We start from the raw sequence: 57,671 nt of genomic DNA on the forward strand, positions 1-57,671 counted from the left end.
GCAATCCAGTAATTGACCCCATATAATGTCATCATTGACAGCGTGATATATCCACCCAACATATATAGGGCACCGTGGGCAAAGTTCGGGATATGCAAAATTCCATATACTAGCGTCAATCCCAGGGCAACAAGACTATATACGCTGCCAATCGTCAAACCATTAAAAAGCTGCTGGATCAAAATATCCATTTACTTCCTCCCTGATAATTATTGAATTTCACTTTGCTCCTATGTTCATTCCCTGGCCCACATTCCTGTTCATATTTTGAAAGCACACATCTGCGACGAAAAACACTTTCACTTATTCCTCACTGGCTCAACCTCTCGGGGAGGAGCAGTAACTCAATCATCGATCAATTAGATAGGCACTGTTTATTTCCCTATTCTCTCCGCCTACAGATATAACTTAGGAGTAGAGGATAACACCACTTGGGCTCTTGTTAGCGCTTTCATTTATAATGACTACTTATTTCAGTACATGCACCTAACGTTTTTAAGTCCTCCTTCTTTCTGCCTAATGAATCGCAGGCGATACGATAATCTGAAATGCATATTCTGTTTTTAGGGATAGCCACTGATTCCTTCTTCTCTGAATAACAGTTTTCCCACGGTAATCGTCTGGATCGTTCACCCCTTTCACCTCGCACTTTCTACAGGTTCTTCCGTAGATAGATTTAATTTCCTATTATGAATGCAAGTGCCGTGCCATAAGTAACACACTGTCCAACCGCCTATTCCCAGTACTGTGAATTCATTATTGAATTGTAAAAACCAAATGTATGGGTTCCATATGGGTTATCCATCATTCACTTTTGACTGAAAAAATCATTTCTGAATCAGTTAAAGAATTAGAATGAAAAAAATGACAAGTATCTAAATATACCCTTCACAACTACATTTATTTCACGCAATAGCAGGTAATCATGCACAAAAAGCAACATTAAAAACGAAATCTTTTAAAAACTCTTTTAAAAAATAGTTAATAAACACAACTATCAAAAAAATAGGTTAATATAATTACTAAAATAACAAAGGGGGTAATTTTTGATATGAACAAAATATGTGGTAATTATCTATCTGTTTTTATTGTAAAGAAGGCTACTTACCAAGTTGAGGTGGTTTATTCATGAAAAAAATATTACTTCGTTATTCAGTAATGAGTTCTATGTTTCTTACTGATGTTGGTATCTCCGATGTGATGAAGTTAGAACTCAGTACTGTTCAATAGAAGCCCATGAGGTACGGAGACATTAAATTACAGTGCATATGGGGGGAGATTAAGTATTGAGCATCTCAAAATTTAAAATTGAACGTTGCTAGAGTATATACAAGGGTTGCCAAAGTCAAATATTGGTTGGAGACTACTTATTGAAAAAGGAAGGTGATTTCATGCTTGTATATATTCTGGAAAATTTAAACCCTACCTTGATCTTGCTAACACAATAATATTTTTCCTTATTTATTTGAATATTAGAAAAAAATAAAGATAAAAAGTGAATAAATAATGAGGCAATTCCTCCCATCCCGTCTACTAGATAGCAAGTCACCCATCTTATCAGATGGCTAAAACTACATTTCTTTCATCTGCGATAGATCTATAAGATTTTTCCCCTTCCAAGTACTTAACTCCATGTAATTTTTCGCCTATCCGGTATTTAGTCAAAAAAAATGCACCTCCCATTGTTGGATGGTGTCCAACAATGGGAGGTGCATTTCATACTTACCTATTCTTTTCCACTGACCTTCAATCGATATTTTTTAAGTTTCCGCACAATTGTTGCCTGGCTGGAATCAAGGGCTTCTGCGATTTCATATGTAGTTTGGTAGGTTTGAGCCGCTTTCGTCAAGATTTCCTTTTCGGCTCTTTCCACCGCTTCCTTTAAAGTTAGGGAAGCATTGAGGTTCGGCTGATTCCGATTTTCCGGCTGATATTCTTCTGGAAGGTCGTTAATCGATAATAATTGATTATCCGTCAGTACGACGAGCCTTTCCACTATATTAATCAATTCACGGACATTTCCTGGCCAATCATGTTGATAAAAGTATTCCTTCAGCCTCGAATCTATTTCTTTTGAGAATTTATATTGTTCGTTTGCCTTTGTTAAAAATAGGTCAATCAATGCCAAGATATCTTCTCTTCTTTCCCTTAGGGGAGGAATCGTAATCGGAATGACATTCAGCCTATAAAAGAGGTCTTCACGAAAATCACCCGATTTGACCATTTCCGATAGATTCCGGTTCGTGGCTGCGATTATGCGAACATCGATTTTCTTTGGCTTTGTACCTCCGATTCTTTGAATCTCCCTTTCCTGAAGGGCCCGAAGCAGCTTCACTTGAAGTTGCAGGGGAAGCTCACCGACTTCATCCAAGAACAAGATCCCACTTTCCGCCAGCTCAAACATCCCTGGTTTACCTTTTTGATTGGCACCGGTAAATGCCCCTCCTTCATATCCAAAGAGCTCGGATTCCAATAAATCAGCAGGAATTGCCCCACAATTTATTTTGATGAAATCTCCTTTTTTAGATCGGATGCTCCGATTATAAATATTACGGGCAAGGACATCTTTTCCAACGCCCGTTTCTCCTAAAATGAGTACGGTCGCATCAATATCCGATATTCTTTCAGCAATCTCATAGATCATTTTCATCTTATCACTGACAAAAACGACGCCATCCTGGCTTGTTATCTTCCGCAGTTTTTCAATTTCCTGCTTATATTGATTATTCAATTCATTAACTTTCGTCAACTCATGCATCAGTTCATTTAAATCTGATAAATCTCTTATATTCGTAACGACTTGCTCTATTTCCCCTGCCGCATTAAAAACGGGACTTCCTGTAATCAATGTTTCTTTTCCAGCAAAATTATCCTGTACGACTGATACCGTTCGTCTCAGCTTCACTACCTTATGCGTCACCGAAGCATTCAGGATGCCGCGCTTAATCAATTGGTCCACCGACTTGCCTATATAATACTCTTTTGGAATGCCAGTGATCCGTTCAATTGCCGAATTGGTATAAAGGGTGATTCCATCTTGATCGGTGATGTATATCCCATCATAGGAGTTTTCGATAATGGCATCCAGAGCGCGATTCAACTTATCCGTTTCATGAGCATCAATCAATAAATCATCCAAAAATTGTGTTTCTCTGCCTATATATAGAATATTGTCAGTATCCATTTGTTTCATCAATAAAAATAAATACCGTTTATCACGCAGCCTTGCAGCTGCAAGCCTTTTATTATCGAGAAATTGCCACTCATCGAATTGTTCGGTTAATATTTTATTACCATTCTGACCTAACAATTGATTAAAATAATTGCCCCAATCCTTTATCCGGTTTGCAGAATCCACGACTAGTGCAGGAAAGGTCCACTCTTTGAGCAAATTAAACTGAGAATCCTGTTTCACTTGATTCAATACTATTCACCGCCGCAAAAAGAATTCTTTTTAAGTACAATTCTGGATAAAATTCGAAATCCCTTTAAAATTGTCGAATTTCGTTCCTAAAAAAAGTAGTGATGAAATAGCTTTCATCACTACTTTCCCTTAGTAGGCCTTAAAAATAACCTCTCCACTGATCGCTTCCTTACCTGACTGGTTAGTGGCCGCTACATTGAAAAAATATCTATCCCCATTTTTTTCTTTTAGATCGGCTTGAAGAGTTATGACATCATTCAAGAAAACCATACCTTTGAAACGAATCTTGTATTCTTCGATAAATCCGATTTCATAAAGATTACTGAAAATCTTTGCGAGGTTTCCCATCGTCCACATTCCATGTGCGATGATACCGGGAAGACCAGCATTTTTTGCTTCCTCATCAATCGTATGAATGGGATTGAAATCACCTGATGCACCAGCGTACTTAATGAGATCCAAACGCGTTACAGGTTCAAGCTCAATTGAATGTAACGAGTCACCAATATGAAGTTCGGTTAATGTCGTCACTTACTCATCACCATCCTTCTGATCGTTTCATTGATAATGACAAGCTGTTCAGCAGTGAAGACAATTTCCCCATCCGCATCCGTCCCATAATTTTTAAAGGCTAGAAATCCCATTTCCCCTTGTTTTCCCTTTTTCTCATAATAGTCTTTCACTTCCGTATAACAGGTGATTTCTTCCCCTACCTTCAGCGGCCTGTTGTAGCGATATATCTGCTCGCCGTGAATCAACCCTTTATTCGGGAGGTTTAAGCTTTCGATCGTCCCAAAATCAAAAACCCTTGGGAAAGTTGGTGGTGCGATATTCGTTCCATACCTTGATTGCCTGCCTATTTCTTCATCGATGAAAATCGGGTGGGGATCACCAATCGATAATGCGAATTTTTTAACGGCACCCCGTTCAACCATATTTTTAACGGGTTTGGATCGTTTTCCAATACTTTCGTTGAACATAACATCCCGCCTTTCCACTTAATTTTTTGGACCGCCTGCGACATATAAAACCTGCCCACTAATGAATGAGGATGCTTCATCAGCAAAGAATGCAACAGCATGAGCAATATCACTTGGCAATCCGCTTCTAGCAACAGGAATACTGTTTGCCCTATCCTGGATGAATTGTTCAAAACTCACTCCCACCCGCCTGGCTGTTTCTTTCGTCATTTCGGTTTCGATAAAACCTGGTGCGACCGAATTAGCCGTTATTCCATATTTTCCAAGTTCGATCGCTAGAGTTTTTGTTAACCCCTGAAGCCCGGCTTTTGCAGCTGAATAATTAGCCTGCCCACGATTCCCAAGGGCGGAGGTGGATGATATATTGATGATTCTTCCGTATTTATTTGCAACCATATGCTTCTGGGCGGAACGTACTGCATTGAAGGTACCCTTTAAATGCACATCCATCACAGTTTGCCAATCTGAATCGGTCATTTTAAAAAGTAGATTATCTCGGATGACCCCTGCATTATTCACGAGGATATCAAGGGAGCCGAATGTGTCGACTATTTCTTTAATGAATGCTTCCACTTCTTCGGAATTGACCACATTGGCCACTTTTGTAAAAATGGAGTAACCCTTATCCCTTAATTCATTTCCTGTTGATGTCAAAACCTCTTCGTTGATATCGATAATGGCTACATTTGCACCTTCGCTTGCAAATAGTTCGACGATCGCCAGGCCAATCCCTCTGCTTCCACCCGTAACTAAAGCCGTTTTCCCTGTAAATCTCCCTGTCATAATCGTTTCCTCCTAATCTATTATAAGAATTGTCCTAATTTAACATGTCCCTTAATCAAATTCCGGGAAATGATCATCCGCTGTATTTCATCCGTACCATCATAAATCCTCCAAAGCCTAGCCTCGCGGTACCAACGTTCAATAGGAAGCTCCTTCGTATAACCCATGCCACCGTGTATCTGCAATACGCGATCAACGACCCGATTCCCCATATTCGCTCCATAGAGTTTAGCCATTGAAGCTAAATGGCGATTGTCTTCTCCATTATCAAGTGTGAACGCTGCATTCAAAACAAGCCATCTTGCAGCTTCGATTTCTACAGCCGAATCAGCAATCTGCCATTGAATGGCCTGTCGCTCAGCAATCGGTTTACCGAATGTAACACGTTCTTTAGCGTATTCTATAGCCATTTGCAGCAATCTTTCTGCAGAACCGACAGCGCGCGCCCCCACAATCCATCTTGCAAACCCAATCCATTCCAAGCCTAGTTTATAACCGCCATGCACTTCCCCTAAAATGTTTTCTTCGGGTACCCTGACATTATCAAAAACCAAACCTGCCGGTCCCCATTCTCCCATCGTATTGATATATTCTGATCTCCAGCCCATATCACGGTCTACTATGAAACAAGTTACCCCTTCCGTTCCGGTTGCTTGATGACTTTCTTTGTCGGTTACAGCAATGACCATGACGAAGTCGGCATCGTTTCCTCCTGTAATGAAAGTTTTTTCCCCGTTAAGCACCCATTCGTTCGCTTCTTTTACTGCCGTCATTTTAATATTTCGCGTATCGGACCCTGCTCCCGGCTCCGTCATGGCAAAACAGGACTTTTTCTCCCCGTTAATCGTAGGGATCAGATATTTCTTTTTCTGTTCTTCATTTCCATAATAAAGAATATTGTCCGCCGAACCTCCAAAGCTGAATGGTACAAACGTTTTTGATACTTCCATCAAGACAATGGCCATCATAAGCTGTCCTAAGTCTGCCCCGCCAAATTCCTCCGGAGTATTGATGCCCCAAAACCCAGCTTTTTTTGCTTTTTCCTGTAATTCTTTTAATGTCCCCTCTGGTAAACTAGGTTTTCCAGCCATTTCATTGCGTAGTACTTCATTTTCCAAGGGAATCAATTCATTTTCCACGAACTTGCGTATTGTTTTTTGTACCATTTTTTGTTCATCCGATAATCGTAAATCCATTTTAACCCCTCCACTTTCCAATTAGACTAGTTTTGATATTTTCTCTTCAATTGCCCAGTAATGATATTTTTTTGGATTTCGGATGTGCCTTCATATATTCTAGTGATTCGGGCATCCCGATAGAAACGTTCAACTGGATAATCCTTCATGTATCCCATCCCGCCATGAATCTGAACGGCCTTATCAGCGACACGATTATATACTTCTGAACCATACAACTTAAGCATCGCCGCTTCTTTAATGATTTTTTCTTTCTGATCGACCATCCATGCGACACGGTATGTGAATGAGCGAAGTGCTTCTATTTCCATTGCCATCTCGGCAATCATATGGGATACGGCTTGATGATCAATGATAGGAACATCGAATTGTTCACGTTCAGTGGCATATTTAGTAGATAGATCCAGCAGGTATTGACAGGACCCCAAATTTCGTGCCGCAAGGCCTGCCCGGCCATTTGCAAGGATTTTCAATGCATTTACATACCCTTGACCAACGTCCCCCAATACATTTTCAGCCGGAACCTCGCAATCTTCAAAAACCAATTCGGCCGAATGTGAGCCTCGTAGTCCCATTTTCCTTTCCAGGCTACCAACTCTAAAACCCGGAAAATCCTTTTCTACTATGAATGAAGTGATTCCTTTTGCCCCTTTATCTTTGTCCGTTACGGCCATAACTGTAAAAATATCCGCTACATCTGCATTCGTTATATAATGCTTAGTCCCATTTAGGATATACTTATCGCCACTTTTGACAGCCGTCATTTTGAGATTCGTCGCATGGGACCCCGCTGCAGGCTCAGTTAAAGCAAATGCGCCAATTTTATTACCGCTTGCCATATCTGGAAGATACTTTTCCTTTTGCATTTCATTGCCCATTTCAACTATCCCTACTGTCCCTATACCTGTGTGGGCCCCAATCAGAGTGGTATATCCATTATGTGTTTTGCCGATTTCCTCATATAAAGCACATTTCCCTACCATTCCGATTCCGAGCCCACCATACTTTTCCGGGATACTAAGTCCGAATAACCCGATTTCCTTCGATAAATTTATGATCGATTCCGGTATATGATCTTCATCCTCTATCTGCATGGAAAAAGGATCGATTTGCTCTTCGATAAACTGTCTTATATTTTCTTTTAATAGCAGGATGTCTTCATCTAAGCGAAAGTCCATTTGAATTCCCCTTTATCTGCGAATTGATTGTTAACGCTTTCATATTTTATCCGAATAAGCGATATGTTTTTCTTGAAGCTTGCGTTTCAAGATTTTACCGACAGCCGTCTTCGGAAGTTCACTTTCAAATGTGATTATTTTTGGGACTTTAAAGACAGCGAGCTGTTTTCGGCAATAATCTTTCAACTCGTTTTCAGTTATCCTTTCACTTGGCTTTAAAACTACCGCTGCATGTACCGTTTCACCGCGATATTGATCGGGAACGCCAAAGACGGCAGCTTCAAGAACCTTAGGATGGCTGTATAGAATATCTTCAATTTCAATTGGATATATATTGAATCCGCCTGCGATGATCATTTCTTTCTTGCGTCCCACAATGTAAAAGAAGCCATCTTCATCCATCTTGGCAATGTCACCGGTATGAAGCCATCCGTTTTGAATCGTATTTCGCGTCTCTTCAGGCATGCCCCAATAGCCTTTCATTACCTGTGGACCCTTAATGACCAATTCACCTGGTGTATCAACCAAGAGGGATGGCTCTCCTGTAATACTGTCAATTATGGCAGCATCAGTATTTTGTAAAGGAATCCCGATACTTCCAGATTTCTGGAGACCGCTAACTGGATTTCGGTGAGTGACTGGTGACGCCTCGGACAGGCCATAGCCCTCTGCAATCTTTGTTCCACTCAATTCGTTAAACCTTGACAATACATTCAATGGCAATGGTGACGAACCTGAAACGCAAGATTTCAATGTATGCAAATCAAATGGATGGGACTGGTAATATTGTAATAAAGCAATATACATCGTTGGTACCCCAGGAAAAATGGTCGGCTTAAGTTTATTGATAATATCGACGATTTCCGTCACCTCAAACCGGGATACAAGAATTAATTCCCCGCCATTATAAAATGTCAGGTTCATCCCTGAAGTCATCCCGTAAACATGAAATAATGGGGAAACTCCAAGTACCCTTTCCTTCCCCTTTTGAGTATTGATTCTTGAAGCAGCTGCACTTTGCAGCGTATTCGCAACGATATTACGATGGGTTAGCATCGCCCCTTTAGAACGCCCTGTCGTTCCTCCTGTATATTGGAGGACGGCGACATCTTCGGAGGGTTCAATCCGCACTGTGAAATCCGCCTCTGTTACTGATATCAGCTTTTTTGTCATTTCACATTTACCTTTTTCCAGCGACACGCACAACATCTTTTCAACATCGGTTTCAGCCATTACGGCTTCAACTATTGGCAATAATTCGTCGAGCACAATGATGAGCCTTGCACCTGAGTCTTTCAGGACATGTATTAGTTCGTTTTGCTTATACATCGGATTGATTTGGACAACTATTGCTCCATTCAAAAGAGTTCCTAAAAAACCAATCGGATATTGGGGACAATTAGGGAGCATAAGAGCCACACGATCCCCCTTTTTAATCCCTTCATCAGCAAGCGAGCGGGCACATTTTTTCACTAAGTTCCCTAACTCTGAATATGTATACCTTTGCTCCATGAACGTAACTGCTGTTTTATCCGAATATTGTTCGACTGATTGATAAAATAGTTCTGTTAAAGATATTTCAGGAATATCAATCTCCATTGGATTTCCGGGCGGGATATGCTTTTTCCAAGGTCTATCCATTGGTCCTCCCCTTTCTTCATTCAAAAAATAAAGAAGTCATACTAACAATATGCAAGGAGTGTGCCAAAAATAAATCGTTATGATATGTAGATTCTGTTAATATTAAAATTCAAAATTGAATTATTTGTTATCCCATTAGAAATATATGACTCGCAATGCTAGGATTTAAAATTGACTCAATAAGTCATTTTTGACTTAAAAGGTTACTCTCGTAAAAGGAATCAACCTGTAATGGGGATATGCGGGGATTATTTTCTTATAGGACCGTTCTTTTGTGAAAAAAATAAAAAGGGATGCTGATCATGATCAGCATCCCTTTTAAAAAAATGATTCACTGCTCTATGGCGGAGTCATCTTCCAATGATATTTTCCACAGTTCTTTCGCTTTTCCACTAACCGTTTCATCAAAAACAAATGATCCATTCGTGTATCGATCATGATTTTTTAATGAAGCGGCATGGATCGTTTCAATGGTTCCCTTTTCGGAAAGAATGAATAGACTATCAGTTTTGTTGATGGTATCAAATCCAATGACCCTATGAGGATTCGATTTCAATTCCCTCAAGACCACGACACCGCGTTTTGCTCGGCTCGTTTTCTCAAACTCGGTTAATTTCATTTTCTTGATGGCTCCGCGCTGGGTAACGATAAGGATTGATTCTTTACTATCCTTGGCTAAAACCTTTCCGCCAATGACATAGTCATCCTCTTTCAAATTAATCCCTTTGACTCCTGCTGCCCGGACACCGACAACACTTACTTCTTCTTCATCAAACCATAAACCATAGCCGTTATGCGTGACTAGGAAAAGGTCTGCCTGTCCATCGGTATGATGGACATCGACCAGTTCATCATCACCTTTTAAATTGACACCGACCAGTGGTTTTGAATGTCTCTGGGCTTTGTAGGAAGCTATTTCAGTCTTTTTCACCATACCATTTTTAGTGATGAACACTAAGAATTGCGGCAGGGTGAAATCTTTGATAGGAATCGCTTTTATGATTTGTTCTTCCCTATCGATAGGTATGATGTTCGCGATATGCTGACCGGTTTCCTTCCAACGAATATCAGGAAGCTGATGAACTGGACAATAGAGGAAGTTTCCTTTGGATGTGAACAGTAACAGGACATCTGTCGTATTCATCTCCAGCCTCTGGAGCAGGCGATCGGAATCCTTCATGCCAAAATCAAGACCGCCTGATGCTGTATAAGATCGTAAGGAAGTCCGTTTGACATAGCCTTCTTTCGTCACGGTCACCATCACATCTTCACTCGCAATCAAGACTTCAAGATTAATTTTGATTTCTTCAATTTCTTTTTCGATTTTGGAACGCCGGCCGTCATCAAAACCTTTTTTAATGAATCGAAGTTCTTTTTTTATTACTTGAAAAAGAACTTTTTCACTGCCAAGAATCTTGGTCAATTCCTCAATTTTGTTCTTCAATTCCTTTGCCTCTGCTTCAAGCGCTGTAATATCCGTATTTGTCAGCCTATATAACTGTAATGAGACAATGGCTTCAGCTTGAGCTTCTGTAAATGCGAAATTAGCGATGAGATTATCTTTGGCATTCCGTTTATCTTTAGAGGCACGGATTACAGCGATGACTTCATCCAATATGGACAAAGCCTTCACTAAACCATCGACAATATGTGCCCTGTCATGAGCTTTTTGCAACTCATAACGGGAGCGGTTCACGATTACCTCTTTACGGTGATCGATATACGCATCTAGCATTTTTGGCAGGCTCATCAATGTCGGCCGTTTTTTATAAATCGCGACCATATTAAAATTGTAAGCAATTTGAAGATCGGAATTTTTATATAAATAATGCAGGACGCCATTGGCATCCGCTTCCTTTTTCAGTTCAATGACGATACGCAGTCCTGTACGGTCCGTTTCATCCCTTACTTCAGCGATACCTTCCACTTTCCGGTCAAGACGGAACTCATCCATTTTTTTAACAAGGTTCGCTTTATTGACTTCATAAGGGATTTCAGTGATGACGATTTGCTGTTTGCCGCCGCGAATCGTTTCCACTTCCGCCAACCCGCGAATGATTATTTTCCCTTTACCTGTTTCATAGGCTTTACGAATGCCTTCAATTCCTTGAATGATACCGCCTGTAGGGAAATCCGGCCCCTTAATGACCGTCATTAAATCAGCGACTGTCGCTTCAGGCTTATCGATTCGCATAATGGCAGCATCAATGACTTCACCTATTTGATGTGGCGGGATTTCAGTGGCATAGCCCGCAGAAATTCCTGTGGATCCGTTTACAAGTAAGTTAGGGAACATCGCTGGCAAAACAATAGGTTCTTCCGAAGTATCATCGAAGTTCGGTACAAAATCGACCGTCCTTTTTTCAATATCTCGTAACATCTCGGAGGCAATCGATGATAGCCTTGCTTCTGTATACCTCATCGCAGCAGGCGGATCACCATCAATACTACCGTTGTTTCCGTGCATTTGAACCATGACCTTTCGCAGCTTCCAGTCTTGGCTCATCCGGACCATTGCCTCATAAACAGATGAATCGCCATGAGGATGATAGTTACCAATTACATTACCGACCGTTTTTGCAGATTTCCTAAATCCTTTTTCCTGTGTATTTCCTTCTACATGCATCGCATACAATATCCTGCGCTGAACTGGCTTTAATCCGTCCCTTGCATCCGGCAGTGCCCGATCCTGGATAATATATTTACTGTAACGCCCGAAGCGGTCCCCAATTACCTCTTCTAGCGGCAAATCTCGAAACGTTTCTTCAAATACCATCGTTATTGACCTCCTCTTCAATCGACATATTTTCATTATCTAAAATATTCGATTCCTCTTCGAGACCAAAAGCGACATTGGCTTCAATCCATTTACGGCGCGGTTCGACCTTATCTCCCATCAACGTTGTCACTCGTCTTTCTGCACGGGCACCGTCATCGATCTTCACACGTATCAATGTCCTTGTTTCCGGGTTCATGGTCGTATCCCATAATTGATCGGCATTCATCTCACCCAGCCCTTTATAGCGCTGAATCATATAGCCTTTCCCTACCTTGTCTAATGCTCCCTGAAGTTCCTCGTCGCTCCAAGCATATTCAATGACTTCTTTCTTCCCGGTCCCTTTACTCACTTTATATAAAGGGGGCAAGGCAATGTAAACCTTTCCTGCCTCTATCAACGGCTTCATATAGCGATAAAAGAAAGTCAGCAGCAGCACTTGGATATGGGCACCATCCGTGTCGGCATCAGTCATGATGATAACTTTATCATAGTTGGTGTCCGGTGTATTGAACTCCGCCCCGACACCTCCACCGATAGCATGGATGATTGTATTTATTTCCTCGTTTTTAAAAATATCCGCTAGTTTTGCCTTTTCCGTATTGATAACTTTACCCCGTAATGGCAGTACTGCTTGGAATCGGCGATCGCGCCCTTGTTTTGCGGATCCTCCAGCAGAGTCCCCTTCCACGAGATATAATTCATTCCGTTCGGGATTTTTCGATTGAGCCGGTGTCAATTTCCCTGAAAGGATGGCGTCGGATTTTTTCCGTTTCTTCCCGCTTCTTGCATCTTCACGGGCTTTGCGCGCAGCTTCCCGGGCCTGGAACGCTTTAATCGCTTTTTTAACCAATAGTGTACTAGTGGTCGGATCTTCTTCAAAAAAGTAGGCTAAGTGCTCTGACACGATGGAATCGACTGCAGAACGGGCTTCGCTAGTTCCAAGCTTGCTCTTGGTTTGTCCTTCGAATTGAAGAAGTTCTTCTGGGATACGAACAGAAATTATTGAAGACAAGCCTTCACGTATATCGGTACCTTCGAGGTTTTTATCTTTTTCCTTCAATAGCCCCATTTTTCTGGCATAATCATTAAATGCCCGTGTCATGGCCGTTTTTGCGCCAATCTCATGGGTGCCGCCGTCTTTTGTTCGAACGTTATTTACAAAGCTTAAAATATTTTCTGAATACCCATCGTTGAATTGAAAGGCGAGATCGACTTCAATCCCATTTTGTTCCCCTTCTAAGCTGACTACACTATGAAGGGTCTCTTTTTCCTCATTTAAGTAATCCACAAACGCTTCAATTCCATTTTCATAGTGAAAAGTTTCATTATGGTCGTTTCGTTCATCCGTCAATTCTATCTTCATGCCTTTTAAAAGAAAAGCTGATTCGCGAAGACGCTCACATAGGATATCATAATTGAATGTTGTCACCGAAAATATTTTTGGATCGGGCTTGAAGTGGATTTTGGTACCAGCTTGATTGGTTTTACCGATTTTCTCCAGGGTCGTTTCCGGCTTGCCGCCATTGAAAAACCGTTGTTCGTAAATGAACCCGTCCCTTTTAATCGTCACGACAAGCCATTCAGACAACGCGTTAACGACCGAAGCACCAACCCCATGAAGGCCTCCGCTCGTTTTATATCCGCCTTGTCCAAATTTACCCCCGGCATGAAGAATCGTCAAAATGACTTCAGGCGTCGGTTTACCCAATTTATGCATACCGGTAGGCATTCCACGGCCTTTATCTGACACACTTACACTGTTATCTTTATGTATTTTCACACTAATTTGGTCTCCATATCCAGCCAAAGCCTCATCTACGGAGTTATCGACAATCTCGTACACTAAATGATGAAGTCCGCGTGCATCAGTACTGCCGATATACATACCGGGACGTTTTCTGACCGCTTCGAGTCCTTCCAGTACCTGAATTGCATCATCATTGTACTCGATTGTTTTTACTTTCTTTGCCACAGAAATTCCCCTTTCCTTACTAAACACAATTTCCGGGCCAAATCATACTGCAATGAAATGACTCACTAGCTTAACAAATTCATTCATACGTTAATATCATATAAAAAGTATAATACTTTCACGAACAAAGAACGAGTGTTCTATTTTTTTCGTCCCTTTTATTAGCGTTAGCACCTTTGTTTGGAACTGTTCACTTTTTTGAAAACGTATCATAGCTACCTTTCTAATTGTAGCGGTAAATTTTCATTTGGCAAATATACTTTTACTATTTTAATCAAATTAAGCTTAAATGGCTTAAATTTGCCCTGAAGCTCAATCCCCACTATTTCTCTGGTTGAGACACTGCCATCCTTAAAAAAGAGCGGAAGTTCCGCTCTTTTCATTTTACTTAGTAAGGGCGTGTTCGACTTTAATGCATCGATTCATGATGACAGTATATCCTTTTTCTTTCAAAAAATTATAGGCTTCTTCATTTTCCACCCCTAGCTGTGCCCAAAAGATATCAGCATCGATTTCTGCAAATTCCTTGGCAATCTCCGGAAGGAACTCTGAACGGCGGAAAACATTGACGATATCGATGTGCCCTTCAATATCTTTCAGGGCTTTTACTGCCTTGACACCCAGCACTTCAGATACAGCAGGGTTTACCGGGATGATTTCATAACCGCTTTCCTGCATGGCCTTTGATACCATATAAGAAGTTCGCTCAGGGTTATTTGATAAACCAACGACAGCGATGCGCTTTGATTTTTTCAACATCTGACCCATTTCTTCTCTGCTTGGATTCTCTATCATTCTTTTCAATCCCCTTTATAATAAAGTGTAATATTTGCATAAAGAGTATTCCTTAACACGGGTATTATTTAAGAGAAAAGCTGTTTATTACCATTATTAAGAAAGACCATTATACAAGAAAGAATATGTTTCGAAAAGGTGTGACCCACTTATCTTAACTGTCTTTCTGTTCATACAGACTACCACGTATTGTAATAATTTATACAAGGAGGCTTCCTTCAATTTATATTTACGAAAATAAGGAAGCGCAAACCTTTAACCCTTCATGAACTTAACGTATATCAAAAGATATAAGTTCATCAAGGAAAATTCATTTTTTCAGTGGATTTTTTTTTGGACAGCCGTACCATTTTGTCACGAAAATGTTACAATAAGAGAAGCTTAACAGGTAGTTTAAGGCTGTTTTTAGCTATTTCTACACGTTTATTTTTGAAAAAAGGAACAATCAGCTTCTTAAACGTGATAAAAAAGAAGATTTTTCTTTAAAGAAAGGATCATAGAATGTTTACATTTATCACTCTACTGTCAGCCTACCTGATCGGTTCGATTCCTTCCGGTTTAATAATAGGTAAAACCTTTTACAAAATCGACATTCGGGAACATGGCAGTAAAAATCTAGGCGGGACAAATACCTTCAGGACACTAGGTGTCAAAGCAGGGCTTACCGTTACCATCATGGATATACTTAAGGGTACCCTAGCAACGTTTCTTCCGTACTTGCTTGGCGTGGAAATGCATTTATTGCTAGCCGGCGTTTTTGCAGTCATCGGTCATATGTTTCCCATTTTCGCTAACTTTCGTGGCGGGAAAGCGGTGGCAACTTCAGCTGGTGTCATTCTTGCTTATGAACCATTGTTTTTTGTCTTTGCCGTTATCATATTCTTTATATCCTTATACATATCCAAATATGTCTCGCTTTCTTCCATGATTGCTTCTCTACTTGCTCTCATCTACAGTTTAGTGTTTCATGCCGGTGATTGGCCGCTTATTATTGTAATCGGTATATTAACGATTTTCATTTTTTACCGGCATCGTGCAAACATCAAGCGGATTATCAATAAAACTGAACCAAAAGTAAAATGGTTGTAAGAGGATCATATGTCCATCGAAATAAGCCCGTATACACGGGCTTATTTCCATTCTACAATTGATTTGCCGTGTTATTCAGTATACTGGCATGCCCTGACACCTTTTCCGTAGAGTTTCCGATTTCCTGAATGACTGATACTAATTCCTGAATTGTCCTTTCCATTTCAGTTGAATCCGTTATATTCCCTTCGATCACTCCGATTATTTCATTGAAGGCCTTTTCGGTTAACTCAGATTCTTCCTCTCCCGCTTTAACGACCGCCTTGACCCTTTGGACAGATTCAACAACTTCTTTCATATATTCACCGGAAGTATGGACGATTGCGTCTATTTCAGTGATTGAATTTTTAGTCTGTTCAGCAAGCTTCCTGACTTCATTCGCAACAACTGCAAATCCTTTACCATGTTCACCTGCACGCGCTGCCTCGATGGCTGAGTTCAATGAGAGTAAATTTGTCTGGTCGGCCATCCCCTGTACAAGCTTTACAAACTCGGTAATGGTTAGGAAGGATTGGTTTAACAAATCGATGTTTTCATCAACATTTTTCATGAATATAACAAGGTTTTGTATCTTTTCCGTCAAGATCTGCATACGATCCTGACCCTCTTCAGCTATCGTTCTTGAACGAAGGGATAGATTAGCACGCATTACGATCTGCGCTTTGACAAAATGCCCATTTTCTATCAATTGTTTAACGGATACATCCGTTTCTTTACTTAATAATAGTACTTCTTCACTAATCAATGAGATTTTCTTTTTCACTTCCTCCTTGATTTCTATGTATTTATTTTCCCTTGCTTTTAAATTTTCCGCTTCATAGGCTTCAATGACTAACTGCTGTTCGAGATTGAGTATTTTTCCTATCGCTGATATCAATGCACGCTGCTCTTCTTCATTCTTGGTTTGCTCAAAGACAATCTTTTGCAAAAAATTCTGTACATTTTGAAAACCGGATGAATACCAGCGTGGCTCTAATCCAATTCGATAATGAGTCTTCGCCACCTTCGTTCGCAATGCAACAAATTCATCGTCGATCACACCATTGAATAATGTTAGCATATGAGAAATTAACGTTTTTCTCAATTTTTCCACTGTACTGTGCTCCGTGATTATCCCTTTCAATTCCGGAACCTGCAGAATCGTTTGGTAAAAGGAATCCACAACACTTTCGACCTTAGGTTCTATTGCCTCCCTAAAAGCATGAATCAGCTTTAAATCGAATTCTTTTAAATCAATGATATTTACCTGAAGTCTCACCTGTTCACTGCTTACATCCAATATACCATCCGTCTCTTTTGCCTTTTGAAGCCAGATTGCTTTTTCCGGCTTCGCTTTCGTGAAAATCCCCATTTCCTACTCCCCCTGATCATGTAATTCGCGTTAAGGTCAATCTTAACCATCAAATCAACATGAACCTTTATACCTATTTTATTGAAATTAAATAAAAATACATAAATTACAAATGGTGTTTATAGTTCATCCGGACTACCACTTATCTTATTCTGACTTCAACCACACTCTATGTCAAGGTAAAATATACTGAAAATTATTACAATAACTTCCATTCATATGTAAAGCATGGACTTTGTTTGATCGAGAAATGGTCAAGTAAGGATTGTATAATTGTAGAACAAAGGCTAAACTGGAACTAGCTAATAACCATCGATAGGAGAAAGTGCCATGAAACCATTGCAAATATCACCGGAAACGGCATTAAAGTTATCCAAGTCGCTTAACTTGCCTTTAGAACAAATCATGCATATGCCTACCCCCATCTTGCTGAGAAAGCTTGCAGAGGCTGAAGCAAAAGAAAAAGAAAATACAAAATAGCTGCAGAAATCTGCAGCTATTTTTGTGTGTGTCCATATGTTTGCGAAACGACCTTACGGATAAGTTCTTGAAATCCGTTCCATTCCTTCCATTGTTCTTGAAACTGAATAACACCTTATTTGGTCGCATAATAGTATTTCCTTTCGATCCTTCTAAAGAATCCCGCAAGTAACTTTTTAATTTCTCTTTCTCTTCCAGCCTTTTTAAAGTTGGGTAAAGCATCCCTTCTTTATAATGTAAATAACTTTCACTTAATAACTGTTTGAGCTTTTCGATCATCTCATACCCTTACATATCCTTTTAAGCTAATAATGATAATAATGAAAGCAACACCATTTTTAACAGCTCCGTTTTCCGCAAATCAGCAGCATCCTCTATAAAAGGTAATTAAATAAATGGTATTATCGCTATATCTTCATACAAAATAGTTTTCGGTTTTGTCCTTTTGTATACGACGATATATATCTTCCTTACCTCATTAAATGTACCTATATTCTGAATACTCCTATGCCACTTTTTGATATATAGCTTACTAATCGGAATACTGCAAAAAACCGCATATGGGCGGTTTTCAATTGGTGAGCGTCAATTCTTTTGCCAAATCAGGCAAAGGCTTCTTTTTGACGGATATTAAGTGTTCATTTTCATAGATACAGGCAAATTCCAGTGGTGGGTCATCCTGTAAAATATCTTTTAGATAATACTTTATATTGGACACCACTTCATCTGCCTCCATAACCCATTGATATGGCTTCCAGGCAAGTTCTCCTTCATCACAGGCACCAAGCCCGCCCCCAGCATCTTCAGCTCGGTAAACATACATTCCACCCGTTTGATTCCATGTCACAATCCCTCGAAAGGCCAACCCCTTGACCTTCAATCCAGTTTCTTCAAGAATTTCGCGCTCCATCGATTCATCGATGGTTTCACCTTGTTCTAATTTCCCACCTACTCCATTCCATTTATGCCTATTCGGATTCTTTTTGCGAAATAGCATCAACACTTCAATTTCGTTGGATATTTTTCGAGTTATGAAACAAATATTATATATGATCTCCATAGTTGTTTCCTTTCTAAAACGCACATTATTCGCATCTACTTCATAATTACTTTATACTTAAATAACAAACCTCAGGAAGGAGAATTTTATGAAACTGACCATTTCCGATCAAGCAGCTAAGTGGTATATTGATGAACTGGGGCTTCAAGAAGGCTCTCATTTGCGCTTTTATGTAAGATATGGTGGACATAGTTCCGTCCAAAGCGGCTTTTCATTAGGTATCATGCAAGAAGAACCAGAAACTACAGGAGCCGTAACAACATTGAATAAGATTAATTTCTATGTAGAAGAGAAAGATATCTGGTACTTTGATGGTCATGATTTAATTATTACCTTAAACGAAAAACTGTCTGAACCTGAATTTCACTATGAAAAAGGTGCTTGACAATGTGCAGCGGTGTAAACTGCTGTTTTTTCTTGTTTCAATCGAGCAGACGCTCTTTAATCTCTTCCGCCTCAAGAATTTCCTTTTGCTTGTCCCCTAATAGATCGAAATGAGAGTAACCATCCTTCCTGTGGTGAATCCACTCTTTTTTAAGGCCGTATTTCTTACCCCACTCCGATAAACGCCCTAAATCTTTGCAGCCCACTTTTGTAACCGTCTTGCAACCAGGAAATCGGTCATCGATCCAATAATGAGTTAAAAAAGCTATTTGGCCTTGATCAATTCGCTGTTTCCAGGTTACGACGTCTACCCGTTTAATCCCAAAAGCCATTTCTTGATCACCTCAATAATTGTTATTAAACCAATTCATCCTGCTTTTTATTTTTTTCATAGGCCTCATGCCAATCAGGAAACATGCGTTTAATGGATATCGGGCGGAAGCTCTCCTTTTTAACGCAAACGTGAGAAGAATGACCTGTAGCCGCCACTTCATTTTTCCCATTAACAATCTCATATCCATAAATGACCCGTAAGCCGTCATACTTTTCAATCCAGGTTTTAACCTTTACCTTATCACCATATCGGACAGGGGTTTTATACGAAGCCTGAATATCCATAACAGGTGAGAGGATGCCATCCGCTTCCATATCAGCATAATAAAAACCTAAATCATTTATCAATTTTGTCCTGCCCAGTTCCATCCATATAAAATAATTTGCATGGTAAACGACACCCATTTGATCCGTCTCTGCATACCGCACTTCAATTTCGTTTTCTGCTATGAACATTTTGTTTCCCCACTTTCATGTCTATTGCAATAAACATTTTACCATAATAACTATTCAAATTTCATTTAAGCTGTTTCAACGGTCTGCTTCGCAATATAAAGAAGGGGAGAAAGATTTCGCGCCTCTTTCTCCCCATTACCCATTTGCTACATATTATCGTTACTATAACCGCTTTCCCGTGCTTCTTGCTCTTCTTGCATTTCTTCCTTCATCCCATCGATGCTCTTTCTTCTTCGTTCATTTTTGTCCTTAATTGCCTCTTTTTCCGCCCCTGAAGAGAATGATAACGTTTCATTTGCTGCGATTATGTTTTCTTCTGTATTTTGAATCGCATCCTGAATTTTTTCAACATTATCCAAACGGTTATCCTGATTGTGTTTATATGAGCCCATTAATTTCACCTCATGTTATTTTGTTTACATAATATTATTACGATTACTTTATTAAATCCCTTGATTACTCACCTTTAGTTTGAATGACTTGAGGATGTTTCCCTGATTTGTCCTGCATTTTCTTCCCGTTATTCCCACCTGCTGCTATTGGTTGTGTCCCCAGATGGCTTGGTCTAAAGTGTTTGGAATCTTTTTTTGGATTACCCATTCTATATCGCCTCCTTCTCTTATCATGGATATAAAAGAGGAAATTCATGAATGCCAGTTTTTGAAAAATCCAAAAAAAAGAGCCAGCACTTTGAAGGGACCTTCATGGCACTGACTCTTATTTCGAAATCTTTTGCAAAACTTATTCAGCTTTAAGCATATGTTTTTTTTCAAGACGTTCCTCAAGTCTTTCCATTTGTTCCAGGTCCATCAGCAATTCTTTTTTGTTTTCTTTAATTAATTCTTCAAATGTCCTTTTTCTTTTTTTCATGGTTTTCACCTACTTATATTTAGTATATTATTCAGCATTGCCAAATTAATGTAAAATTATGACTATATGGTCTCAATCCATAAATTGTCATAATTATCAGATTTTTAATCCGATAAAAATTCAATTACTACACTCTCTATACTTTAACCCTTTTTTCATGAACATTAACCATATTTTTTTATTTTTTTTGATTTTTCCATTAACTTTTGACAACTTTGTTAACATTACAAAAAAGGGAACCTCATAAAGGTTCCGCTGGATTGTATTCAATCTCGAAGAATATCGAGTTTACCTAGAGTATGAAGAGAAATCCATATGACCATTCCAAGCCACCTTTTGTAGACAAACTAACTGAACCTCAAAAAGGTTTCGCTATTGCATGCTATTGATGTTACGTTCCATATCTTTAAGTTGCATGGCAGAAATTACCTTGTTCCTGATAATGCCTTTTTTGTCGATGAAGTAAGTTGTCGGAATGCTAAGAATCTTATAGCGCTCATTCACTGGATTTTTTGCACTTTGACTATCCAGCGGTATGGTAAAAGTAATTCCATTATTGTCTACAAAGGATTGTACATCATTTTCCGGGTCTATATTGACAGCAAGAACAACAACATCATCACCCGCTTGTTGTGAATATTTCTCCATATCCGGCATTTCCTTCTTACAAGGCGGGCACCACGTTGCCCAAAAATTCAGCATTACCTTTTTCCCCTTATAATCCGATAATTCAACTTGTTTCCCATCCAAAGTTTTCAGGGAGAAATTCGGTGCTTTAGCTCCAATTTTCAATCCGCCCAGTGAATCCTTTTCATCATTTTCCTTCGGTTCATTATCCATCGCCTGCACGATCGCTATCGTAAAGAGTGACAGTAAGACAACCGAGGCAATAATTTTTTTAAGCATACTCGTCCCCCTAGTCCCATTACAATAAAAATATTAGTCCATTTCCAGAAATAGAACTACTTCCCTATTTCATCTTATCAATAAATGGACAGTCGGAAAAGTGAAATTCCTATCATTTTATCATGGTATCCCCTGTTTTCATAAACTTGACACAAAAAAAGCGGTAAACCTATCAAGTAGGTTTACCGCTTCCTAAGCAGAAATTAGCCTTTTAATTTATTGCGTAATACCATTTGAAGGATACCACCGTGACGGTAGTAATCGATTTCGATTTCGGAATCGAAACGAACAAGTACATCAAATTCTTTTACGTTTCCAGCTTCATCAGTAGCAGTAACTGTTACGATATCACGTGGTTTAACCGTTTCGTCGATTTTAACTGCAATCGCTTCTTTACCAGTCAATCCAAGTGTTTCAGCGTTTTCGCCTTCTTTGAATTGAAGTGGAAGAACACCCATTAACGCAAGGTTAGAACGGTGAATACGTTCAAAGCTTTCAGCGATGACTGTTTTGATGCCAAGAAGGTTAGTACCTTTCGCAGCCCAGTCACGAGAGCTTCCCATACCATAGTCTTTACCAGCGATGACTGCAAGACCTGTTCCATCAGCTTTGTATTTCATACAAGCATCATAGATAGCCATTACATCGCCTGTTGGCCAGTAAGTTGTGTATCCACCTTCTGTACCTGGAGCAACTTGGTTACGGATACGGATGTTTGCGAACGTTCCGCGCATCATCGCTTCGTGGTTACCACGACGAGAACCGTAAGAGTTAAAGTCACGTGGTTTCACACCGTTTTCACGAAGGTAGATACCAGCTGGTGTATCTTTACCGATTGCACCTGCAGGAGAAATGTGGTCAGTTGTAACTGAGTCACCGAATTTACCTACTACACGCAAACCGGAAAGTGGGTTAACTGAACCTGGTTCTGGTGATAATCCTTCAAAGAATGGAGGATTTTGAATATATGTTGATTTAGAATCGAAAGCATAAATCGCTTCGTTGCTTGTTTGGATTTCATTCCAACGTTTGTTATCGTTGAATACTGTTTCGTATTCTTTACGGAATAATTCCGGTGTAACTGTTGCTTTAACAGCAGCGTTAACTTCTTCTTGTGATGGCCAGATATCAGCAAGATATACATCGTTACCATCTTTGTCTTTACCAAGTGAATCATTGTTAAGATCGAAGTCCACAGTACCAGCAAGTGCATATGCAACAACCAACGTTGGAGAAGCAAGATAGTTTGCTTTCACTAGTGGATGAATACGACCTTCAAAGTTACGGTTACCAGAAAGTACTGAAGTTACTAGAAGATCTGCTTCAGCAACTGCTGCTTCGATTTCGTCCGCCAATGGACCTGAGTTACCGATACATGTTGTACAGCCGTAACCAACTACGTTGAATCCTAATTGATCAAGGTATGGTTGAAGACCTGCATCACGAAGGTAACCAGTAACAACTTTAGAACCTGGTGCCAATGATGTTTTTACATAATCCGGAACAGTCAAGCCTTTTTCAACTGCTTTTTTAGCGATAAGACCTGCTCCAAGCATTACGTACGGGTTAGAAGTGTTCGTACAGCTTGTGATTGCAGCAATTGCAATCGCACCTGTTTTCATTACCGTTTCTTTACCATCGGCAAATTTAACAGTTACTTCTTTATCCAATTCGGAATTGTCCATGCCAAAACCTTGGTTGCCCATAGGTGCATTGATAGCGTCATGGAAAGATGTTTTCATTTGAGAAAGTGGAATCAAATCTTGCGGGCGTTTAGGGCCTGAAAGGTTTGGTTCAATTGCTGAAAGGTCGATTTCCACAACATCATTGTATGCTGGATCTTCGTTTTCAGGAGAGTAGAACAATCCATTTTCTTTGCAGTAAGATTCAACCACTTTAATTTGTTTTTCATCACGGCCTGTTAAACGCATATAATCGATCGCTTCTGCATCAACAGGGAAGAAACCAACTGTAGCACCGTATTCAGGAGCCATGTTAGCGATTGTTGCACGGTCAGCAAGTGGAAGGTATCCTACTCCAGGGCCGTAGAACTCAACAAATTTACCAACTACGCCGTGTGCACGAAGAACTTGTGTCACTTTCAATGCAAGGTCAGTAGCTGTTGTACCTTTAGGAAGTTGGCCAGTCAATTTAACTCCAACTACTTTTGGAACCGGGAAGTAAGAAGGCTGTCCTAGCATGCCTGCTTCTGCTTCGATACCGCCGACACCCCAACCAAGAACACCAATACCGTTGATCATTGTAGTATGTGAATCTGTACCGAATACAGAATCAGGGAATACTTCGAAGTCGCCGTTTGGAGTTTCAACAGCATGAACCACGTTCGCAAGGTACTCAAGGTTAACTTGGTGAACGATACCAGTTGCCGGTGGAACAGCACGATAGTTGTTGAATGATTTTTGAGCCCAGCTTAGGAACTGGTAACGCTCTGCATTACGTTCGAATTCAAGATCCATATTGGCATCAAGGGAATCCATTGTACCTGCTTTATCAACTTGTACAGAGTGGTCAATTACAAGGTCAACCGGAATTTCCGGGTTGATTTTGTCTGGATCTCCACCAAGTGCTGCGAATGCATTACGTAAAGAAGCTAAATCCACAACAACTGGAACACCAGTGAAATCTTGTAGGATTACACGTGATGGCTTGAACGGAACATCTATATCTTGTTGCTCGCTTGTTCCCCATTTAGCAAGGTTCGCAACGTGTTCTTTTGTGATGACTCTTCCGTCTACTTGGCGAAGTACCGCTTCAAGTAATACTTTGATGGAATATGGAAGGCGTGATACTTGGCCATCCCCTGCATTTTCAATAGCGTCTAGGCTGTAGTAGTTGTAGCGTTTTCCTTCAATTTCAAAGGACTTACGCGCTTGGTATACGTCATTTTTCGTCATGAATATTACCCCCTATTAAACTGTCAGAACTTATTCTGCACATAAAAGTAAAACCTGGTTCACTGAAACCATGTTTACTATAAATATAAATAAAAAAGTTAGTTTGTCGAATTTTCTCTCTCTTCTCCCACCCTAACTCTTCCTTCAACTTAATACTAATATAGAAATGAGTATAAGTAAATAACAAGAAAGTTATTGTTTTTGATAAGTTTCTCTTATAGAAAAAAATTCCCCACATGTTAAAGTGCATTTAGGAAGCCTTACCAACGTGGTTTTCATTGAAAATACTACCATTTACGACCTGATAAATTATACCAGTAAAACATATTAGTCATACATACATAATCATTCCGCATTATCACATTCTATGGGTGGAGGTGTCGAAATGACAAAACAAAAGGCAAATCATGTTATACCAGGAATGAATGCTGCAAAAGCGCAAGGTAATGGAACAGGTTACAATGATGAACTGGGAAATGAACCCCCATTATCGGAAATGCAAAGGCAAAATAATAAAAAAAGAAAGAAAAACCAATGATTTCCCTCTTTTCTAGGCTTTAAATAGGATAGGCTTTTTGAAATTGCAGATGTACTGCTCTTTTCAAAAAGCCTATTCCATTATAAAAATCAGGAAAATCCCGATAGACCTAGGCACTCAATAGTCCTCTGAATTGACCTCATTGACGATAGCCTGAATATCCTGCTCGAATTGCTTCAATTGTTCTCTCTGATGCTCGGAAGCGGTGACTAAAGCAGATTGTATTTGCTGATAGGCCTCATTCACTTCCTGCTTCACATGTTTCAATTCCGTTCCGTAATTCGGTGCGTTTTTCTCGATCGATGAGTATACATCAAATACTTGTTGATAACTTTGCTGGGCTTCCTGGAAAGTCCTTCGCTTATCCTGTTTATCCTGCATTTGGGTTCAGCTCCTTAAATATAGTGTCCATCCATAGCATGTACGAGGTTTGCAAATATATGTATGTGAATAAAATTTCACGGACTGATTATCTTAAGTAGTAGGAGGGATCGCAAATGAACAAAAATGATGGTAAAGATATTCGAAAAAATGCACCTAAAGGAAATAACCCAGGTCAACCTGCACCGTTAAGCGGTTCTCATAAGGTGAAAAATAGACAGCACACCCGTCAGAAGCATAACAGCAGTCATGATATGTAAGCTGCTTATATAATCGATCCAAAGCGAAGCGGTGCCGACCTTAAAGGCAGACACCGCTTTCGTTTTATGTTTTCACTGCAATCAAGTCGCAAGAAGAATGTTCGATAACTTCCTATTATAATGCCAAATTTATTTGGCACCTCTTTCAATACGCTTGTTCATATCAGGTCAGTGCCATTCTCGTTTTCTTCACCCAACATAACGATGATATAATGTTTTGGCTTCTGCAATATCTTTTGTTCCATGGATCAATGCCCGTCCATCTTTAAAAATAACCAACCGATGGGTTCCGTTCGTAAATGAAAGTAAGTAAGGATTTCTAACGATTTTCCCACCTTGTGCAAGAAGATTTTTTTCCAGTTCCGCTAGGTCTCTTTCAAGTTTCATCGCCGGCCGGATCTGAACAGAATCCCTCCCGCATAATACGGCAGTCTTTGTTTGATTTGAAAAGGAAAGATGTGGATAAGTACGATTTTCCCCGCATGACAAACAACTGTCATTTTTTAATTTCGTTACATCAATGGACGAGTGCTCATTTTTCCAAAGGTCGAATGATACAATCTTGTTTCTAAGGGATGCATAATCTTCGACAAGGATTTTTAATGCTTCCGCCATTTGATGGGCAACGACCGTTTGAACGGCAGGGCTAATGATCCCAGCCGTATCACAGGTCAGCCCTCCAATTGGAACCGTTTCAAGCAAACAATTCAAACATGGGGTCACCTCTGGAATCACCGTGTAACTTATCCCATAACTCCCTACACAGGCTCCGTAAATCCAGGGTATTTTATATTTTTGTGCACTATCATTAATGATCATCCTGGTATCGAAATTATCAGTGGCATCCAATATTAAATCCACGTCTTCAACGAGCTTCGCCAGTTCATCAACCGAGACATCCGCCACAAGCGATTTTACGGTAACATCTGAATTTAACGCATTCAAACGATTCTTCGCTGCCACTGCTTTAGGTATTCTTTTTTCAGCATCTTCTTCACAATAAAGCTGTTGTCTTTGAAGGTTACTCCACTCCACATAATCCCTGTCTACAATGGTCAGCTTCCCAATTCCTGCTCGTACAAGGCCTTCCGCACTTCCTGTACCAAGAGCACCCGCTCCAATCACTAAAACGTGTTTTTTGCGAATTTTCAATTGCCCTTCTTCCCCTATAGGGCCAAAAAGTTCTTGACGTGAATAACGTTCATTCATCCAATGCTCATTCCTTCAACTGGACTGCTTGCAATGGCGTATTCATTTTTTTCAATTCTTCCTGCTTCATACCCTAATCGACCTGCTTCAATGGCAAGCTTCATTGCTTTTGCCATTTTGACGGGGTCTTTTGCTCCGGAGACTGCAGTGTTAAGCAATACGCCATCCGCCCCTAATTCCATAGCGATTGCCGCATCGGAGGGCGTTCCAATCCCTGCGTCAACAATAACCGGAACCTCTGATTGTTCGATGATGAATCGTAAGTTCAGTGGGTTTATAATGCCTTGACCAGAGCCAATCGGTGAAGCACCAGGCATGATTGCATGACATCCCACTTCTTCCAGGCGTTTGGCAAGCAACACATCATCCGAGGTATAGGGTAAAACAGTGAATCCCAGTTTCACTAATTCTTCAGCAGCTTTTAAGGTTTCAATCGGATCGGGCAGAAGGGTTTTTTGACAGCCGATGACTTCTACCTTAATCATGTCACATAAACCTGAAGCCTTAGCAAGGTGGGCTATACGCACTGCTTCTTTAGCCGTTTTAGCTCCTGCTGTATTGGGAAGGAGTGTATATTTTTTCAAATCAAGCTTTTCTAAGAAATTAGGCTGACTGGCTTCAAAAATGTTCATTCTCCGGACCGCAAACGTTAATATTTCCGTCTCTGAAACCTCCACTGATTGCTTTTGAACATCGAAATTTGGATATTTCCCAGTACCTAATAATAACCTTGAAGAAAATTCATAAGAACCTATCTTTAACATTTCATCCGCCTCCTACAAAATGTACAATCTCGACCTTGTCTCCATTTGACAAAAGTGTTTCACTTAGATTTTCTTTTGTTAATATTTCATCATTCAATTCAACGATCACTACTTTTTGATGTAAATTAAAGTGTTTCAAAAGCCCTGTAACTGTTGATTCATCAGCAGGTATCCGTATTTTTTCCCCGTTAATAATCAATTCCAATTCATCCACCTCCATTAAGAAAAAAGGGTCTGTATCGAACGATCCAATCGAAAAGCGGACCATTCAGGATTTGTCTTCCTTTCCACCATATCCGCTATAAGTACACCTGTAATTGGAGAAAGCAGGATGCCATTCCTGAAGTGCCCCGTTGCAATGAAAAGTCCTTTACATGCTGGGTGCTCACCAAAATATGGCAATCCATCCCCTGTTTGGGGGCGTATACCTGCCCATGTCTTTTCCCACTCGGTTCCTTTAATTGCCGGAAGCAATTGCGTTGCCTTTTCTATTAACGTTGAAATCCCTTCCAAACTTACCTTTTGATCGAAAGTGTTCGCTTTAACCGTTGCTCCGACAATGATTCTTCCGCCAACTTTGGGCACAAGATAGCAGCCATGTGAAAAGATCGTTTTTTCAAGTAATGGACGATCAGTCAGGACGGAAAAGCACTCTCCCTTTACCGGATATGTATCGAGGTTTATCCCTGATTTTTCAAGGAGGAAGGCACTCCACGCACCACTTGCCACAATTACATTTTCACTTGAAAATTCGCCTATATTTGTGACCACTCCTTTTACACATCCGTTTTCCGTACATAAATCAGAGACATGGACAAATTCCTTTATATCTACACCAAGGGAAGCTGCAGATTTAGCAAAAGCGAGCGACAGCCTGGTGGCTGAAACTTGTCCATCCTTCGGAATGAACATGGCTCCCTTAATCTCATCCGAAAGAAGCGGTTCCATTTTCCTTATTTCGGCAGTCGATAACCATTCCGCATCTAGTCCAGCATCTTGCTGGACTTTGATCATGTCCTTCAATTCGGCTACCTGATCATTCGTTAGCGCCACCTTAAACATACCCTTATTCACTAATTCGATGTCAATTCCACTTAAGTCCTTTAATTCTTCCGACAGTGCAGGAAACATCCCCCTGCTTCGGCTTGCCAAACTAAAAAGCGGGTTATCAGCATCTAATTCGGCTTGTGCTCCTAACATCCCGGCTGCAGCACTGGATGCTTTACTGGCAATTCTATCTTTTTCCAATAAAAGGACCTTTTTACCTCGTTTGGCTAATTGAAAAGCAATGGATCCACCAATTACTCCTCCCCCAACAATGATTGCATCATATATGGAATTCATTTTATATCTCCTTTCCTAAAGACTTCGAATATTCTTTAACGGCTCTAACCGGGTTTTCAGCTTCAAGCACACCTGACATGACCGCAATTCCGTGTGCGCCCGCATCCTTTACAACTTGGCAATTGGAAGGAGTTATTCCGCCTATCGCAATAATCGGAAGATTGACATTTCTTGTGATTGCTTGAAGTTCCTCCACTCCCTTAGGAGGTAGGCCGCGTTTTGAATTTGTTTCAAAAACATGTCCATAGATCGCGTAATCGGCTCCGTTACGGAAAGCGGCTTTCGCTTCATCCATGGAATGGATCGAACAGCCAACACTCATCCCTGGAAATGCTCCTTTTACGACTCCTGCATCTAAACTATGAAAAGCCAATTGCACACCAAATACTTTGTGTACCCAGGCTACATCCACCCGATCATTTATGATGATCTTAGACAGCGGAATCTTATTATCATGTAATAGGGTCACTGCCCGATAGAGTTCTGATGCATTCATGTGCTTTTCCCTTAGATAGAAGAAATCAACATGTTCCTGAATCCTAGAAGCGATTTCTACGAACTTTTCAATTGGCTGTTTCCCAGTAGAAATAATATGCAATTCTAGTGCATTCATACTAAGAACCCCTAACTAGTAAAGTTGCAATCTCATAAAATCAAAGATAGTAACGGGAATTGAATCGATAGATAAAACCCAGCCAACAGCAGGATGAAAAAATACAGAATGAATCCATGGTCCTTTCTTGAAAACCCAAATTCATAATAGTATGTTCGATCCCGAGTGTCTGTAAATCGCTTGGCCTCCATCGCAACCGCGATTCGGTGAGCACGTCTGATGCTTCCGGATAACAACGGGATGGAATAAGCTTTCATTTTAAAATATACTGATCTAATCCCTTTTTCCCTTTTGAAACCACGTACCTTCATTGCGTTTCGTATCGTTTGGAATTCCTCCATCATGATGGGGATGAGCCTTAATGCCGCCATGAAACTATAGGCATATTTCGGTTTAAGCTTTACTTGCTGCATTAAGGAATAAAACAAGTTCACTGGTCTCGTCGTTAAGGAAAAAGTTAAACCTAGTGCCGCGAAAAGCAAAGCTCGAAAGCCTACCAGTAACCCCCTTATGAAACTTTCTTCAGAAATCGATATGAGACCCCACTCAAACCAAACCGTTTCACCTTGTCCGAATAATATCATTGCGGAAGAGGTGGATATAAAAATGAAACAAAAAGGGATCGACAAAAGTAAGATGCGTTTTATCGAATGCCCGGTAAAAAACAAAAATAAAAGTAAAACGCCAATGGTAATATTCATCATGTAATTCAGGTCATGAATGAATAGCGCCACGATGCATAACACGAGCAATACACAAAGTTTAAGGCTTGGATTAACCTTATGGAGCCATGTTTCTGTATTTGTAACATTCATCTACATGACACTCCTTTTAACTTTTGTCTCCATAAATCCTGATTGCGTGATGTTTTCATCCCTTATTACGTATCCGTCTTTAACCGTCCAGATCCTGGTTGCAAAGTTGTTTGAAATATGATCGTCATGAGTTACCATGATCACTGTTGTTCCGCGCCTTCGGTATTCCTCAAACCATTCCAGTAATGCAAAGGTATTTTTCGAATCTTGGCCAAAGGTTGGCTCATCCAGGAGAATGATTTTTTTGTCTATTACGATTGAGGCAGCTACACTTAAGCGACGCTTTTGACCCATTGATAATTGAAACGGATGTTTATCCCGATGTGCCTCAAGGCGGAACACTCCAAGCAATGATCGGACTCTCTCCTCGATTTCTTGTTGCGGCCTTTTTTCAATTCTCAATGAATAAGCAATTTCTTCATATACAGAATTTGCAACGAACTGAAACTCAGGATTTTGAAAAACAAACGTCATATGATCCGTTAGATTTTTCACCCTTCTAATAGGGGACCCCATTAATTCATACTTACCACTCGTTTTTATGAACTGCATCAGTGAATGTAAAAGAGTACTCTTCCCCGCGCCATTTTCTCCACTGATTACAATCCATTCCCCTGAATTGACCTGCAGCTCTTCAACCTTGATTTTCGCTTCCTTTTTCCGGAATCCGCTAAAACCTTGCACATGCATAAGGGGGGAACCAACACTAAATGGGTTTTCACGAATGAGCTCATGGTCATGTACATACTCATCCCAAACACCAGGGAACCAAATTCCATGTTCTTTCATTTCATTTTTATATAGGGAAAGAATGGTATCTTTTGGACCATCAGCTATGATTTGACCGTCATCATTAAAAAGCACGATTCGTTCGATGAATTCTAAAACATGATCAATTTTATGTTCCACGATAATAACCGTCTTGTCTCGTCCGACTCCCTTCAACAAGTCCCAAATTTCTTTTGTTCCTTCCGGATCGAGCATGGCGGTTGGTTCATCTAAAAATATCACTTCCGGTTCAAGGGCCAATACTGAAGCAATGGCCAGACGCTGTTTCATCCCGCCTGATAATGTATCAATACTTGTATGGATATCTTTTAGGTTCAATCCTACCTCATGGATATGTTTTTGGATCTTCTCTTTCATTTCTTTCTTAGGGACGGAAAGATTCTCAAGGACGAAGGCAATTTCCTCATCCGCAAATGGCATGCAAAACTGACTATCAGGGTCTTGAAAAACATATCCCCATGAAGAAGGACACTTCAATTCTTCCGCCTTCATCGGAACTTCGATGGAATTCGGAATTAATCCGCTTAATACTTGCAAAAGAGTCGACTTACCACATCCTGATGGTCCCAACAATAGAACTTTTTCACCTTTATCAAATGAGACGGATAAGTCCTTGAAAATCAAGGACTCATCACCTGGAAATTTCATTCTTAACTTCTCAACATGAACGATTCGTTCCATGGCCATCAACCTCTACTTTTGGTCCAGTTCTGCATAATCTTTACTTGAAACTGGACGAACAAGATTAGTTACTCCTGTTGCTTCCAGGACTTTAACTAGATAATAAGCTGTTACACCTGCAAAGAATATGGAACCCAAGAACCTCGCAATCATGAATAACGATAGATTCCAAAGGGAGAGCGCACCTATTTCCCCGTATGCAAAATCCATGATGACTGATCCCAGGCAGGAAGCCACCGCAGCTAAAACGGCCACCGACATATTGAATTTTTTATATCTGAACGCCATGAACAGCAGTTCAGCGAACAAACCTTGGACCACCCCATATAAGAGTACGGTCAACCCCCATGGTGAACCCAGAAAGAATTCACCGGAAGCTGCAGCTATCTCTGCCAGAAGTGCTACACCCGGTTTCCGTAAAATCAAAAAGGCAACGGGGCCAGCTATAAACCACATTCCATAAATAAGTTGATCTAGATGTAATCCTAATGGTTTAACGGAATAATAAATCGAACCCCAAAGGATATAAACGATTCCAAATGCTACGGCAATCACGATAGTGACTAATATATCCGTTAATTTCAATCCTTTTTTCATGTTTCATTCTCCTTTATACTTCCAGTATTTCCTTATGAACAGGCCATGTCTCTAAGCGATAAGCCATTTCCCAAAATGAGTATTCATATTGGCTGCTAAGGATAAAATGTTCCTTCATTCTTTCCTTATCTTCATCTGTTACTTTTTCAGCAATCTCATCAAGCCTCGCAATTTGTTCTTCCACCAAAGAGCGGAACCACTCTCCTCCGTAAGCCGCTATCCATTCTTGATAAATCGGCTCTTCCGGTTCACACCCTTGCAGCTTTTCGCCAATTTCATAATACAGCCAGTAACATGGCAAGATAGCTGCAATAACATCCCCTAAATGTCCAGAATACGCCGCACGATACATATGGGAAGTGTAAGCATAAGCAGTCGGGGCGGGTTTGAAATTTTCCCTTTCTTCTTTTGTGATGCCTAATCTCTCAGAAAAATTTTCATGAAGCTTCAACTCCGCTTCATATGTTCCTTGTGCGTGGCCGGCAAGCCTGCTTGTTGTATGTAAGTCTGTTGCCTTTACTGCTCCTAAAGCTTGAACTCTAGCAAAATGAGATAAATAATAGGCATCTTGCATGACATAAAAACGAAAACACTCTAATGGCAATGTGCCATCTCCAATTCCTGCAACAAACGGGTGATTAAAACTAGCTTCCCAAATATGATCAACTTCCTGGCGGATTTCCTCTGAAAACTTCATGTCCATTACCTCCAAATTCTATTTTTCAATGAATGATACGGGATAAAAAACTTTAATCACCTCTTTTTTTGCAAATAAAAAACCACTTTCTTTAACGTAAAGAAAGTGGTTGTACTTGAAATAATACAGAAACGTATTGTCCCAGACCCCACTTCCCTACGCTGGTATAAACCAGATCAGGTTCTAAGAGTCTTAAAGTCATACTTTAATCTCAGCTTCTCAGGTAAAATCAAATTTCACCTATAAAGCACCCCTAGTGGTACAAATTGTATATATAATTCATTTGCCTTTATATTAACACGATAAATCCAATTGTCAAACGATTAGAAAAAGTTTTCAAGCTATATTGCTTTAGGATTACTAGCCTTTCAATCTTGCATACCCACCTAACCACGATCAATTAAACCATTGTTAATCCACCATTTACGGAAAGAGTTTGCCCCGTAATATACCCTGCATCTTCCGAAACGAAATAGGCAACAGCACTGGCAATGTCCTCGGGTTGAGCTAGCCGACGAAATGGAATAGCTTTTTCCAAGGCGCTTGCTATACCATCATTATAAGAGCCTATTTCTTGAAATAGAGGAGTATCAGCAGGGCCTGGGGCAACACAATTGATGTTGAGTTTGTGACGTGCCATTTCTCTTGCTATCGTTTTTGTGAAGGCAATCACCCCTCCCTTAGCAGCCGAATAAACTGCCTCTCCACTTGATCCGACCCTAGCTGCATCTGATGCAATATTTACTACCTTGCCGTAACCATTTTCAATCATGAGAGGTAAAATTTCCTTGTAAAAATTAAAAAAATCCGATAATTTTATAATATGAAATTACGTAAAATTTTTAATAGTCTTTTAATACATTTTTCATTGATGGGAATTCTTACGATTGGTATTTTTTCAATATTTTATTGGATATCGTATCAAGGAACACCCCGAAGAAAAGAGTTTCATTACCGCATTACCAAAAATCAGTGTTAAACTATCCATGAACATTCATATTTCCAGCTTAGTTAATCAGTATGGTGTATTCTTGACTCAAGTAAAATGAAAGTGGTGAGGGAAGTTTCAATTTTGCGTTCCATTCGAAAGATCTATCAATTTTTTGTGGATATACCTTTAAAAAAAGGAGTGGTTTTGAATAACCGCTATAAGGTAACGTCTGTAATAGGAACAGGTAGCTACGGCATTGTTTATCTTTGCAATGATTTGAAAACGAATGAAAATATAGTGATCAAACAGCTCCGGACAAGTAAACGCCGCAGCAAAAAAGAGCTTGAACAGTTTGAGAGTGAAATCTCCATATTACGAATGTTAAACCACAAAAACATGCCCAAATTTCACGAGAAATTTTCCCAAGACGGAAATGTTTATTTTGTGATGGATTTCATTGAAGGGGATAATTTAGAAGATCATATTTTCTTGAATCATATAACGTTCACTGAGAAAGAGTCTCTACTTTTTCTTGATGACCTGGTCGGGTTGGTATCCTTTCTACACAACCATGACATTTTCCATCAAGATTTACGTATACCAAATATTTTACTTAAAGACCATCATCCCATCTTGATAGACTTTGGTTTGTCTAAACGGGCCGTTTCGGCCAATCTCGCAAAAGAATCCATTTTGGAGATGAAAAGGCAGGATTTTTACGATTTGGGGGAAATACTCTTATATGTACTTTATACGACTTACGCTTCCAAAAGTAAAAAGGCTCTTCCTTGGACAGAAGAGCTTTCGTTAGAAAAAGAAACCGTGCATATACTGAAAAGGTTATTAAGCATCCAAGAACCTTATTCAGATATTAAAGAACTCTCAATGGACCTGCATGCTGCATTAGGGTCTAAGAATTTGAATTAGCTGCTACTGCCTCGTCCTTTTCTTTTGTAGCGGTCGCTTCCACCCATGGGAGATCGTTTATACCCTCTGCTGCTACTGCTGCTGCCTCGGCGATAATGACCATGTCTTCGCTCACTGCTGCCTTGGGAAAGTTGTTTGATTTTTTTCATTATTTTCTTCAACATATCTTTCACCTCTTTTATATTGATTTTAAAGCTTGTTATTCATTAGCCTAACATAGTCACAGTATAAACCTTATTAATATGTACTATAAATTTTTTTCATTCGAGTTAATTCCATTACTGCCTTACTTTTCTGGTGGAGTGAGATTATTTTCATTGTTGGTGAAATGATAATGCCCTTGCCATCCATTTAAAAGGACATTATTAAAAAGAATCGATAAACCGAATTGTATATTAGACCTCTTCTCCTTAAGTGGACTAATTAGGTATGCCTTGCTGTTTCATCTTGAACGAAGGATTTACATAAATGAAATATATCAAAACAATCATTGACCAAATCGAATTTCCAATAAAAGGATGTTGATTGTGTGATATTAATAAAGTCAAACTAATCATTCCGAACAGGGCTGAATATCCAATCATCATCCAAAATCCCCACATTTCCAACCTCATATATCCGTAGATCATCACGATGGATATAAGCGCCACTAATACTCGAATCAAGCGTTCCGGTACATCAGCAAATCCAAATCTTGTCACCAACCCTATATGATTGGCATTAGGATCATAGAAAACTGATGTAAACAGTAAAATGCTCGCACCGAAAATATAAAAATAACCAATAAAAGAAACTCCTAATGGCCTTTTCATAACTATATCCCGCCACATAAAAAGAATAACAGATCGTTATCGACATTTTCCATTTCAGTGGATTCTTGGTAACTCAGGAATAGCATAAGCCGGGTTAATTGAAAATAATCTACCGTTTTGGCGAATCGCCCTGCTCATGAATGAGTATCAGGCAGTAAATAAAAAACCTGGCGAATATTTCATCGCCAGGTTTTTCTTCGTTCATTTTTATTTTACAGCTTCTTTTAATTCCTTACCTGCTTTAAAAGCGGGTACTTTACTAGCTGCAATTTGGATTTCTTCGCCAGTTTGCGGGTTTCTTCCTGTACGAGCTGCACGGTCACGCACTTCAAATGTACCGAAACCAACTAATTGGATTTTTTCTTCTTTAGCAAGAGTAGCCGTGATTGTTTCAAACAATGCATCCACTACTTTTTTTGCGTCGTCTTTTGTCAGTTCAGCTTGTGCTGCCACACTACTCACTAATTCTGTTTTATTCATATGAACACCTCATCCTTTTATATTCTTTAAAGTATGTAGAGAAGACAACATAACATATCTTATATGCGTCTGTCACTTAATATGGCTAAATAAAAGGAAGTGTAACCCTATACTGATTTGTTTTTTAGTCATTTTTTAAGGATAAGGGCTTTGATTAACTCATAATTTGATTCTGTCGGACCATTTTTCAACTTTCTGTAGTTTCCAGCTGCAGCCATTGATAGATGGTATCCATATCAATGTTTTCTTCCAAATGGGAAGCCAAGAGATTGTACGCTTCCTCCCTACGCTCCGAGTCGCTTTGAACGTTTTCATTCACTTCATCCAACCCCTTGTTCCGCCGAATTTGGTTAACTAGTAATCTAGTGAACAAGCGATTATGGAAAATCCCATGAAGGTATGTTCCCATTACCTTGTTGTCAGTGGATATGGCTCCATCCTCTCTTCCATCCTTCAATAAAAGAAAGGGCCTTACTTGTGACTTCAATGTCGTTCTGCCTAAATGTATTTCAAAACCGTTAAGATTCATTTGACCTTCCATTATCCCAGCAGAAAGTACACCTTCCATTTGTACTGTTTTCTTTTCTGCTTGAAATACGGTTTCCACCGGAAGAAGCGAAAGCCCTTCTGCGTTCTCACCATTACCTTCTACAGCGTCAGGATCGAAAAGTTTAGTCCCAAGCATTTGAAAACCGCCGCATATACCAAAGATCATCGTCCCTTGTTCACGCAGTTGATTGATGGCTCCATCCAACCCCACATGTTTCATCCACTCTAAATCTTCCATCGTGTTTTTTGTACCCGGCAAAATAAGAAGGTCAGGATTACCTAACTCATTGACACTGCTTACTAGCCGGACACCTACTCCGGGTTCATCAAAAAAAGGATCCACATCTGTAAAATTGGAAATCCGCGGAAATCTCAAGACGGCTACATCAATCGGAAACTCAGCCTTTTTAGGTTTTTTAAAACGCAAGGAAGAAAGAGCAAGTGAATCTTCCGCTTCAATATTCACATCTAAATAGGGAAGCACCCCGAGAACCGGAATCCCGGTTTCCTTTTCCAACCATTCAATGCCATCGTCCAACAGTTCTCGCATGCCACGAAATTTATTGATGATGATCCCCTTTACACAATCGCGTTCATCTTTATCCAATAAGGCAAGCGTCCCCACGATTGACGCAAATACTCCACCACGATCAATATCGGCCACTAAAATGACAGCCGCATCCGCGAGTTTGGCCATTCGCATATTCGCAATATCCCGGTCCTTAAGGTTAATTTCAGCCGGACTTCCTGCACCTTCGAGTACGATGATGTCATATTCATCTTGAAGCTTTTCCACCGATTTACGGATGATGGGCATGGCTTCTTGGACAAATTGATTCCGATAGCTTTTTGCATTCATATCAAGAAAATGCTTACCGTGCACGATGACTTCCGAAACCATATCCTGCTTCGGTTTCAGTAATATCGGATTCATATCCGTTGTTGGCGTGATCCGTGCTGCCTCCGCCTGTACTCCTTGAGCCCTTCCGATTTCACCGCCATCCAAGGTTACATAAGAATTCAAAGCCATGTTTTGTGATTTGAATGGGACAACACGTAATCCTTTATTGGAAAATACCCGGCAAAATGCCGTACAAATCAAACTTTTCCCTACATCGGATGACGTCCCTTGTATCATGATGGATCGTGCCTTCATTCCGCTCACCCCCTAAAACTCTAATCCTTTGACAGCACCGATACCCTCGTCATAATAATGCTTGGTCGCCTCAATGGATGAAACCAAATCCGCCATTTCCATAAGCTCTTGCTTGGCATCCCTACCGGTAATGACTAAATGCATATGAGCGGGACGATTACGAATCGCATCGATGATTTCAGCCAATGGCAAGACATCTTCTATCGGGAATTTGGAGATGGCTAACGCATTGTTCAACTCATCCAGAACAAGTAAATCAATGTCCGGATCACTAAGGGCCTGTTTCGCCTTTTCCCAAGCTAACTGTAATGCGCTGCGATGCGCTTCTGGTGTTTTGGTCCATGTAAAACCAATACCTAGTTGTTCCATTTCAACTCCTAATTTCTTTAAAGCCAATGCTTCCCCATATGTACGCTCTGGAGATTTTATGAACTGAAGAAATTTGACATTCATTCCTCTGCCGATCGCCCTTAAAGTCACCCCTAATGAGGCAGTTGTCTTCCCTTTCCCATTTCCCGTATAAATAAGGAATAATCCTCTGCGTGCCACTAACTCACCTACCTTCATAGCCATACTGTTTTCTCTATGTATGAAGTCCTTTTAGTAGCAGGAGCTGGTTGATCGGCTTTAGGGTATCCGACAAAAATGGTGCCGATCACTTTTTTATTTTCAGGTGTACCGATGAAACCGTGCAGGCGTTCATCCCTGACAAGACCCACTCCCCTAGTGCGCCAAACGAATCCAAGACCAAGTTCTTTTGCAGCAAGCCACATCGAATGGACGGCACAACAAGAAGCAAAAACATTGTCTTCGGATGAATCCGGATCGTCAGGCAATATATCGGAAGTCACGACAATGATAAGCGGTGTCGTCTTTACGACTTCCAGTGAACTATCAATCAATTTTGGTTTGGTCGGGAAGCGTTCATGTAAATACTTTTCTGCCAATCTTTCATAACGTTGTTTCGCTTCTCCCTTGATCACATAAAAACTCCAAGGTTCACGTAAACGGTCATTAGGGGCATAGGTAGCCGCTTCCAATAACTGCCTTATTTTTTGGTCTTCTACTTCTTTTTCTTCGTAATTCCTTATTGCCCTGCGTTCCTTCAATTCTTGAATGATGGACATTCCGACTCATTCCCTTCAAAAGTGGACTCTGATTCAATCACTCTTTCAAACCATTGGATTTTCTCCCTTAATTGGACGACATCGCCTACTAGAAAGATTGACGGATTTTGAATTTCCTCTTTTATAGCCAGCAAAGAAATCGAACTCAATGTACCGGTAATCGTCCTCTGTTTATCTGTCGTACCCCATTCGATGACAGCCACTGGCGTTTTACCGTCCCTGCCATGCTCCATCAATTTTTCACAGATAAACGGCATATTACCTATTCCCATATAAAAAGCGATGGTATCGATTCCTTGGGCCAATGCCTGCCAATTCAGGTTATCCTGCCCCTTGTAATCACGGCCATGTCCTGTCACAATGGCATAACTTGAGGCATGTTCACGGTGGGTAACCGGGATGCCCGCATAAGCCGGAGCTGCGATTCCCGCTGTGATTCCTGGGACGATATCAAATTCAATTCCGTTAGCAGCCAGTATCTCTGCTTCCTCACCGCCCCGACCAAAGACAAATGGATCTCCACCTTTTAGACGAGTGACGTTTTTCCCCTGTAAGGCTTTTTCCACTAAAAGTTCATGTATTTCATTTTGAATGAGATGATGTTTCCCTGGTGATTTTCCGCAATATACCAGTTCTGCATTTTCTTTTGCATAGGTTAATAGTTCTGGATTGACAAGCCTGTCATATGCAATGACATCCGCCTTTTGGATACATTCCAGCCCATATACCGTAATCAGTTTCGGATCTCCGGGACCCGCACCGACCAGATGTACTTTTCCCGGTTTCATGCTTGCGCCTCCTCTAATCTTCAAAAAATATCTTTTCCATGTTGATGGTTTCTTGTGTGAATCTGTTTTTTTGTTTTAAGCAAGCATTGATCCAGTTCTTTGCCAGTATTGGATTGGAAGCAAAATGAAAGTGAGTATACCCTGCAACAAGGTTACCTAATATACACCCCTCTTGTTTGGAACCGAATCTGCCTTTGGCTTCGTAAGCATGTGTAAGATCATCATCCGCTTCAAATGTCGAGTAGTGGAATTCATGGCCTTTTGCCTGTTCAGTTTCACTGATCAAAAAATTGCTTGAAGTTCCTGTAATTTCACGATACCCAAGTGCCGCAAGTTTTTTCTGCATTTTAATCCTGCCTGGTATCATTCCTGCCATCTGATGCGTTTCTCCTGAAGTTGTTTCAATCGATTTGCTCAAAAACATGAAACCCCCACATTCCGCCAGGGTCGGCATCCCCTTTTCAATGGAGGTTCTGATGGATCTGATAGCACCCACGTTCCCGGAAAGTTCATCCGCAAATTCCTCAGGAAAACCGCCTCCAAGGTATAAGCCATCCGCATCCAATGGAACTTCTTCCCCTTTTAATGGAGAAAAATACTTGATGTTCGCCCCATATGCTTCAAGCAACTCAAGGTTTTCCTGATAATAGAAATTGAAGGCTGCATCTTTTGCGACAGCAATGCACACGTCCTTTTCATTTTGGGGTTGAAATATATTTGAGTTTCCACTGGAAACTGCCCTTGTCTTTGACAAACGGTATAACTGATCGATATCGATCGTTTCCATGACCAATTGTGCAAGCTTATCGAAAAACGGGTTAAGTTCACCGCGTTCAATTGCAGGAATCAAGCCCAAATGACGGCTAGGAATATCAATATCCATTTCCCGTTTCATATATCCCAGCACCGGTACATCGCATTCTTGCTCAATGGCTGATTTGACGATTTTGTAATGGCCTACACTTCCCACTTGATTGGCAATGACCCCAATGATGTTCGGACCAGTCGAAAAGTCCTGAAATCCTTTTACGATGGCAGCCGCACTCCGTGCCATGCTGGCACAATTGACTACCAACAAGACAGGGCTTTGCGTGATGACGCTGATTTCAGCGGTCGATCCTGTATTGGATAAAGGACTTTTGCCATCGAAAAAGCCCATGACTCCTTCGATGATCGATATATCAGCTCCAGTAGCTGCTTTGTTAAGAATTTCCTTGACGGTGTCATGTTCGAACATCCAACTATCAAGATTACGTGAAATTCGTCCTGTAACTGCGGTATGATAGGTTGGATCAATATAGTCAGGACCACATTTGAACCCTTGAACCGTATAGCCTTTCTTCTGAAGGGCTGCCATGATTCCGATGGTCAATGTCGTTTTTCCGACACCGCTTCCGGTACCGGCAATTACCAATCTTCTATCGTTCATATAGGTTTCTGCCTCCTTAAAAAGGAATGATCCCAACTGATATGGTTACGTTCCCCGATTTTTTCTTAACCAGTTCCAATTGTTCGGCTTTCGTATAAATCCTGACAGCCGGTTCACTCACACCATATGCACCTGTATATTTAAATACTGTATCGGATGGCGCTTCGATCTGAGCTTGATTAAGCTCTTCCGGTTCATAATAAACAAATTCCCAGCCATATTTTTTAACAACTTCAATTAAGCCAATTTCGTCTTTCTTTAAGGAAATGGTACAGATCGCTTTAACGCTTTTTAAGGAAAACGATAATTCCGCTAGTGTTTCTTCAATCACCTGCTCAATTTCGGCAGCCGCTGTTCCTCTATTGCACCCGATACCGAGAGCAATGACTTGAGGGCGGTAGACGATCCCATTTTCCAAGATTTTCTTTTCCGACTGGCTAAGCATGCGGTGAGTCACGACCAGGGCTGCTTGTGGCTTTGCTTGAAGCGCTTCTTCAATGGACGGGTATACGATTATCCGTTCAGGTAATGCCGTTTCATACGACCACCAGTTCCGTTCACCTGACTCCTGTACAACGGCAACATGCTCTTCATTTACAACCGACGCACTTACTGGCGTCAATTTTTCTGCAGAATCCCAAACCCAGCCAAAACGCTGGCCGAATAAGTCGACAGGAATCGTTTTTTGTACATCCGAAGCCGTAGTGATTATAGCTTTTGCGTCAAGGGCAGCAGCAACTTCCTTAGTCAGTTCATTTGCTCCCCCAAGATGCCCTGACAGTACACTGATGACATTTTCCCCTTTGTCATCAATGACAACCACACCTGGATCCGTTTTCTTATCCTTCAAAATTGGTGCAATCATCCGCACGACTGCACCGAGTGAAATAATTAAAATGATTCCTTTATATTCCTTGAATAAAGCTGGTAAAAGCATACGGACACTTCCCGAAAAAAGCTGGATCTGTTTATGCTCTTCGTCCCCTTTTTCAAATTTGCTCATGTAATAAAGATCGGAATTCGAAAAAACGGTATGTAATTTTCGTGCCAGCTCGACACCATGCTTTGTAATCGCCACGATCGCATAAGTATGTGACCGTTTAATGGGAGCAAGTTCCTCTTCCTTCAATTCAATGATCATGGCTTAACACCTTTTCTGAAACCGTGGGTAAAACTCGCATCATATAGTTTGGAACGGTATTCATCTTTATCATGGATAGTAGGGTCTAACGCCCATCCAGCCAAAATCATTGCATGCTTGCGGATACCATTTTTACGCATATCATCATCTAAATTCACTAAAGTGGTACGGACGATTTTTTGGTCCGGCCATGTTGCCCGTTGAATGACTGCGACCGGAGTATCATCCTGCCAACCGGCTGCCTGGAGTTCTTTAACGATTTTTTTAGTCAAGGTCGCACTCAAGAAGAGGGCAATCGTACAGTGATGACTAGCCAAATCACGTAACTTCTCAAATTCCGGAACAGGCGTACGTCCTTCAGCCCTCGTCAATATGAGTGTCTGGGTTAAATCCGGGATAGTCAGCTCTGCTCCTATTGCCGCTGCCGAGGCGAACACCGAACTTACGCCAGGGATCACCTCATAACCAATACCTTCTTTCTTCAATAGGACAATTTGTTCCATGATTGCGCCGTACATGGCAGGATCCCCTGTATGGATCCTGGCAACCAGCTTTCCTTCTTTAACTCGATCAACCATAATGCCAACAATTTCTTCCAAATGCATTCCAGCCGTTTTTAGCACCTCGGCATCCGGTTTTGCCTTAGCAATCAATTCCTCATTCACTAATGAATCCGTATATAAAATCACATCCGCCGTTTGAAGAATGTTCAATCCTTTTACAGTAATCAAATCCGGATCTCCTGGGCCAGCACCTACGATAAATATCTTCATTTTCTCACCACCATCAATGTTAAGTATTCTAGTTCAAGTCCTTCCAATTCACTCACTTTCCAAATCACTTCTTCATCGGATGTGACTTTGGTAACGACCGAGGCCTTTTCAAGCAAGTCTAAATCTTTTAAAACAGTAATCATTAAATCGATGACTTTTGCCACTTTAATGAACACCACGGCATCATGATCTTCAATTGCCTTCTTCATCGCTTCATAATCATCCCTTGCCGGAACAATCGCGACATGATCATCACCATCCGCCAAAGCGATGCCCAACCTTGACGCCGATCCATTAAACGAAGAAATACCCGGGACTGTCTTGATTTCGACTTCGGGATGCAGCTCCTGCATCAATTTCATCATATGTATGAACGTACTATATAAAAGAGGATCACCTTCCGTAACGAAAGCGACATCTTTTCCTTCGTATAACTTTTGCCAAACCTTTTCAACCGTTCCGTTCCATTCCCGATCCAAAATCGCTTGATCTTTCGTCATCGGGAAAACAAGGCCCAGCATATCCTTCTCTTCAGGACGGATGTAAACTTCAACGATGCGGTGGGCGTAGCTTTTACTGCCTTTTCTTTTTTTGGGATATGCAATGACCGGAGATTCCTGAATCACGCGAAATGCCTTTACTGTAATTAGCTCTGGATCGCCCGGGCCAACGCCAAGGCCATATAATGTACCAAGATTACTCATTCATGTCTTCCTTTCTTTGTGCAGTAATGATATAAACCGGATTAAGTGGTACAAATCTGTTCATTCCCAATATTGGCTTACTTCGGGAAATTTGCGCATGCATGATGGAAGTGTGAAAACCAGCTTCCGCAAATGCCTCATTAGCCCGGTAAAGATTCTCAATCGTTGCAGCATTTAGAACGATCCTGCCGCCCTCTTTTAGCCGTTTACAGCAAGTATTGATTAGATCTACCATTTCGCCGCCAGTCCCCCCAATAAAGATCGCATCAGGATCTGGAAAAGTTTCCAATCCTTGCGGAGCTTTACCATGAATGGCTGTTATATCGGTACGGAATTTACGTTGGTTTTGATAACAGTTTTCTAAGTCAGGCTCATTTTTTTCAATTGCGAAGATTTGTCCTTCGGATGCAAGCTTAGCCGCTTCAATTGCCATTGACCCCGTACACGTCCCAACATCCCAAACTATGCTGTTTTTTCTGAGCGTCAGCGCATGCAGGCTTAATACTCTAATTTCCTTTTTGGTTATGAGTCCTTTATCCGGCTTACGTTGTGAAAATTCTTCATCTTCTATGCCTAAAGACCAACTTGGACCTTCAGATTTTCTTTTCAAAATGACCACATTCAACGGGGAGAATTCCCGCTCCATCATTTCCTCAAGTTCATACCAGCCTGAGTTTTCAGTTTCTCCTTGAAGATTTTCAGCCACGAATGCCCGATATTCAGTCATTCCGAATGAAAGGAGATATTTAGCCAGTTGGTTGGGAGTATTTTCGATGTCAGTAAGCAAGGCAACTTTCGCTTTCCCATCAATCCTTTGGGCCAGCCCTTTCATACTGCGGCCATGAACACTAACTAGAAAAGCATCTTGCCAGCTTTCACCCATTTTTGCAAAAGCAAGCTGAATGGAACTGAAATATGGGTAAACCTCCATGTTGATTTTGCTGGAAAGATAGCCTCCCATTCCATAAAACAATGGGTCACCGGAAGCCAAGACAACAGTTGGACGAGTTTCATCCTGCAGTTGTTCTACCACTTTTTTCAAACCGCCCTTTATGACAATCTTCTTGCCAGAATAGTTCGGAAAGAAGGACAAGACCCTCTCACCCCCGACCAGCACTTCACTTTCTTCTATCCATTGGGCATATTGAGGCAGTAAGCTTTCCTGACCGTTATCCCCTATCCCGATTAATTTCATCGATTGACTCAATTCCAACAGCCCTTCCCAGTAATTGTCCTTTCAACGAATAAATCGCCGTTTCCATTTCAATGCCACCCTTCACTTGCTTTATAGCAGAGTGACAGCAGGATTCACATAGTTTATTAAAAAAATCAAAATTATTGATTGCTGACATCATATCCCCGACTTGTGACGCTGTATTTGCATTCTTGATTTCAAGAACAAGATCATCTTCAGCTCCGACGCTTTGGGCTATTTCCGATAGAAAACCGAAGTCGACCGGAGCGCTTTTTGAATGCACCATCATCACACCTTGGGCAACTTTGGAAAATTTCCCCATCATACCGATCAGTGATACCTTTTTAATTCCCTGCCTTTTACATTGCTTAAGTGAGAAGCCTACAAAATCACCCATTTCAATAAAGGCTTCCTCAGGTAAATCCTGAAGAAGGCCCATTGCATACTTTTCACTGCGCCCGCCAGTGGTTAAGACAAGATGCTCACACCCACTCGCCTTGGCGACACTGATAGCCTGGATGATACTTGCCATATAGGCGGAACTGGAAAAAGGGACGACGGTGCCCCTTGTTCCCAAAATGGAAATGCCTCCTACAATCCCAAGGCGGCCATTTAATGTTTTTTTCGCTATTTCTTCACCTGCAGGCACGGAGATAACGACTTTCACTCCTCTATTAATCTTAAATTCTTCCAAGGTTTGTTGCACAGTGGTTAATATCATTTTGCGCGGTACAGGATTAATGGCCGCTTCCCCTACAGGAACGGGAAGCCCGGGTTTGGTCACTCGCCCCACACCAATCCCTCCATCCAAGATGATCCCAGGTGCATCCGACCAGCTGACAGTAGAAATGATATGTGCTAAATGGGTGGCATCTGGATCATCTCCGGCATCTTTAATCGTTTCTGCACTAACCGAATTTTCCGATATATCATATCTCTCAATGGTGAAAGTGGCATCACGGCCGATAGGCAAGGAAATCGTAGCCTCCTCAAGGGCATCCCCCGTTATCAAAGCGGTCAATGCCGCTTTAGTCACGGCTGTCGAACATGCCCCCGTCGTATACCCATGGCGCATTTGTGAGGGATCCTTTTTTACTTTCTTTTCCATGTTTATTAACTATCAGCTAAAAGGGAAATTGCGTTCAATGCTGCAACCGTGACAGTACTTCCACCTTTTCGGCCAATATTCGTAATGAATGGCACTTCTGTGATCTTAGCCAGTTCCTCTTTCGATTCCGCTGCAGAAACGAACCCAACAGGCATTCCAATAATTAAGTCCGGCTTTGCAATCCCTTCTTTAATAAGGCGAATGAGCTCAAGTAAAGCTGTAGGTGCATTGCCAATGGCATAAATGCCCCCTTCATTTTCCTTTACGGCTTTTTGCATCGAAATGATCGCTCTTGTCGTATTCAAACGTTTTGCTTCGACCATCACATCTGGATCTGAAATGTAGCAATGAACGTCCCCGCCGTGTTTTTGAAATCTTTTTTTGCCTGTACCGCTCTCGATCATTTGCACATCCGCAATGACATGTCTCCCTTTGCGAATGGCTTCCACACCAGCTTGAATGGCATTTGGATGGACGATGACACTTCTTCCCAATTCAAAATCAGCTGAAGCATGAATGACCCGGCGGACGATCTTCCATTCATCCTCAGAAAAATCATGATCGCCCATTTCTTCAGCTATCATTGAAAAACTATAATCATATATTTTGTCTGGATCTACCGTTAGTGGTTTGAAATCCGTTTTAAAATCCATCTTGCATTCCTCCTATTATTTATTCAACTGATTATTCAACTCGGCAATGACATGATCAAAACTGGAATGAACATTTAGATAGTCAACATCTGGCCTTGATATCATAATCGTCTCTATTCCACATTCCAACGCGGCTTCCAATTTCTCATCAACCGCACCGACCTTGCCACTTTCTTTCGTTATCATCAATGTGACGCCATACTGTTTATATAGGGCTTTATTTAATTCTTTGGAAAATGGACCTTGAATCGCAACGATATTTTTTTGTTCAATGCCTAGCTGCGCACATTTTTCCATATTATCCATGCGTGGCAGCATTCTTGCTATGACTCTGGTATTCTCGAGCCCTACCAATTCTTTTGCGAACACCGCTAGGGTTTTACTTCCGGTCGTGAGCATGATGACTCCCCGTTTTGCAGCAGCCAGCTTGGCAGCTTCCTCATAATCACGGACAACTATCAATTTGTCATTCTGAAACCGTTGGCTTTCACGCTCATAACGAATATAAGGAACATTTGCTGCCTTTGCTCCGTTAAGAGCGTTTTTGGATGCTTCTTCCGCAAATGGGTGACTTGCATCAACTACAGCCTGAAAACCTTTTTCAGAGATTAAAGAGGTCATATCCTCTGCAGTTAATCGGCCAATCCGGGTGGATATCCCTGCATCTTGCAAACTCTTCGCCGCCGACTCGGTTACAACAGTTGCCAAAACCTTGAATCCCACCTGCTGCATCTCAATCGCTAATTCCCGCGCATCACTTGTACCCGCCAAGAACAAAATCATTTTGACGTACCCACCTCTTGCCCATCGTGCTGATGGTCGTGGTCATGATGGTCATGGTCGTGATGGTCGTGATGGTCGTGGTCGTGATGGTCGTGATGGTCGTGATGGTCGTGGTCGTGATGGTCGTGATGGTGATGATGGTGGGCATGTCCATGTTCCTCGACATATTTTCGATAGTTTTCCAAATCACGTGCCCCACTTGATCTGCCTTCACTAGCTTCAATTACTCGTTCTTGCAGAATGTTCTGTAAGGTTGGATGATACCCAAAATACTTCGCCAAAATAAATTCCCGATCAAGATATTGCTCTTGATAGCCTTTCAGCATATCCTCCATTCTTTCCATTAACACCCCCGTGAAGAGGAAATATGGCAGCATCACTATTTTTTTTGCCCCCAACCGGATGCATCGTTCAATGCCTTCATCAACATGCGGGTCCGTTACACCCATGAACGCTGTTTCGACCCATTTAACGTTTAATTTTTCCCATAATAATCGTGAAATTTTATATATATCACTATTTGCATCAGCATCACTGCCCCCTCGGCCAATTAGCAATATTGCTGTCTCAGCCTGTTCCGAGGATGTATCGAAGCCGGCTTCCTCAAGTCGGTCTGTCAGGATCGTCAATACATCATGGTGGACCCCGATCGTTTGTCCATATGTGAATTTCACTTCTGGATATTTGGTTTTCCCATCCTCTATTTCAGCTGGGATATGTAATTTCGAATGTCCTGCATGCAACAAAATGATCGGTATGACGATAACTTCCGTAGCCCCTCGTTTTACACAATTATCAATGCCTTTTGATATATTCGGTGTCGCAAATTCCAGGAAGCACGTTTCTACCAAAAAACTGTCATCCATTGCCGGAATCATATTTTTAATAAAATGAACGACTTCTTCGTTTCCCGAAGCCAGGCGGCTTCCGTGTCCTACAAACAAAACTGCTTTCATTTACTTTCCCCCTCTTGATTAGTCTTCACAAGGCGCAGGCTCTATGTTTATTTTGGGAGCAATGTCCTGATAAGAAAAATTCTGTATCTTTTTTGAACGTTTGAAGTATTTAAAAAGCCGCTCATTTGGATGGGCATTTTGCTTATACTCCCCGACAATGTCCGTAATCAATTCAACAAGCCGTTCCGGTTCAATGCCTTCAGCTACCGGCTGACCTGGATGGGCCGTTCTTCCAACCGGTTTAGCTCCAAGAAATAAGTCGAACTTCCCTTTTCGGAAGACAATCCCGATGTCATCCATCACGGCACTATAACAAGCCATTCCACACCCATTAAATCCGATGTTCAGTTCCTTAGGCATTTTCATTCCGCCAAGCACCCGGTGTATTTCATCCGCATATGGTATGGATTCCGCTTTTTCACCATCACAGAAATCACAGGCTTTTAACGTCAGTACATCTCCAATCGGCGATAATAGAAAGTTTGCTGATTGCAATTTCCCCGTAATGACTTCCGCGTCCGTTGTCGGGATCTTTAAAACGATCTTATGATTTGGCGTGTATTCCATCGTTCCCTTTTCCCCGACAACTTCCGCAAGTGTCATCATTTGTTTGGGAGTGAATTGTTTATTTGCCACACCTGGACTTACGGCAAGTTCGAATACCGACTCCATTTTTTGCTGGACAATCGGCTTAATGGATTGCTGAACGGTTTGACCCTTCACTCTTGATAAGGCTTCCATTGCCATTTCAAAAGAAGTGGACTTCTTTTCTGGAGCTTTTGTAAGTAATCCAACTCCTCCAGCAGACTTCGTAGAGGTTTCTTGCATGGAATCGGCTTCTTGATCTAATGCCCACGGTTCCGCTTCTTTTTGCAGACGCTGATGCGGCTTCAATGTTTGCTTTTCCGAATTCAATGTATATTTCCTCTGATAGCCTCTTGGTGTGATTATTTTGTCATCGTATAAAAAAGTGGATGAATTACCGATAATGACGGTGGTCAACATTCCAATATCGTGATTCAACATATCTTTCAAATTGGTTATGACAATATCCTGCCGATCGCGATAAGCACTTTTCACCAACCCGACAGGTGTATCTGGCGAACGGTAGCGAAGGAGAATTTTCTGTGTTTCAACAATTTGCCTAGTCCGCCTGCCGCTGCGCGGATTATAAAGCGCAATGACAAAATCAGCCATTGCAGCTGCTTCCACCCTTTTAGCGATTAGGTCCCAAGGAGTTAAATGATCACTGAGGCTGATCGTACACGAATCGTGCATGACTGGTGCCCCAAGTAAAGACGCACAAGAGTTGATTGCAGAAATACCAGGAATGACTTCAATGCCCACTCCAGTTTCTTCTTTCCAACCTTTTTCAATCAATACTTCATAAACCAACCCTGCCATCCCGTACACTCCGGCATCCCCACTGGAAATGACAGCCACTTTTTTTCCCAACTCCGCTTGTTTTACTGCTTCCTGAGCACGTGATACCTCTTCAGTCATCCCCGTACTAATGATCGTTTGATCTGTAAGCAGTCCCTGAATGAGTTCAACATAAGTTTTATAACCAATGATGTAGTCACTTTCTTGAAGGGCTTCGACAGCACGTTTGGTAATGTGTTCAAAATTCCCTGGTCCAAAGCCCACGACGAATAATTTACCGTTTGTACTCATTAAGACATCTCCTTTTACGATTTGTTCTTTGAAATACCCGTATGAGCAGGAAAATCCGGATTAGGCGTCATTTCCCCATCACTGAATTGGTAGATCATCTGTGGAACATATTCCCCATCTTCGATATTGCTGACAATCTCCCGACCGAAATCAGGCGTATCCACTCTATACCATTTCCCTTGGGGATAGGCAATCACAACGCAGGCATCCTTACATCTTCCGTTACAGCGTGTCCTGGTTGTATGAATTTTCAAATCCAGTCCCTTTGAAGTAATTTCATCGCGAATCGCTTGAGTTACTTCTTCCCCGCCCTTTTTCATGCAACTGCTTCCATTGCAAATCAACAAATGCGTATTTGTACCCTTCAAGTTCCAAGTAGTCATCTTCTTCCTCCTGAGTTCAGGGAAAAGGCAAAATAAAAAACCTTAACATAAGAGTCAAGGTTTAAAAAACTATATGAATGAGGAGCCCTCCGCAAATATGCTGAATCTCCCAAAATCGTCATAGTCCTTCTACCTTTCCCTCCGAAAAGTATCATACAATTTCAAAAGCAGGTTTCCTGGCTTACGCTTCATTTTACTTTGTCCCTTCCCGGCTTTAAGCCAGTGGTTATCGACAAATTCATCAGCGTTTACAGTAGCGGGGGCTGCATCGGATTTTCACCGATTTCCCTATTATCCCTTGCATATTCACACAAGAGCACTTTTAAAATGAAATATTTGGTTTTATTATACAATTATAGCTAACCTTATCTATCATATAACAACTTTAGCAAAATTCAATAGTTTATTCCGACTGTTTAGAAAAGTTTAATAGTGTAAATCCAGCCATAAGCCTTTCCTCTCTGCATTCTTAGTCAAAAAAAAAAAAAGAGAGTGTAGCTGAAATTATTTCTTTATGGTACACTATACGAGAATTTTCGAAATAATTACATAAGTTTTATGGTGTTGAATTTCTCGGAATTCAGCTTAAAAGGGAAGCCGGTGAAAGTCCGGAGCGGTCCCGCCACTGTAAAGGGAAGTCCTATTACGTTAACATTAATCCACTGTCAAATGAGATGGGAAGGATGTAACGGGACGATGAACCTAAGCCAGGAGACCTGCCATGAAGCGTGAAACTGTTTCAACCTACGAGGATGGGTGTGCGGACCAGGTAGAATGACCCATATTGGTTTATGCTGCAAAATTCCTGTTCATTACGCACTTCTTTCTTTTGAGAGAAGTGCTTTTTATGTTGGGCGCCGCTTTTCTTCTAAAGTTTTGATCAGAAAAATTAAAGGTGTTGAAAGGAGAAAGAATGAAAAGAGTCAATTGGAAAATTCTTTATTTTGTCATTTTACTACTTCTTGTCCCAAAACGTGCGATGGCCATGCATATCATGGAGGGCTTTTTACCAATTGAATGGGCCATATTTTGGTGGGCCGTGACCCTTCCATTTCTAATCTTGGGTTACCGGTCCATTAGGTCCAAAGTAAGGGAAAACCCAGAAACAAAAATGATGCTCGGTCTATCGGGTGCATTCGTATTCATATTATCTGCCTTGAAGATCCCTTCCGTTACCGGAAGTTCTTCACACCCTACCGGAGTTGGTTTAGGTTCCATATTATTCGGGCCATTGGCCATGAGTGTCTTAGGCTCCATCGTTCTATTATTTCAAGCTGTTCTACTGGCTCACGGAGGATTGACGACATTAGGGGCCAATGCATTTTCCATGGCTGTATGCGGACCTTTCATTGCTTACTTTGTCTTCAAGGGCGCAACTAAATTGGGGTGGTCTTTTTCGCTGGCCGTTTTCTTGGCAGCTGCTTTTGGCGATTTAGGAACCTATGTGGTAACTTCCGTTCAACTTGCACTTGCTTTTCCATCCGAGGTAGGTGGATTCATGGCCTCATTCAATAAATTTACAGGAATATTTGCCCTGACCCAAATTCCCTTGGCAATCAGCGAGGGATTATTGACAGTGGTTGTGATGAATTTCCTGAAAAAATACAATCTAGGCGAATTGAAATTGCTGCGAGTTTTATCTAAGGAGGCCCGTTAACATGAAAAAAAGTTTATTGCTGCTTTTCCTGGTCGTCATTCTTGCCACCATACCGTTAATCACCCAGCAAGGAACGGAATTTGGCGGTGCCGACGGCGAAGCTGAAGAAGCCATCACTAAAATCCAGCCGGAATACAAGCCTTGGTTCAATAGTATTTGGGAGCCGCCAGGTGCAGAAACCGAGAGCTTATTATTTGCGCTGCAAGCTGCAATCGGAGCTGGTTTCATTGGATACTTCATTGGCGTAATGAGACAAAGGAAAAAACAAACCAAACAAGAAATGAACGAAAAATCGAAACATGTTACTCATTGATAAATATGCCTATTTCAATGGGCTAAAGGATGTACATCCGTTGGAAAAGATGATTTTTGCACTCTCCCTTATGCTGTTTTCGTTAACGGTAAGGGATTTGGCCGTTTCGCTCATCACTTTTATGGTGATGAGCGCTTTAATCCTTTTTGTGGCAAAAATCCCGCTTTCGTATTATCTGAAATTACTCTTATTACCAGGATTCTTTCTATTATCAGGCACACTTACCATCCTTTTTTCTATCTCCAGTACATTTACTTCGATGCCGAATATTTGGTGGTCCTGGAAAGTCGGAAATTGGCAAATTTTCATCAGCGATGGCAGCATTGGTACAGTGATCAATTTGATCACTGTCGTATTTAGCAGTATAAGCTGTTTATATTTCTTAACCTTGACTACACCCATTACCGTCATTCTATCCGTACTGCGAAAACTTAAAGTGCCTTCCTTATTGATCGATCTAATAGAATTGACCTATCGCTTCATCTTTATTTTTTTAGATACAGCTTTGGCCATCCACCTAGCACAAGCTTCACGACTGGGATATGGTTCGGTAAGGCAAGGCATTCGATCTCTCGGGTTACTAACCTCATCATTATTTTTGGGAGTATTCCAGCGCTCTGGGCAATTGACGATGGCCATGAACGCAAGAGGATATCAGGATAACCTTTCTTATATCGAGGATACTTACACCTTTTCCTCACGCAATTGGCTAATCGCCATTGTAATACTAGGAAGTTTAATCCTTATTTATGGATATATGTAAATTGGAGGCAATTCAAAAATGGAAGAGCATATCTTTAATATAGAGGGCCTCACGCATCAATATGCAGATGGGACGTTCGCGATAAAAGATCTTTCACTACTGATTCAACAAGGTAAAAAGATTGCATTATTAGGCAATAATGGAGCCGGCAAATCGACTCTATTCCTCCATTTAAATGGTCTTTTACAACCAACATCAGGAACAATCAGATTTAAAGGCAAGAAAATGAAATATGACCGTAAAGCATTATTATCATTACGAAAACAAGTCGGAATCGTTTTTCAAGATCCCGACTCCCAGCTTTTTTCAGCTAATGTTCAACAGGATATATCGTTTGGACCGATGAATTTAGGATGGGATAGAAATGTAGTCCAGGAGAAAGTGCAATGGGCGATGGATCAAACGGAAGTAACGGAAATGAAAGACAAACCTACCCATTTTTTGAGCTTAGGGCAAAAAAAACGTGTCGCCATTGCCGGGGTACTAGCCATGGAACCCGATGTCTGGCTCTTGGACGAGCCTACCGCTGGATTGGATCCTTATTTCTCCAGACAGATCATGGCTCTGTTGGACAGTATCCACCACCCAGACAAAACGATAATTCTATCAACTCATGATGTTAATTTAGCCTATCAATGGGCTGATGAAGTCGTTGTCATGAACGATGGAAAGGTCATATACCAAGGGGACCCTGTATCCGTTTTTCATGATGAAGACATTTTGATGAAGGCTCATCTCGAGAAGCCGTGGGTTTTTGAAATGTTTCAAGCCCTTCTTCAATCAAGAATACCCGGAGAAAAGGAACTTGTCCCAAGAACGAAGGAAGAGTTGCTTCAAAAAATCGAGACAGAAAAAATTTATTAATTAAAATCCCTAGCTTGTTTCATCATTCAAAAAGCTAGGGGATTAAATCGTTGTATCCTTAAAATATCAGCCGGAAATTCTTGACCCTAACCAATAAACAAGTCATTTCCTTTCTTCCTCAGATCCCTCCTTTTTAATCTCGATATCCTTTCCGTTTACATCATCAATGACAGCTTTTATCTCGCCTTCCGCATAAGTATCCGAAACTTGTTCGTGGGTTGTGGCCAATCCAGAAGATAAAGTATCTTCCCGTTTATAGTCACTGGCATCATATGTTCTTCCTGCGATTTCTGAAGATTCATTTTTTGATTGCTTGCTATCCATTGTTTTCACTCCCATTTTTCAAATTGTCCAATCATCGATTGACAGCAGTAATAGAGACAAAGGTATTTTGTGTAAAAAACAAAGCAATATTCAATAATGATAAAAAAAGGAGTAAAAAAGGCTGACTCTACTTATTTTCAATCAATTGATTTCACAAAAAAAACTTACAAGCAAAATCCTTTTTCAAGGACTTTACATGTAAGCTTAATAAGAGGTTAGGCCTCCTTCTTCACATCCATATTATCGTTTGGGTCACCCCAACATTCCACATTCTTCAAACCTTTAATATTGTTCACATGGAAGACAGGATTTTTCCCACTTTTCTTTTGCTTTTGATAATCCGCCAGTGCAGCAAATGCAATCTTCCCTAGTAATGCTATGGCTATTAGGTTGATAATGGCCATAAGGGCCATCAGCAAGTCAGCAAGTCCCCAAACAAATTTCAGTGAGGCAAGCGAACCGAATATCACCATCCCTACAACTGCGATACGATAGATGTTTAACCAAACCTTATTTTCATTGATGAAGCCGATGTTCGACTCCCCATAATAATAGTTACCCACAATGGAACTAAAGGCGAATAACAGTACAATGATGGCAAGGAAAATACCAGCCCAAGATCCCAATGCGGTTCCAAGGGCATTCTGGGTAAGGACGATTCCATCCGTTTCCTTCGATGTATAAAGACCTGAAAACAAAATGATGAAGGCAGTCGAACTGCAAATGATGAGCGTATCGACAAAAACACCTAGAGACTGAATGAGACCTTGTTTGACAGGATGACTGACATCAGCTGTCGCGCCAGCATTAGGTGCACTCCCCATCCCGGCTTCGTTTGAAAACAAGCCGCGCTTGATTCCCTGCATCATGGCTGCTCCCAGTACTCCGCCAGCCACTTCTTTTATTCCATCGAATGCACTTTCAAAGATCAAAGCAAAGACACTCGGTAACTCGGTAATATTCATGATGATGATGATCAACGCCACTATCACATAGGCTCCTGCCATGATGGGAACGATGACTTCAGATACCTTTGCAATCATTTTTATCCCGCCAAAAATGATGACAGCCGTTACGATAGCCAGGATGATTGCCGTAACCCACTTTTCAATTCCAAATGATTCGTTGAATGCGCTTGTAATCGTATTGGCTTGTACCGAATTGAAAGCAAGTCCAAATGTAAGCGAAATCAACACAGCGAACGTGATCCCCATCCAACGGGCATTCAATGCTTTTTCCATATAATAGGCAGGACCGCCACGGAATGCATCCCCATCCTTGACCTTATAGATTTGAGCAAGTGTACTTTCAATAAAAGCCGAAGCAGCTCCGATCAGTGCTATTAACCACATCCAGAAAACGGCTCCCGGACCTCCCATCGTGATTGCGATGGCAACACCTGCAAGGTTACCCGTTCCTACCCGCGATGCCGTGCTTATGCAAAATGCCTGAAACGATGTCACACCTTTTTTATCAGCTGTGGCCCCTTCGCCCAATAGCCTGAACATTTCCCCTACCATTCGGAATTGGACAAACTTCGTGCGGACGGAAAAATAAAGACCCAATCCAATCAACATGATGATCAATATGGAAGACCATAACACATCATTTGTCTCACTAATAAATTTTTCTAACATCTCCATTAAAACAAACCCCTCTACTTAACTCTAAATATTATTTTAAAAACATATACAACTATAATTTATTTCCCGATTCATCAGGGAGATAAACAAATGAAGCCCATAAAAAAAGGAAATTCCAGAATGAATCTCCAATACAATAATATATTATATCCTAACTCACATTTTTTTTCATTCATGATTTGGTGGAATCAATCGAAAAAATATAATATTTCAATATCATTCTCTAATAATAATAATCTTTCTGACTCACTATATTTAACATTCACTACATCGTTAATTAAATTCCATTGTTATCCTTAATATTCAAAAAACACCTTAGATATAGTGCATAAAAGCCTCACACGTCCCGGTTCCAGGTTAACGTGCGAGGCTTATATTTGCATTCATCTGCTCTCTCTTATATTCTAGTTTGCTGTAGGTCTCAATGTTGAAATTAGGTCTTTTATAATATCCTTGTTCTACCTTTCCTAGATGGTTGGAATACCTTGTGCAAACATCTTTCTTAACTCTTTCTTATCAATTTTTCCAATCGGCGTTAATGGAAACTTATCAATAAAATAGGCTATTTTAGGAACCATATACTTAGAGGTTCTTTGTTTGCAGAAATCAATTAATTCCTCACTAGTACAGGTCAATCCTTCTCGCAGTGTTACCACGACACAAACTACTTCTCCCCAATCTGGATGGGGAACGCCTATGCAAGCACTTAATGCAACAGAAGGGTGCTGGTTCACCACTCGTTCCACTTCTGAAGAATATACATTCATCCCGCCTGTAATGATCATATCTTTCTTCCTATCTACAATATAAAGGTAACCGCTTTCATCCCATTTACCAATATCACCAGTGTAGAACCAACCATCACGGATGTATTCCTGAGTAAGATCAGGTCTTTGATAATAGCCTACCATCATTGCTGGTGATTTTACGATAATTTCTCCAAACTCGGATGGTTTTACATCATTTCCATCTTTATCAATCAGTCGAACTTCGGTAAAAATGCACGGTTTTCCACAGCTTTTCAAAATTTCCGAATTGTTATGAAAAGCCCATAAATGAGCGCTTTTCGATAATCTTGTAATGACAATATTACACTCTGTCATGCCGTATTGCTGGCGCATAATAGGCCCGAATACTTCAAAAGCTTCTTTAAGGCGCTTTTGTGAAATTGGTGACGCGCCATAGAAGATATTGCGCATGGAGCTCATATCATATTCCATCTTCTTTGTCTGATCAAGGAGTCTGTATAACATTGTCG

At 40.9% G+C, this 57,671-nt stretch carries 62 protein-coding genes, 1 pseudogene and 3 riboswitches (2 of these 66 only partly in view); of the genes and pseudogenes, 10 read left to right on the forward strand and 53 right to left on the reverse strand.

What is annotated here, in order from left to right:
- From QUF94_RS15305 to QUF94_RS15355, 11 genes are all read right to left on the reverse strand, one after another.
- A protein-coding gene (locus tag QUF94_RS15305; protein WP_289316610.1) for a branched-chain amino acid ABC transporter permease crosses the window boundary here: on the reverse strand, window positions 1–191 show its 5' end (the start). The gene continues 673 nt to the left of window position 1, outside the view; the window shows 191 of its 864 coding nt (coding positions 1–191); it begins with the start codon at window positions 189–191; its stop codon lies beyond the left edge, outside the window.
- Between the two features lie 1,535 nt (window positions 192–1,726).
- Complete coding sequence (locus tag QUF94_RS15310) at window positions 1,727–3,415, reverse strand: sigma-54 interaction domain-containing protein (protein ID WP_289318397.1); 1,689 nt, start codon at window positions 3,413–3,415, stop codon at window positions 1,727–1,729.
- Window positions 3,416–3,553: 138 nt separating this feature from the next.
- Window positions 3,554–3,955 (reverse strand): MaoC/PaaZ C-terminal domain-containing protein, encoded by a 402-nt coding sequence (locus QUF94_RS15315; protein WP_289316611.1) that lies wholly within the window; start codon window positions 3,953–3,955, stop codon window positions 3,554–3,556.
- On the reverse strand, window positions 3,952–4,404 hold the full coding sequence (locus QUF94_RS15320; protein ID WP_289316612.1) for a MaoC family dehydratase N-terminal domain-containing protein: 453 nt from the start codon (window positions 4,402–4,404) through the stop codon (window positions 3,952–3,954). The genes QUF94_RS15315 and QUF94_RS15320 overlap by 4 nt, the downstream gene beginning before the upstream one ends.
- 18 nt (window positions 4,405–4,422) lie before the next feature.
- On the reverse strand, window positions 4,423–5,187 hold the full coding sequence (locus QUF94_RS15325; protein ID WP_289316613.1) for an SDR family oxidoreductase: 765 nt from the start codon (window positions 5,185–5,187) through the stop codon (window positions 4,423–4,425).
- Window positions 5,188–5,207: 20 nt separating this feature from the next.
- Window positions 5,208–6,383: an acyl-CoA dehydrogenase family protein gene (locus QUF94_RS15330; RefSeq protein WP_289316614.1), complete on the reverse strand. Its 1,176-nt coding sequence runs from the start codon at window positions 6,381–6,383 to the stop codon at window positions 5,208–5,210.
- Window positions 6,384–6,409: 26 nt separating this feature from the next.
- A complete protein-coding gene (locus QUF94_RS15335; protein WP_289316615.1) occupies window positions 6,410–7,561 on the reverse strand; it encodes an acyl-CoA dehydrogenase family protein in 1,152 nt (383 codons plus the stop codon).
- 39 nt (window positions 7,562–7,600) lie between these two features.
- Window positions 7,601–9,202: a long-chain-fatty-acid--CoA ligase gene (locus tag QUF94_RS15340; RefSeq protein ID WP_289316616.1), complete on the reverse strand. Its 1,602-nt coding sequence runs from the start codon at window positions 9,200–9,202 to the stop codon at window positions 7,601–7,603.
- Between the two features lie 331 nt (window positions 9,203–9,533).
- A complete protein-coding gene (gene parC, locus QUF94_RS15345; protein ID WP_289316617.1) occupies window positions 9,534–11,978 on the reverse strand; it encodes a DNA topoisomerase IV subunit A in 2,445 nt (814 codons plus the stop codon).
- Window positions 11,968–13,953: a DNA topoisomerase IV subunit B gene (parE, locus tag QUF94_RS15350; RefSeq protein ID WP_289316618.1), complete on the reverse strand. Its 1,986-nt coding sequence runs from the start codon at window positions 13,951–13,953 to the stop codon at window positions 11,968–11,970. Before parE ends, parC begins: the two co-directional genes overlap by 11 nt.
- 384 nt (window positions 13,954–14,337) lie before the next feature.
- Entirely contained in the window at window positions 14,338–14,748 is a 411-nt protein-coding gene (locus QUF94_RS15355) for a CoA-binding protein (protein WP_289316619.1), read from the reverse strand.
- Between the two features lie 501 nt (window positions 14,749–15,249).
- Here QUF94_RS15355 and plsY point away from each other — a divergent pair.
- Window positions 15,250–15,837, forward strand: coding sequence for a glycerol-3-phosphate 1-O-acyltransferase PlsY (gene plsY / locus QUF94_RS15360; RefSeq protein WP_289316620.1), 588 nt, complete (start codon window positions 15,250–15,252; stop codon window positions 15,835–15,837).
- A 52-nt stretch (window positions 15,838–15,889) separates the two neighbouring features.
- Here plsY and QUF94_RS15365 read toward each other — a convergent pair whose 3' ends face one another.
- Complete coding sequence (locus tag QUF94_RS15365; RefSeq protein ID WP_289316621.1) at window positions 15,890–17,188, reverse strand: globin-coupled sensor protein; 1,299 nt, start codon at window positions 17,186–17,188, stop codon at window positions 15,890–15,892.
- Window positions 17,189–17,518: 330 nt separating this feature from the next.
- Here QUF94_RS15365 and QUF94_RS15370 point away from each other — a divergent pair, with 330 nt between their 5' ends.
- Window positions 17,519–17,668 carry a YycC family protein gene (locus QUF94_RS15370; protein ID WP_230156354.1) on the forward strand — a complete coding sequence of 50 codons (150 nt, stop codon included), beginning with the start codon at window positions 17,519–17,521 and terminating at the stop codon, window positions 17,666–17,668.
- A gap of 159 nt (window positions 17,669–17,827) precedes the next feature.
- On the opposite strand, the pseudogene QUF94_RS29085 reads toward QUF94_RS15370, so the two are convergent.
- Together QUF94_RS29085 and QUF94_RS15375 are read right to left on the reverse strand one after the other, a co-directional pair.
- Window positions 17,828–17,947 (reverse strand): annotated as a pseudogene (locus QUF94_RS29085) (PadR family transcriptional regulator); the annotation flags it as partial.
- 292 nt (window positions 17,948–18,239) lie between these two features.
- Window positions 18,240–18,728, reverse strand: a complete 489-nt coding sequence (locus QUF94_RS15375) for an NUDIX hydrolase (RefSeq protein ID WP_289316622.1) — start codon at window positions 18,726–18,728, stop codon at window positions 18,240–18,242.
- Between the two features lie 88 nt (window positions 18,729–18,816).
- On the opposite strand from QUF94_RS15375, the gene QUF94_RS15380 reads away from it, so the two are divergent.
- Window positions 18,817–19,113 (forward strand): HesB/YadR/YfhF family protein, encoded by a 297-nt coding sequence (locus QUF94_RS15380; protein WP_289316623.1) that lies wholly within the window; start codon window positions 18,817–18,819, stop codon window positions 19,111–19,113.
- Window positions 19,114–19,150: 37 nt separating this feature from the next.
- On the opposite strand, the gene QUF94_RS15385 is transcribed toward QUF94_RS15380, so the two are convergent.
- The 7 genes from QUF94_RS15385 to acnA form a co-directional block, all read right to left on the reverse strand.
- Complete coding sequence (locus QUF94_RS15385) at window positions 19,151–19,444, reverse strand: hypothetical protein (RefSeq protein ID WP_289316624.1); 294 nt, start codon at window positions 19,442–19,444, stop codon at window positions 19,151–19,153.
- A gap of 25 nt (window positions 19,445–19,469) precedes the next feature.
- A complete protein-coding gene (locus QUF94_RS15390; protein ID WP_289316625.1) occupies window positions 19,470–19,901 on the reverse strand; it encodes an acyl-CoA thioesterase in 432 nt (143 codons plus the stop codon).
- Window positions 19,902–20,047: 146 nt separating this feature from the next.
- Window positions 20,048–20,293, reverse strand: a complete 246-nt coding sequence (locus QUF94_RS15395) for a small acid-soluble spore protein Tlp (protein ID WP_289316626.1) — start codon at window positions 20,291–20,293, stop codon at window positions 20,048–20,050.
- A 64-nt stretch (window positions 20,294–20,357) separates the two neighbouring features.
- On the reverse strand, window positions 20,358–20,501 hold the full coding sequence (locus QUF94_RS15400; RefSeq protein WP_057275900.1) for an acid-soluble spore protein N: 144 nt from the start codon (window positions 20,499–20,501) through the stop codon (window positions 20,358–20,360).
- 141 nt (window positions 20,502–20,642) lie between these two features.
- The gene (locus QUF94_RS15405) at window positions 20,643–20,771 is read right to left on the reverse strand and encodes an FbpB family small basic protein (protein WP_289316627.1); all 129 of its coding nucleotides are present in this window, start codon (window positions 20,769–20,771) and stop codon (window positions 20,643–20,645) included.
- A 372-nt stretch (window positions 20,772–21,143) separates the two neighbouring features.
- A complete protein-coding gene (locus QUF94_RS15410) occupies window positions 21,144–21,677 on the reverse strand; it encodes a TlpA disulfide reductase family protein (RefSeq protein WP_289316628.1) in 534 nt (177 codons plus the stop codon).
- Between the two features lie 203 nt (window positions 21,678–21,880).
- On the reverse strand, window positions 21,881–24,592 hold the full coding sequence (gene acnA, locus QUF94_RS15415; protein ID WP_289316629.1) for an aconitate hydratase AcnA: 2,712 nt from the start codon (window positions 24,590–24,592) through the stop codon (window positions 21,881–21,883).
- Between the two features lie 385 nt (window positions 24,593–24,977).
- Here acnA and sspO point away from each other — a divergent pair, with 385 nt between their 5' ends.
- Window positions 24,978–25,130, forward strand: coding sequence for a small acid-soluble spore protein O (gene sspO / locus QUF94_RS15420; RefSeq protein ID WP_289316630.1), 153 nt, complete (start codon window positions 24,978–24,980; stop codon window positions 25,128–25,130).
- A gap of 117 nt (window positions 25,131–25,247) precedes the next feature.
- Here sspO and QUF94_RS15425 read toward each other — a convergent pair whose 3' ends face one another.
- Complete coding sequence (locus tag QUF94_RS15425) at window positions 25,248–25,511, reverse strand: hypothetical protein (RefSeq protein ID WP_061462981.1); 264 nt, start codon at window positions 25,509–25,511, stop codon at window positions 25,248–25,250.
- 116 nt (window positions 25,512–25,627) lie between these two features.
- Here QUF94_RS15425 and QUF94_RS15430 point away from each other — a divergent pair, with 116 nt between their 5' ends.
- Window positions 25,628–25,771 (forward strand): small acid-soluble spore protein P, encoded by a 144-nt coding sequence (locus tag QUF94_RS15430; protein WP_063233544.1) that lies wholly within the window; start codon window positions 25,628–25,630, stop codon window positions 25,769–25,771.
- A 189-nt stretch (window positions 25,772–25,960) separates the two neighbouring features.
- On the opposite strand, the gene QUF94_RS15435 is transcribed toward QUF94_RS15430, so the two are convergent.
- The 10 genes from QUF94_RS15435 to QUF94_RS15480 form a co-directional block, all read right to left on the reverse strand.
- Window positions 25,961–26,980, reverse strand: a complete 1,020-nt coding sequence (locus QUF94_RS15435) for a thiazole biosynthesis adenylyltransferase ThiF (RefSeq protein WP_289316631.1) — start codon at window positions 26,978–26,980, stop codon at window positions 25,961–25,963.
- Window positions 26,977–27,744: a thiazole synthase gene (locus QUF94_RS15440; protein ID WP_289316632.1), complete on the reverse strand. Its 768-nt coding sequence runs from the start codon at window positions 27,742–27,744 to the stop codon at window positions 26,977–26,979. Before QUF94_RS15440 ends, QUF94_RS15435 begins: the two co-directional genes overlap by 4 nt.
- A gap of 1 nt (window position 27,745) precedes the next feature.
- Window positions 27,746–27,949, reverse strand: a complete 204-nt coding sequence (gene thiS, locus QUF94_RS15445) for a sulfur carrier protein ThiS (RefSeq protein ID WP_289318398.1) — start codon at window positions 27,947–27,949, stop codon at window positions 27,746–27,748.
- A 14-nt stretch (window positions 27,950–27,963) separates the two neighbouring features.
- Window positions 27,964–29,088 carry a glycine oxidase ThiO gene (gene thiO / locus QUF94_RS15450; protein ID WP_289316633.1) on the reverse strand — a complete coding sequence of 375 codons (1,125 nt, stop codon included), beginning with the start codon at window positions 29,086–29,088 and terminating at the stop codon, window positions 27,964–27,966.
- A 1-nt stretch (window position 29,089) separates the two neighbouring features.
- Window positions 29,090–29,701 (reverse strand): thiazole tautomerase TenI, encoded by a 612-nt coding sequence (gene tenI, locus QUF94_RS15455; RefSeq protein WP_289316634.1) that lies wholly within the window; start codon window positions 29,699–29,701, stop codon window positions 29,090–29,092.
- A gap of 32 nt (window positions 29,702–29,733) precedes the next feature.
- A complete protein-coding gene (locus QUF94_RS15460) occupies window positions 29,734–30,516 on the reverse strand; it encodes an energy-coupling factor transporter transmembrane component T family protein (RefSeq protein ID WP_289316635.1) in 783 nt (260 codons plus the stop codon).
- Entirely contained in the window at window positions 30,517–31,986 is a 1,470-nt protein-coding gene (locus QUF94_RS15465; protein ID WP_289316636.1) for an ABC transporter ATP-binding protein, read from the reverse strand.
- Between the two features lie 12 nt (window positions 31,987–31,998).
- Complete coding sequence (locus QUF94_RS15470) at window positions 31,999–32,583, reverse strand: ECF transporter S component (protein WP_289316637.1); 585 nt, start codon at window positions 32,581–32,583, stop codon at window positions 31,999–32,001.
- A 13-nt stretch (window positions 32,584–32,596) separates the two neighbouring features.
- Window positions 32,597–33,280: a thiaminase II gene (gene tenA, locus QUF94_RS15475; RefSeq protein ID WP_289316638.1), complete on the reverse strand. Its 684-nt coding sequence runs from the start codon at window positions 33,278–33,280 to the stop codon at window positions 32,597–32,599.
- 136 nt (window positions 33,281–33,416) lie between these two features.
- Window positions 33,417–33,545: riboswitch (TPP riboswitch) on the reverse strand.
- A gap of 135 nt (window positions 33,546–33,680) precedes the next feature.
- Window positions 33,681–34,103 carry an SDR family NAD(P)-dependent oxidoreductase gene (locus QUF94_RS15480; protein ID WP_353957811.1) on the reverse strand — a complete coding sequence of 141 codons (423 nt, stop codon included), beginning with the start codon at window positions 34,101–34,103 and terminating at the stop codon, window positions 33,681–33,683.
- 249 nt (window positions 34,104–34,352) lie between these two features.
- On the opposite strand from QUF94_RS15480, the gene QUF94_RS15485 reads away from it, so the two are divergent.
- Window positions 34,353–35,138 carry a protein kinase domain-containing protein gene (locus tag QUF94_RS15485; RefSeq protein ID WP_289316639.1) on the forward strand — a complete coding sequence of 262 codons (786 nt, stop codon included), beginning with the start codon at window positions 34,353–34,355 and terminating at the stop codon, window positions 35,136–35,138.
- On the opposite strand, the gene QUF94_RS15490 is transcribed toward QUF94_RS15485, so the two are convergent.
- From QUF94_RS15490 to QUF94_RS15575, 18 genes are all read right to left on the reverse strand, one after another.
- A complete protein-coding gene (locus QUF94_RS15490) occupies window positions 35,122–35,253 on the reverse strand; it encodes a hypothetical protein (protein ID WP_289316640.1) in 132 nt (43 codons plus the stop codon). The two genes, QUF94_RS15485 and QUF94_RS15490, sit on opposite strands and share 17 nt — an antisense overlap.
- A gap of 304 nt (window positions 35,254–35,557) precedes the next feature.
- Window positions 35,558–35,950 carry a hypothetical protein gene (locus QUF94_RS15495; RefSeq protein ID WP_289316641.1) on the reverse strand — a complete coding sequence of 131 codons (393 nt, stop codon included), beginning with the start codon at window positions 35,948–35,950 and terminating at the stop codon, window positions 35,558–35,560.
- 207 nt (window positions 35,951–36,157) lie between these two features.
- On the reverse strand, window positions 36,158–36,430 hold the full coding sequence (locus tag QUF94_RS15500; protein WP_063233522.1) for an HU family DNA-binding protein: 273 nt from the start codon (window positions 36,428–36,430) through the stop codon (window positions 36,158–36,160).
- Window positions 36,431–36,617: 187 nt separating this feature from the next.
- Window positions 36,618–38,135 (reverse strand): cobyric acid synthase, encoded by a 1,518-nt coding sequence (locus QUF94_RS15505; protein ID WP_289316642.1) that lies wholly within the window; start codon window positions 38,133–38,135, stop codon window positions 36,618–36,620.
- Window positions 38,136–38,147: 12 nt separating this feature from the next.
- Window positions 38,148–38,684 (reverse strand): cob(I)yrinic acid a,c-diamide adenosyltransferase, encoded by a 537-nt coding sequence (locus QUF94_RS15510; RefSeq protein ID WP_289318400.1) that lies wholly within the window; start codon window positions 38,682–38,684, stop codon window positions 38,148–38,150.
- A 14-nt stretch (window positions 38,685–38,698) separates the two neighbouring features.
- On the reverse strand, window positions 38,699–39,262 hold the full coding sequence (locus tag QUF94_RS15515) for a nitroreductase family protein (protein WP_289316643.1): 564 nt from the start codon (window positions 39,260–39,262) through the stop codon (window positions 38,699–38,701).
- Window positions 39,241–40,050 carry a uroporphyrinogen-III C-methyltransferase gene (gene cobA / locus QUF94_RS15520; RefSeq protein ID WP_289316644.1) on the reverse strand — a complete coding sequence of 270 codons (810 nt, stop codon included), beginning with the start codon at window positions 40,048–40,050 and terminating at the stop codon, window positions 39,241–39,243. The genes QUF94_RS15515 and cobA overlap by 22 nt, the downstream gene beginning before the upstream one ends.
- Before the next feature lie 13 nt (window positions 40,051–40,063).
- On the reverse strand, window positions 40,064–41,479 hold the full coding sequence (locus QUF94_RS15525; protein WP_289316645.1) for a cobyrinic acid a,c-diamide synthase CobB: 1,416 nt from the start codon (window positions 41,477–41,479) through the stop codon (window positions 40,064–40,066).
- 16 nt (window positions 41,480–41,495) lie between these two features.
- On the reverse strand, window positions 41,496–42,620 hold the full coding sequence (locus tag QUF94_RS15530; RefSeq protein WP_289316646.1) for a cobalt-precorrin 5A hydrolase: 1,125 nt from the start codon (window positions 42,618–42,620) through the stop codon (window positions 41,496–41,498).
- On the reverse strand, window positions 42,617–43,393 hold the full coding sequence (gene cobM / locus QUF94_RS15535) for a precorrin-4 C(11)-methyltransferase (RefSeq protein ID WP_289316647.1): 777 nt from the start codon (window positions 43,391–43,393) through the stop codon (window positions 42,617–42,619). Before cobM ends, QUF94_RS15530 begins: the two co-directional genes overlap by 4 nt.
- Window positions 43,390–44,097, reverse strand: a complete 708-nt coding sequence (cobI, locus tag QUF94_RS15540; RefSeq protein ID WP_289316648.1) for a precorrin-2 C(20)-methyltransferase — start codon at window positions 44,095–44,097, stop codon at window positions 43,390–43,392. Before cobI ends, cobM begins: the two co-directional genes overlap by 4 nt.
- Window positions 44,090–45,304 carry a precorrin-6y C5,15-methyltransferase (decarboxylating) subunit CbiE gene (cbiE, locus tag QUF94_RS15545; RefSeq protein ID WP_289316649.1) on the reverse strand — a complete coding sequence of 405 codons (1,215 nt, stop codon included), beginning with the start codon at window positions 45,302–45,304 and terminating at the stop codon, window positions 44,090–44,092. Before cbiE ends, cobI begins: the two co-directional genes overlap by 8 nt.
- On the reverse strand, window positions 45,267–46,400 hold the full coding sequence (locus tag QUF94_RS15550) for a cobalt-precorrin-5B (C(1))-methyltransferase (protein ID WP_289316650.1): 1,134 nt from the start codon (window positions 46,398–46,400) through the stop codon (window positions 45,267–45,269). Before QUF94_RS15550 ends, cbiE begins: the two co-directional genes overlap by 38 nt.
- A 5-nt stretch (window positions 46,401–46,405) precedes the next feature.
- Entirely contained in the window at window positions 46,406–47,053 is a 648-nt protein-coding gene (locus tag QUF94_RS15555) for a precorrin-8X methylmutase (protein ID WP_230156409.1), read from the reverse strand.
- Window positions 47,054–47,068: 15 nt separating this feature from the next.
- Window positions 47,069–47,836, reverse strand: a complete 768-nt coding sequence (cobK, locus tag QUF94_RS15560) for a precorrin-6A reductase (protein ID WP_289316651.1) — start codon at window positions 47,834–47,836, stop codon at window positions 47,069–47,071.
- On the reverse strand, window positions 47,833–48,792 hold the full coding sequence (locus tag QUF94_RS15565; protein ID WP_289316652.1) for a sirohydrochlorin chelatase: 960 nt from the start codon (window positions 48,790–48,792) through the stop codon (window positions 47,833–47,835). The genes cobK and QUF94_RS15565 overlap by 4 nt, the downstream gene beginning before the upstream one ends.
- Before the next feature lie 18 nt (window positions 48,793–48,810).
- Window positions 48,811–50,466, reverse strand: coding sequence for a precorrin-3B C(17)-methyltransferase (cobJ, locus tag QUF94_RS15570; RefSeq protein ID WP_289316653.1), 1,656 nt, complete (start codon window positions 50,464–50,466; stop codon window positions 48,811–48,813).
- Window positions 50,467–50,480: 14 nt separating this feature from the next.
- Window positions 50,481–50,849, reverse strand: coding sequence for a (2Fe-2S) ferredoxin domain-containing protein (locus QUF94_RS15575; RefSeq protein ID WP_289316654.1), 369 nt, complete (start codon window positions 50,847–50,849; stop codon window positions 50,481–50,483).
- A 149-nt stretch (window positions 50,850–50,998) separates the two neighbouring features.
- Window positions 50,999–51,188: riboswitch (cobalamin riboswitch) on the reverse strand.
- 203 nt (window positions 51,189–51,391) lie between these two features.
- Window positions 51,392–51,587: riboswitch (cobalamin riboswitch) on the forward strand.
- 175 nt (window positions 51,588–51,762) lie between these two features.
- On the opposite strand from QUF94_RS15575, the gene QUF94_RS15580 reads away from it, so the two are divergent.
- The 4 genes from QUF94_RS15580 to QUF94_RS15595 are packed head-to-tail and all read left to right on the forward strand — an operon-like array spanning window position 51,763 to window position 54,446.
- Window positions 51,763–52,506 (forward strand): energy-coupling factor ABC transporter permease, encoded by a 744-nt coding sequence (locus tag QUF94_RS15580; RefSeq protein WP_289316655.1) that lies wholly within the window; start codon window positions 51,763–51,765, stop codon window positions 52,504–52,506.
- 1 nt (window position 52,507) lies between these two features.
- On the forward strand, window positions 52,508–52,819 hold the full coding sequence (locus tag QUF94_RS15585; protein ID WP_289316656.1) for an energy-coupling factor ABC transporter substrate-binding protein: 312 nt from the start codon (window positions 52,508–52,510) through the stop codon (window positions 52,817–52,819).
- Window positions 52,806–53,582 (forward strand): cobalt ECF transporter T component CbiQ, encoded by a 777-nt coding sequence (cbiQ, locus tag QUF94_RS15590; protein ID WP_289316657.1) that lies wholly within the window; start codon window positions 52,806–52,808, stop codon window positions 53,580–53,582. Before QUF94_RS15585 ends, cbiQ begins: the two co-directional genes overlap by 14 nt.
- Before the next feature lie 18 nt (window positions 53,583–53,600).
- Window positions 53,601–54,446, forward strand: a complete 846-nt coding sequence (locus QUF94_RS15595; RefSeq protein WP_289316658.1) for an energy-coupling factor ABC transporter ATP-binding protein — start codon at window positions 53,601–53,603, stop codon at window positions 54,444–54,446.
- A 102-nt stretch (window positions 54,447–54,548) separates the two neighbouring features.
- Here QUF94_RS15595 and QUF94_RS15600 read toward each other — a convergent pair whose 3' ends face one another.
- The 3 genes from QUF94_RS15600 to QUF94_RS15610 form a co-directional block, all read right to left on the reverse strand.
- On the reverse strand, window positions 54,549–54,770 hold the full coding sequence (locus QUF94_RS15600) for a YozQ family protein (RefSeq protein ID WP_289316659.1): 222 nt from the start codon (window positions 54,768–54,770) through the stop codon (window positions 54,549–54,551).
- 215 nt (window positions 54,771–54,985) lie between these two features.
- Window positions 54,986–56,413, reverse strand: a complete 1,428-nt coding sequence (locus tag QUF94_RS15605) for an alanine/glycine:cation symporter family protein (protein WP_230156425.1) — start codon at window positions 56,411–56,413, stop codon at window positions 54,986–54,988.
- 467 nt (window positions 56,414–56,880) lie between these two features.
- Window positions 56,881–57,671, reverse strand: partial view of a class I adenylate-forming enzyme family protein gene (locus QUF94_RS15610; RefSeq protein WP_289316660.1) — the 3' portion only. Its footprint extends 784 nt past the window's final position; 791 of the gene's 1,575 nt are visible here — the last part of the coding sequence; the start codon falls outside the window, past its right edge — the gene reads right to left on this strand; the stop codon is at window positions 56,881–56,883.

The organism is Peribacillus sp. NJ4 (assembly GCF_030348345.1).
Lineage (GTDB): Bacteria > Bacillota > Bacilli > Bacillales > DSM-1321 > Peribacillus.

Excerpts from the sequence above, each read along its gene's own strand:
- QUF94_RS15380 (WP_289316623.1), top strand. The coding sequence starts at position 18,817 with ATGAAACTGACCATTTCCGATCAAGCAGCTAAGTGGTATATTGATGAA.
- cobM (WP_289316647.1), bottom strand. The coding sequence starts at position 43,393 with ATGAAGATATTTATCGTAGGTGCTGGCCCAGGAGATCCGGATTTGATT.
- QUF94_RS15370 (WP_230156354.1), top strand. The coding sequence starts at position 17,519 with ATGAAACCATTGCAAATATCACCGGAAACGGCATTAAAGTTATCCAAG.
- QUF94_RS15505 (WP_289316642.1), bottom strand. The coding sequence starts at position 38,135 with ATGAAGGCACGATCCATCATGATACAAGGGACGTCATCCGATGTAGGG.
- thiO (WP_289316633.1), bottom strand. The coding sequence starts at position 29,088 with ATGAATTCCATATATGATGCAATCATTGTTGGGGGAGGAGTAATTGGT.
- QUF94_RS15595 (WP_289316658.1), top strand. The coding sequence starts at position 53,601 with ATGGAAGAGCATATCTTTAATATAGAGGGCCTCACGCATCAATATGCA.
- QUF94_RS15525 (WP_289316645.1), bottom strand. The coding sequence starts at position 41,479 with ATGAACGATAGAAGATTGGTAATTGCCGGTACCGGAAGCGGTGTCGGA.
- QUF94_RS15530 (WP_289316646.1), bottom strand. The coding sequence starts at position 42,620 with ATGATCATTGAATTGAAGGAAGAGGAACTTGCTCCCATTAAACGGTCA.
- QUF94_RS15375 (WP_289316622.1), bottom strand. The coding sequence starts at position 18,728 with ATGGAGATCATATATAATATTTGTTTCATAACTCGAAAAATATCCAAC.
- QUF94_RS15325 (WP_289316613.1), bottom strand. The coding sequence starts at position 5,187 with ATGACAGGGAGATTTACAGGGAAAACGGCTTTAGTTACGGGTGGAAGC.
- QUF94_RS15400 (WP_057275900.1), bottom strand. The coding sequence starts at position 20,501 with ATGGGTAATCCAAAAAAAGATTCCAAACACTTTAGACCAAGCCATCTG.
- cobA (WP_289316644.1), bottom strand. The coding sequence starts at position 40,050 with ATGAAACCGGGAAAAGTACATCTGGTCGGTGCGGGTCCCGGAGATCCG.
- parC (WP_289316617.1), bottom strand. The coding sequence starts at position 11,978 with ATGGTATTTGAAGAAACGTTTCGAGATTTGCCGCTAGAAGAGGTAATT.
- QUF94_RS15320 (WP_289316612.1), bottom strand. The coding sequence starts at position 4,404 with ATGTTCAACGAAAGTATTGGAAAACGATCCAAACCCGTTAAAAATATG.
- plsY (WP_289316620.1), top strand. The coding sequence starts at position 15,250 with ATGTTTACATTTATCACTCTACTGTCAGCCTACCTGATCGGTTCGATT.
- QUF94_RS15555 (WP_230156409.1), bottom strand. The coding sequence starts at position 47,053 with ATGGATTTTAAAACGGATTTCAAACCACTAACGGTAGATCCAGACAAA.
- QUF94_RS15425 (WP_061462981.1), bottom strand. The coding sequence starts at position 25,511 with ATGCAGGATAAACAGGATAAGCGAAGGACTTTCCAGGAAGCCCAGCAA.
- QUF94_RS15460 (WP_289316635.1), bottom strand. The coding sequence starts at position 30,516 with ATGAATGTTACAAATACAGAAACATGGCTCCATAAGGTTAATCCAAGC.
- QUF94_RS15600 (WP_289316659.1), bottom strand. The coding sequence starts at position 54,770 with ATGGATAGCAAGCAATCAAAAAATGAATCTTCAGAAATCGCAGGAAGA.
- QUF94_RS15605 (WP_230156425.1), bottom strand. The coding sequence starts at position 56,413 with ATGGAGATGTTAGAAAAATTTATTAGTGAGACAAATGATGTGTTATGG.
- QUF94_RS15440 (WP_289316632.1), bottom strand. The coding sequence starts at position 27,744 with ATGTTAAAGATAGGTTCTTATGAATTTTCTTCAAGGTTATTATTAGGT.
- QUF94_RS15575 (WP_289316654.1), bottom strand. The coding sequence starts at position 50,849 with ATGACTACTTGGAACTTGAAGGGTACAAATACGCATTTGTTGATTTGC.
- QUF94_RS15585 (WP_289316656.1), top strand. The coding sequence starts at position 52,508 with ATGAAAAAAAGTTTATTGCTGCTTTTCCTGGTCGTCATTCTTGCCACC.
- QUF94_RS15340 (WP_289316616.1), bottom strand. The coding sequence starts at position 9,202 with ATGGATAGACCTTGGAAAAAGCATATCCCGCCCGGAAATCCAATGGAG.
- QUF94_RS15395 (WP_289316626.1), bottom strand. The coding sequence starts at position 20,293 with ATGGGCTCATATAAACACAATCAGGATAACCGTTTGGATAATGTTGAA.
- QUF94_RS15335 (WP_289316615.1), bottom strand. The coding sequence starts at position 7,561 with ATGGACTTTCGCTTAGATGAAGACATCCTGCTATTAAAAGAAAATATA.
- QUF94_RS15465 (WP_289316636.1), bottom strand. The coding sequence starts at position 31,986 with ATGGAACGAATCGTTCATGTTGAGAAGTTAAGAATGAAATTTCCAGGT.
- QUF94_RS15515 (WP_289316643.1), bottom strand. The coding sequence starts at position 39,262 with ATGTCCATCATTCAAGAATTGAAGGAACGCAGGGCAATAAGGAATTAC.
- tenI (WP_289316634.1), bottom strand. The coding sequence starts at position 29,701 with ATGAATGCACTAGAATTGCATATTATTTCTACTGGGAAACAGCCAATT.
- QUF94_RS15405 (WP_289316627.1), bottom strand. The coding sequence starts at position 20,771 with ATGAAAAAAAGAAAAAGGACATTTGAAGAATTAATTAAAGAAAACAAA.
- cobI (WP_289316648.1), bottom strand. The coding sequence starts at position 44,097 with ATGAGTAATCTTGGTACATTATATGGCCTTGGCGTTGGCCCGGGCGAT.
- cobK (WP_289316651.1), bottom strand. The coding sequence starts at position 47,836 with ATGATTTTGTTCTTGGCGGGTACAAGTGATGCGCGGGAATTAGCGATT.
- QUF94_RS15435 (WP_289316631.1), bottom strand. The coding sequence starts at position 26,980 with ATGAATGAACGTTATTCACGTCAAGAACTTTTTGGCCCTATAGGGGAA.
- cbiQ (WP_289316657.1), top strand. The coding sequence starts at position 52,806 with ATGTTACTCATTGATAAATATGCCTATTTCAATGGGCTAAAGGATGTA.
- QUF94_RS15470 (WP_289316637.1), bottom strand. The coding sequence starts at position 32,583 with ATGAAAAAAGGATTGAAATTAACGGATATATTAGTCACTATCGTGATT.
- QUF94_RS15580 (WP_289316655.1), top strand. The coding sequence starts at position 51,763 with ATGAAAAGAGTCAATTGGAAAATTCTTTATTTTGTCATTTTACTACTT.
- tenA (WP_289316638.1), bottom strand. The coding sequence starts at position 33,280 with ATGAAGTTTTCAGAGGAAATCCGCCAGGAAGTTGATCATATTTGGGAA.
- QUF94_RS15550 (WP_289316650.1), bottom strand. The coding sequence starts at position 46,400 with ATGGAAAAGAAAGTAAAAAAGGATCCCTCACAAATGCGCCATGGGTAT.
- QUF94_RS15495 (WP_289316641.1), bottom strand. The coding sequence starts at position 35,950 with ATGAAAAGGCCATTAGGAGTTTCTTTTATTGGTTATTTTTATATTTTC.
- QUF94_RS15500 (WP_063233522.1), bottom strand. The coding sequence starts at position 36,430 with ATGAATAAAACAGAATTAGTGAGTAGTGTGGCAGCACAAGCTGAACTG.
- QUF94_RS15355 (WP_289316619.1), bottom strand. The coding sequence starts at position 14,748 with ATGATAGAGAATCCAAGCAGAGAAGAAATGGGTCAGATGTTGAAAAAA.
- QUF94_RS15365 (WP_289316621.1), bottom strand. The coding sequence starts at position 17,188 with ATGGGGATTTTCACGAAAGCGAAGCCGGAAAAAGCAATCTGGCTTCAA.
- sspO (WP_289316630.1), top strand. The coding sequence starts at position 24,978 with ATGACAAAACAAAAGGCAAATCATGTTATACCAGGAATGAATGCTGCA.
- QUF94_RS15565 (WP_289316652.1), bottom strand. The coding sequence starts at position 48,792 with ATGAAAGCAGTTTTGTTTGTAGGACACGGAAGCCGCCTGGCTTCGGGA.
- QUF94_RS15385 (WP_289316624.1), bottom strand. The coding sequence starts at position 19,444 with ATGGCTTTTGGGATTAAACGGGTAGACGTCGTAACCTGGAAACAGCGA.
- QUF94_RS15410 (WP_289316628.1), bottom strand. The coding sequence starts at position 21,677 with ATGCTTAAAAAAATTATTGCCTCGGTTGTCTTACTGTCACTCTTTACG.
- cobJ (WP_289316653.1), bottom strand. The coding sequence starts at position 50,466 with ATGAGTACAAACGGTAAATTATTCGTCGTGGGCTTTGGACCAGGGAAT.
- QUF94_RS15390 (WP_289316625.1), bottom strand. The coding sequence starts at position 19,901 with ATGTTCATAGCAGAAAACGAAATTGAAGTGCGGTATGCAGAGACGGAT.
- QUF94_RS15330 (WP_289316614.1), bottom strand. The coding sequence starts at position 6,383 with ATGGATTTACGATTATCGGATGAACAAAAAATGGTACAAAAAACAATA.
- acnA (WP_289316629.1), bottom strand. The coding sequence starts at position 24,592 with ATGACGAAAAATGACGTATACCAAGCGCGTAAGTCCTTTGAAATTGAA.
- QUF94_RS15430 (WP_063233544.1), top strand. The coding sequence starts at position 25,628 with ATGAACAAAAATGATGGTAAAGATATTCGAAAAAATGCACCTAAAGGA.